Raw genomic sequence first — 56848 nt, 5'->3', positions numbered from 1 at the left:
ACGAGCCCGGCGACGATCAGCAGCGTCGTGGCCAGACGGCGGCGGGAGGCGGCCAGGGCTCCGATGAGACCGGCGAGGACGATCGCACCGAGCCCGGTGGAGAGGACGAGGACGAGCTTGTCGTTGTCGCCGAAGAGGGCGATGACGGGTTTGATCGCTGCCGGGGGAGCCAGGGGGATGATCGCCTGACCGAGGGTGAGCAGGGGTGCCGCACTCGGGGTGAAGGCACGCGCGATGAGGTCCGCGAGACCGAACATCATGACGGTGGCGACGATGCCTGCCACGGCGCCGCGGAAACGGTGGGTTGCACGGGTTGTCCGATTCATAGTGATCATTCGGAGCCGCGGGCGCGGTGGATGGGTCTGTGCGCTTTCGTTACTGACCATTCACTGAATCGTCAGTGACCTTGTTGCGCGCCTGTCGTAGCATGGTGCAATGACTGAGAACCCCGGATACGCCCAGCCGCAGGCTCCGACCGGAGATGCGGATGAGCCGAAGAGCCCGAGTGCGCCGATCTACACCGCGAAGGTCGAGAACCTCGGCGGCACCTCGGGCGAGGTGCGCGTCGAAGACGGCCAGACCCTGCCCACCGCCCCGACCTCACGGGTCGAAGAAGGCAACAACCCGGAACAGTTCCTCGCCATGGCCTGGTCGACCTGCCTCGGCGAGACGCTCAAGGTCGTCCTCGCGGTCAATGAGATCGAGGCGCTCTCACGCGTGCGCGTCGAGGTCGAGCTGCACAATGAACCCTCCGGCAACGGCTTCTACTTCGCCCCGAAGGCGTTCATCTCCATCGAAGGGGTCTCGGACACCGACGCCGAGAAGTACGCTGCCCGCGCCCACGCTCGCTGCCCCATCTCCAAACTGCTCATGGGCAAGGGCACCCCGGTCGTCGAGATCGAACCGTACAAGAACCCGGACAACTTCCAGCTCAGCTGAACTCTCCACCCACTTCGGCGAAAGCAGGCCCCGGCTGCGAAGTCGGGGCCTCTTCAGTCGGCACTCGGGCGTTGCCGGTCGGACTCCGCGGCCACCTCGGCGGGGAAGAAAGGTCCAGGGGGCCCAACGGCGGATTACAGTGGCTGGTAGCACGTTCGGCACCGGGCCGGGCACGGATCGATGAGAGGAGCCGAGGTGGAGATGGACCTGCAGGACTTCCTGTTCCTCGCGCTCGACCTCACCGGCACGTTCGTCTTCGCGGTCTCCGGAGTGCTGCTGGCCGCCCGCCGCGATTTCGACATCACGGGCGGACTGGTGCTGGGCACGATGACGGGAATCGGCGGCGGAATGATCCGCGATGTGCTCCTCGACCGGGTGCCCAACGCCATCGGCCAACCCATCTACCTCGCTCCGCCGGTGATCGCGACCCTGCTCATCTACATCATCGGATCCCACATCTCCCGGGCACGGATCTGGATCGTCGCCTTCGACGCGATGGGTCTCGGCCTCTTCAGCGTCACCGGGACGACGATCGCGCTCTCGGCGGGGACGAACTATCCGGCGGCGCTGCTCATGGGGGCGCTGACCGCGTGCGGCGGCGGGCTCATGCGCGACGCCGTGGCCAGTGAGGATCCGGCGATCTTCCGCGGCACCGACCTCTACCTCATCCCCGCCCTGTTCGGTTCGGGACTGACGATCATCGCCGAGGTGACCGGGCTGTTGGGTGCCATCGCCTCCCTGGTCATCGCGGCCGCTGCCTTCGGTTTCCGCATGCTCGCCTGGAAGCTGCAGTGGCGGGTGCCGCAGCCGATGCGGCAATGGTCGTACCGGGACACCGGTCGTCGAGTGAAGAAGAAGCTGCCGTCGGTGTTCCGGAAACCGGACTGAGGGCGCGGCTTGTCGGACGGTGTCTGACCGGTTGAGTTCCGCGATGGCGGATCTGAAACATCGATACCGGCATCGGTCGCCCGTGCTTGTGCGACGATGAAATCATGAGCGAGAAACCAGCCGGACCGCCTCCACCAGGACCGCTTCCGTTGCATGAGGTGGAGCCGGTCCCGACATGGACGCGCGACTTCCTGCGCGTCCTCGGGATCTCGTTGTTCGGGGCACTGTTCTTCACCTTCCTCATCTGGCTCGCCTCGACGGGTCTGATGCTGCAGCAGAACTTCCAGGTCATCGAGGCCGACGCGGTATGGATGGGGGTCTGTGCGGGCGGGATGGCCTTTCTCTTCCCGTTCCTGTTCACGGAGTACAAACGCTCAGACGACGGGTTCCGGCGTGACGGTCTCATCCCGCTGATCCTTCTCAGCGTGGTCGCCTCCGCCGTGATCGTCACTCTGGTGGCGTTGGTCTGGCCGTTCTTCCTCGGCGAGCGGGCCGTTCCCGGAACGGTTGCGGCGGAACTCAACACCGATCCTGCGAGCTGCTTCCTCATCCTGCTCTTCTTCATCGGGGGAATGGCCTGGAGCACCAGCATGATGATGCCGATGATGATCGGCGGCTATAAGGTCGCGCTGTGGCTCCTGCTGCCGTACCTCGGATTCGTCTTCCTCATCCTCTTCGCCGGTGTGAGGGTCTTCGACAATCCGCCGAGCCTGCTCACCACGATGATCTGGGTGGCTGTGTCGCTGTTCGGGCTGGCGGCGCTGACGGTGCTTTCGATGCTGCGCAATGTCATCGACAAGGCCACGCCGCAGATGACCGCCGCCGAACGCGAAGCGGACTACCAAAGGTACCTGGAGGATCGGCGTCGGCGTGGACTGACGAATGAGAGCCCGCTGCCGGGCATCGACGGGCCTCAGCGGCCTCGGCGGTGAGCTGCCGGTATAGACGGGGCCATTCCCACCTGGAAAGATGAACGCATGAGTGAGCTGAGAAGCAACTGGACGACCGACCCCGCACCACTGCTGCGCGTCGGGGAGGGATTCCGCCTCGGCGAGGTCGACCAGCAGTCGACGCCCGGTTACGACGGGGACAAGAAGAGCGGGAAGAAGGATCTCGAGGCGCTGTCGACCGAACTGAGCGATCTGCAGGAGAGACTCTTCGCCGCGCACCACGACGAGGACTCCGGCCCCGCCGTTCTCCTCGTCCTGCAAGCCATGGACACCGCCGGCAAGGGCGGAATCGTTCGTCACGTCGTCGGAGCCGTCGACCCGCAGGGCGTTGAACTCGCCGCCTTCAAGAAGCCGACCGAGGAGGAGCTCGCCCACGACTTCCTCTGGCGCATCCGTCCGCGCGTGCCCGGGCCCGGAATGATCGGAGTCTTCGACCGCTCCCACTACGAGGATGTGCTCATCGGCCGCGTCCGTGAACTCGCCGACGCCGCCGAGATCGAGCGCCGCTACACAGCGATCAACGACTTCGAAGCCGAACTGGTCGCGGCGGGAGTGCGGATCGTCAAGGTCATGCTCCATATCTCCCCGGACGAGCAGAAGGAGCGCCTGGCCGAACGCCTCGACCGGCCGGACAAGTACTGGAAGTACAACCCCGGAGACGTCGACGAACGACTCCTGTGGCCGGATTACATGGACGCCTACCAGGCAGTCTTCGACCGCACTTCCACCGAGGCGGCGCCGTGGTTCGTCGTGCCCGCGAACCGGAAATGGTACGCCAGGCTGGCCGTGCAGCGTCTGCTGCTCGATGTCCTCAAGGACATCGACCCGCAGTGGCCGGCCGCCGATTTCGACGTCGAGGTCGAGAAGAAACGGCTCGCCGACAGCTGACGATCACGTCTGCACGGAACGGCGGGCCGCCTCGGCGAAGGATCTGCCGCGCGGAATCGGGACGTCAGTCGCGACGGATGCTGAAGTCGACCTTCGTGGGGTGTTCGACGGTGCGGGAGACCGTGCAGTACTTGTCGTGGGAGAGCCCGACGAGGCGTTCGATGCGGGCATCGGCCTTCCGGCCCTCCTCGTCGTCGGGGAACGCGAGATCGAAGTCGAGGTGGACGTTGTCCACACGGGAAGCCCCGTCTTCGTCGATCTTGTCCGCGGTCGCGGCGACGTCGAACTTCGTCGGTTCGGTGTGACGGCTGGTCACGGTGTCGACGTCGATCGATGAGCAGCCGGCGACGGCGGCCAGGAGCAGCTCGACGGGGGTCATGAGGCCCTCGCCGCGACCGAATTCGATGCTCGCTCCGCTTGGGGCGGTGGCGCGGTAGTGGTTCTCGGAGATGCGGGTCAGTTCGATGCTGCGGATGTCTTCACTCATGCCTCAATGATGGCAGACTCGCGGGGTTGCAGGAGCGGGGTCGATCACGGTCTGGCGAAGTCGACCTCGCTCGACTCCTGGACCCGTGCCTGTCGACCGGGACCGGATTCGAACTGCCAGTACAGGTTCGTGTGGGACACGACCTGCTTCGGAGGGGGAGCGCCCCACTCGGTGAGATCCTCGGTGGTGTGGGCGTCGGTGACGAGGGTGACGTCATAACCGCGGGCGAAGCCGCCGTGGATCGTCGACCGTACGCAGGCGTCGGATTGGGCACCGGTGACAACGAGATGGCCGACGTCCTTGCCGGCGAGCACCTCCTCGAAGTCCGTGTCCTCGAAGGTGTTGCCGTGGGTCTTTTCGATGATGGATTCACCGTCGGCGGGGGCGAGCGCGTCGACGATCTGCCATTGCGGGGAATCGAGCGGAAGCTCACCTGAGCTGTGCCGGACCCAGACCACCTCGGTGCCGGTGTTCCGGGCGCGGTCGACGAGATCCGAGATCGTGGAGATGACCTGATCGGAGTTCCAACCGGCCTGCATCACCCCGTTCTGGACGTCGATGACGACGAGGGCGGAGTTCGGACGAGTGGATGACGGCGGCTGAGCGGTGGGCATATGATCCTCCTTGATCAAGGATCATTGTCCTCGCTCCGATCCCAGCAGGCAAGAGCGCGGCGCCGGTCTGTTCTGCGGGTGTGAGAATAGGCGAGTGAGCGATTCCTCCGAGATCTCCGGCGACGAGGTGGGCGTCGGCAAGGTTGGCGCGGGTGCGGGCAGAGCGGGTGGCGGCAGTGCCGCGGGTCCGCGCCGTTTCAGCGTCCTGCGCAGCTGGAAGACTGCGCCCTATCTGGTCGGGTCGGGTACGGCGATGATGGGCGACAACATCGAGCACGTCATCACCTACTGGGTGCTGTGGCAGAAGTTCGAATCCCCGGCGCTCGTCGGGTTCCAGCTCATCAGCCATTGGCTGCCGTTCCTGCTGCTGTCCGTCTATGCGGGATCCCTGGCCGAACGTTTCGACTGCCGCCGCCTCATCCAGATCGGGCAGATCATGTTCATGGTCGTGTCCCTGTGCTGGGGGATCCTCTTCCTCACCGACTCCCTGCAGCTGTGGCAGGCCTGCGTGCTGCTCGTCATCCACGGACTCGCCGGTTGTCTGTGGGGCCCGGCCGAACAGATGATGCTCCATGACTTCGTCGATCGGAAAGAGCTGCCGAGCGCGGTCCGCCTCAACTCGACCTTCCGCAGCCTCGGCATCCTCTTCGGTCCCGTCGTCGGTTCCGCCCTGCTGCTCGGGGTCGGCGCCACATGGGGCATCTTCATCAACATCCTCTTCTACCTGCCGCTGACGATCTTCCTCATCCGCACCCCTTTCACCGGACATCTGCGCAGCGGAGGTGTGCGCACCGCGCGGACGACCCTCATCCAGTCGCTGCGGGTGCTCATCGATGTCCGCCACAATCGTGCGATCGTCGGCATGCTGCTGCTGGCGGCGCTCGCCTCGACGACGATCGGGGCGGTGCTGCAGACGGCGATGCCGGTGTTCGGCGACATCCTCAATCCGGTCGGTGGAGACAGCGACTTCACCTACGGTGTGCTGCTCTTCGCCATGGGCGCCGGCGGAGTGCTCGGCGGGTTCGGGCTCGAGGCGACCGGGTGGATCAGGGCCGTCCCAGCTGCGGCGGCACTGGCCGCCTCGGCGATGGGCCTGAGCGCACTGCTCTTCGCCCTGACCTCGCACCTGTGGGTGGCGGTCATCATGCTCGTCATCGCCGGAGTCTCGAAGATCACCGCCGAGTCGACCGAGATGGCCATCATCCAACTCGAAGCGCCGCCTGAGATCCGCGGTCGCGTCATCGGCTCCTATGCGACGTTCGGGCCGGGGATGCAGACCTTCTCCGGAGTCACCGTGGGAGTGCTCGGCACGATCGCCACGATTCCCGGAGCCGTCATCATCGGCGGCACGGTCCTGGCCATCGGAGCGGTGGCCATCGGCGCCTACGCCATCACAGGAGGCCGCAACCCCCATGCAATTACTACCTGACGGGGGCGCAGCAACCTGGCGCCAGGTATCTGCGCCGCCGTCACCGACGCTGGCGTCGGAATTCAGTGTGCCATCGCTCGGTTTCGCCCACGTCAAAGGCACACGACACGAGGCCCGACCTGGAGCAGCCGTCGACGCTCACGGCCCGATCGGCGATCGTGAGTTCTGCTTCGTCGATGTCGAACGACGACAGGTGCTCAAGACCGTGCAGAACCCACGGCTCATTCGCATGACCACCTCCCTCGTCGACGACACACTGACGATCACCTTGCCCGACGGGCGCTCTGCCTCTGGAGTGTCAGTCGGGCAGGGTGAGCGCCTGACCTGCTCTTACTGGAAGCGACCGGTCGACCTCGAACTCACCGACGGTCCGCATTCGCAGCTCGCCTCCGAGTGGCTGGGAAAGCCGGTGCGACTGGCCCGCGCACGTCGTGGAGATGTGATCTACGGAGCTGGCCTGTCGATCGTCACGACTGCTTCGATACGAGAACTCGCCGATCGGTCCGGTCACCACGAGCTGCTTGATGAGACCGCCCGCTTCCGTGCCACCCTCGTTCTCGACGCGGACGAACCCTTCATCGAAGAGACATGGCGAGGCCGGGATGTGACGGTGAACGTGCCGGACGTCGGCGCTCTGCGTGTGCGGATCGGAGATCCGATTGCGCGGTGTGCCATCCTCGATCTCGACCCGATCACTGGGGAGCGGGGCAGCAATCTGCTCAAGACGCTTGCCGCCAGCCGCCCGCGAAATGAGGCGGGTGAACCGTACTTCGGAGTCAACGCCGAGGTCATCGAAACCTCTGTCGAAACCTCTGCGGCTCCGGACACCTGAGCAGCCATGCTCCAACGCCGGTGACGGCGGCCCAGATACCTGGCGCCAGGTTGCTGCGCCGCCGTCGGGTAGCAATCAGGTGACGGCGCCGCGGACCTTGTGCGCCGGGGTGTCCCAGAGCCGGTTGTCGAGGATGTCGCGCAGGGCCTCGACGGTGTCCCACACCTCGGTGAACCCGATGTAGAGCGGAGTCAGTCCGAACCGCAGCACCTCCGGCTCGCGGTAGTCGCCGATGATTCCGCGTTCGATGAGCGCGCTCATCACCGCAAACCCCTCCGGATGCCGGATCGAGACCTGGGATCCGCGATGGGCGTGCTCACGTGGGGTGACGACCTCGACCGGGTGATCGGCCACACGCTCATCGACGAGGTCGATGAACAGGTCCGACAGCGCCAGGGATTTCTCCCGGACCTGTTCCATGTCCGCCCGCGAGTGGATGTCGAGGCCGAGCTCGGCCACGGACATCGACAGGATTCCCTGCGTGCCCGTGAGGTACCGGCGGATACCGTCGGCCGGCCGATAGTCCGGAGCCATATCGAAGGGCTGCGCATGCGACCACCACCCCGACAGAGGTTGGCTGAATCGGTTCTGCAGCGCCTCGGCGACCCAGATGAACGCGGGAGAGCCGGGTCCGCCGTTGAGGAACTTGTACGTGCAGCCGATCGCCATGTCCGCACCGGTTCCGGCCAGATCGATCGGCAGAGCACCGGCCGAATGGCACAGATCCCAGATGACCATGGCTCCGCCGGATTGGATCGCCGAGGTGGTCGTGCCCATATCGAAGAGCCGACCGGTCCGGTAGTTGACATGGGTGAGGACGACGAGGGCCACCTCGTCGGACATCGTGGTCGGGAATCCTGCGGTGACCTCCCCATCGTCGACGAGGCGGACTTCGTATCCGTCGCCGAGCTGCTCGGCCAAACCTTGAAGCATGTAGATATCGGAGGGGAAGTTCTCCCGCTGGGTGAGGATGACCCGCCGGTTCGGGGAGTCCTCGGCCTGCATCTTCAGCGCCGCCGAGGCGGCCTTGAACAGGTTGATCGACGTGGTGTCCGTGACGACGGTCGACCCGGCCCCGCCGCCGACTAGCCCGGCGACCTTCTCACCCAGCTTCGCGGGCAGGTCCCACCAGCCGGCGGTGTTCCACGAACCGATGAGGCCGGTGCCCCATTCGTCGGTGATGACTTCCTGGGCGCGGTCTGCGGCTCCTTTTGTCCGCGGGCCGAGCGAGTTCCCGTCGAGGTAGATCGTGCCTTCCGGGAGCAGGAACTCTTCGCGGAAGCCGTGCAGGGGATCGTTCGCATCGCGTTGTTCGCAGTCCGCGCGGGTGATTGCTGTTGGATTCGCCGAGGTGGCTGTCCGGTCAGGGGTCGTCATCGTCGCCTTCCACGTGGTGAGGGAACCGGTGGGTTCGTCTGCATTCCAGGCTACCGCCTCAGAACTACCTGACGGCGGCTCAGCAACCTCGTGTGGAAACTCGCGACCTTGCTGACAACCTCACTCATTACCTTGCTGACAACCTCGCTCACCAGCGTGCTGACAACCTGACTCACTAGGTTGCAGACACTCTGGGCGGGGTTGTCTTTTCTTCAGTGACATATCGTGACGGTCCGGTCAGCTGGTGCCTCGGATGGGAAATGCTTGAGCAGATAGTCATGCTGTTTCGTCAGCCACGTCTTCGTAGCTCCACGCATTCTGGCTCCAACGACTCTCCACAACGGATACCGCCTGACTGTTTCAGCGGTGCGAATTGGCAGCGGAAAATACACCGCTTCCTCACCAGTGGTCGGGTCGAACAAGGTGTAAGCGTCCTCGGTGACCACTGACTGATAGGTCCCGACCAGGGATTTCGGTACTCCGAGTCCGACAGCGTGGACATAGAGCTGTGTCAAGCCCCGGGTTTCGTAGAGGCTCCTTTTCTTGGTTTCCTAAGCAGCCGCGGACTCTGTCGCAGACTGGTTGATCCATTCGGAATGGACCTCGAACGGTGGTCGGTACCCGGTCGCTGAATGCAGCCGTTCCTGGTTGTACCAAGCCACCCACTTCGACGTCTCCGCCATCACCTCAATCAACCCCGACCACACTTTCCGGTCGATAAGCTCGGCCTTGTATACCGAGTTCAGCGCCTCCGCCATCGCGTTGTCATACGAGTCCCCACGCGACCCCACAGATGCCACAATTTCGGACTCCGCCAGGGTCTCGCCATAGCGAATCGACCGGAATTGCACCCCGCGATCCGAGTGATGCACCAGCCCGGAGACGTCTTCGCCGGCCCGATACTTCGCAGCGAGAGCCATCGTGAGTGCGTCCCTGGCCAGCGACTCCCGCATATGGTTCGTCACCTGCCAGCCGACGATCTCCCGGTGGAAGACATCAAGGATGAACGTCGTGTACACCCACCCAGCAGACGTCGGAACATACGTGATGTCCGCAACCCACAAACAGTTGGGTGCCGGTGCTGCGAACTCACGTTCGACGAGATCATCCGGACACTCCTCAGCACGTGCTGAGGCCGTCTTCGGCCGCTTCCGCTTCCGCCGGATCCCGTCAATGCCCAACTGGCGCATCAACCGCTCCACTGTGCAGCGGGCCACCGGACCGAACTGGTCGGCGTAGTCGCGGTTGATCGCCTTCCACATCTTCCGCACTCCATAGCAGGAATAGTTCGCCTCATAGACATCCTGGATGACCACCATCAGTGCTTGGTCCCGACGGGCCCTGGCTGATGGTTGACGCTTCTTGTAGGCGTAATACGAGCTCACAGCAATCCGTGCAGCAGTCCCGGACAGGGCGCGCACGATTGGCTCGACTCCGAACTCGTGACGATGATCGTCGATGAAAGCGACGATCACTTCGATGGGCGGTCGAGCTCCGCCGCGAAGAAAGCCGACGCTCTCTTCAAAATCTCGTTGGCCCGCTTCGCTTCGGCCAGCTCAGCCCGGAGCCGACGGTTCTCCGCTTCCAGGTCGACCGACTCGGCCGGTGTGGCTTTGCCGGAGTCCTTGTGCTTTCGCACCCAGACTCGCAGGGTTTCTTTACTCAGACCGAGTTCGTTCGCAACACGGGTGATCGCTCCGTTCGCGGTGTCGGGGTCGGCCTGGGCATGGATGACGAGCTCGACGGCACGAGCCTTGAGTTCGTCGGTGTATTTCACTGGCAAGAGAGAATCTCCTTCTTCCAATCTCCCTGCCTCTATTATCCCCGGGGCGATTCACTGTGGATTGCCCGCGGCAATCACAACACGGTCTGGCACTGCATCGGCGGCTTCTGGAAAGGGTTCGCCGGCAAACCTGTTCTGATCGGGAAGTGGTTGGTTCAACGCGGCCTGAACTCGGCGGCGTTGAGCATACTCACGTGCGATCGCTTCGACCTCAGTGCGCGGGATCGGTGTGCCGTTTGAGGGAGTATGCACGGCGGCTTCCCACGCCTGTCGCGGAGTCATATTTCCTGGCAATGCCTGATGCCGTCGGCGATTGTTGTAGCGGTCGCGGAAAGCCACGATCACCTTCTGCGCTTGCTCAAGACTGCGGGGACGGTTGGCGTCGAGGACTCTCAGCAGTGTCTGGTGGCCACGTTCGTTCTTGCCCTGGGTTTGCGGGTGTCCGGGCATGCCGGAGATTCCTCGGCAGCCGTGGTCGGCGAGGAAGAGTTGAGTGGTCACGACCCAGCCCTGACGGTTGCCGTTGAACGCGTTGCCGTTGTCAGTCAACAGCTCCTGGGGCACTCCATAGTCAGTGAAGGCAGCGGAGATGGTCTGGATCGCGTCGGCACTGTTTTCCACGCCGTGGAAGGCTTGTGTGCCGACGTCGAAGCGGGTGGAGTCATCAAGGAGCTGATACACCGTGATCTTCGTCTTACCGCCGGTGAGTGTGTATTCGAAGGCATCGAGTTGCCACATCTCCATGGCGTTGGCACGGACGAATCGGATCAATGATGATCGCGGGCGCTTCTTCGGGTTCGTTTTCACTCGCCCAGCGTCGGAGAGGATCCGACCGATCGTGGCCACAGAAGGGACGGGTTCGGTGAACTGACCGGTATCGACTCCGTGGAACCAGATCGATTTCGGGCCGGCATCCCACCCGGTGGACTCGAGTTCGGTGCGGATCTTCAGGACGAGGTCGGTGGTGGTCTGGTCATAGATTCGTACGGTGTTCTTCGGTGCCGATGAGTGGGGGTGGAGTGCCAGGAGTCCTTCGGTTTTGTAGCGTTTGCGGATCGCGTAGAACGTGGTTCGAGTGATGCCGTGGTGGCGGCAGAACTCGGTGATCGGTGGAGAGTCTGATGCGTTGGGGTCGAAGTCGATGATCGCGCGGCGGGTGGCCAGTGAAAGAGGTTCGGGCATGACCCGAAGTGTGCTTCATGGTGTCAGCAACGTCATGAGACATGGTGTCAGCAATGTGTTGAGACAGGTTGTAAGCAAGGTAGTGAGACAGCACAGCCCAGCAACCTCGCGCGAGGTTGCTGGGCCGCCGTCAGGTAGCAAATGGGAGGTGAGGAGGGCTGACGACGTCTAGCCTGCGTGGGCGGCGAGCACCTCGAGCACGGAATCGCCGTAGCGGTCGAGCTTCTTCAGACCCACTCCGCTGACCTGACCGAGTGCGCTGATCGTCGTCGGCTTGACTTCGACGATGCCGTAGAGCGTGGCATCGGGGAACACGACATAGGCGGGCACGCCCTGCTCCTTCGCCTGCTCTCCTCGCCAGGAGCGCAGGGCCTCGAACAGGGAGGCATCGGCGGGGTCGAGTTCGACTTCGGGGTCGCCCCGGCGACGTGATCCGGCCTTCTTGCCTCCGGACTTCTTCACCGGGTCGACGCGCAGTGAGATCTCCTCTTCTCCCCGCAGGACGGGGCCGGCCGCCTCACCGACTACGAGCACTCCGTAGTCGCCATGGGAGTCGAGGAGTCCGCGGGCGAGCACCTGGCGGATGACGGTCTTCCATTGGCTCTCGGACAGGTCGTCGCCGACGCCCCAGACGCTCAGGCTCGCATGGTCCGAGGCCCGGGAACGGTCGTTGTCGTTGCCGCGCAGCACGTCGATGACCTGGCCCGAACCGAAGCGCTGCCCGCGTTCCCGGTCGAGCCGGATGACGGCGGACAGAAGCTTCTGCACGGCCACGGTCGCGTCCCAGGTCACTGGGGGTGTCATGCATGTGTCGCAGTTGCCGCACGGTGCGGAATCCTCATCGAAGTACCGCAGCAGCTGCACACGTCGGCAGTCGACTGTCTCGCAGAGGGCGAGCATCGAATCGAGGTGGCTCATCTGGCGGCGTTTGAACACCTGGTCGCCCTCGCCGGATTCGATGAGTCGGCGTTGGGAGACGACATCGCCGAGGCCGTAGACCATCCACGCATCCGCGGGCAGTCCATCGCGGCCGGCTCGACCGGTCTCCTGGTAGTAGCCTTCGACCGACCGCGGCAGGTCGAGGTGGGCGACGAAGCGGACGTCGGGTTTGTCGATGCCCATGCCGAAGGCGATGGTGGCGACCATGACGATGCCGTCCTCGCGGAGGAACCTCGCCTGGTTCTCCGCGCGCACCTCGGCGGGAAGCCCTGCGTGGTACGGCAGGGCCGTGAGGCCGCGGGCGACGAGTGCTTCGGCCAGCTGATCGACCCCGCGCCGGGACAGACAGTAGACGATGCCCGAATCCCCGGGGTGTTCGGTGGTGATGAAGTTGAGCAGCTGCGATCTCGCCGAGGCTTTCGGCTCGATCCGGTAGGTGATGTTGGGTCGGTCGAAGCTCGCGACGAAGTGCTCGGCATCCTGGAGGTGGAGTCGTTCGGTGAGTTCGGCGTGGGTGGCCGGCGTGGCCGTGGCCGTTAGTGCGATGCGCGGGACATCCGGGAATCGTTCGGCCAAGACGCCGAGTCCCAGATAGTCGCTGCGGAAGTCATGTCCCCATTGGGACACGCAGTGGGCTTCGTCGATGGCGAACAGGGAGATCTGTGCCAGCTCGAGCAGTCGCATCGTCCGCGGCAGGACGAGACGCTCGGGCGCGAGGTAGAGCAGGTCGATCTCTCCGGCGAGCAGCTGCTGTTCGACCTGCTGGGCGGTCTCGAAATCGAGGGACGAGTTGAGATAGGCCGCCCGCACGCCGAGGTTCTCCAGCGCCGCGACCTGATCGGCCATGAGCGCAATGAGTGGGGAGATGACGACACCTGTACCGGGCCTGACCAGGGCAGGAATCTGATAGCACAGGGATTTTCCGCCGCCGGTGGGCATGAGTACGACCGCATCCCCGCCGCCGACGACCTGGTCGACGATGGCCGCCTGCTGACCCCGGAACTCCTCATAGCCGAAGACATCGTGGAGGACATCGAGGGCGGAGGTCGTGGCTGCGGAGGTCATGGCACCCACCCTAGTTCACGTCACTGACCCGAACCTCCATCGGAGACGGGACTACGGACAAGGGGTTTGAGACCTCAGAGGAAACAAACCGAGGTCCCGGTGCGACAAGTCGAGGTGTGGGAGAGCGGAGATGGGACCAGCCGAGAAATATGGGTCACCATCGGATACTTCGAAGCGCTGAAAGTATCCGATGATGACCTACATTTTCCGGGGACTATCCGAAAGTGACCATTTCTCGGGAGCGGGGAGGCAGATCTCCGGAAATCAGGCCTCTGGCCGACGTCCGCCGCGCTGCTCCGTGCGAACCCGGCCCCAACAGGCCCAACAGGCCCAACGGCCCCAACGGCCTCGCCAGTCCAGCTACCCGTCACCCGACGGTCCAGGGACCTGGCTCAGACACCCCAGCACCCGGAGGCCCTCCACCTAACGGCCCGCGAACCTCCGTGCCGCGACGAGTCCAAACACGCACACCACGGCCACTGCGACGGCGAAGATGACGGTCGCATTCGCCAGTCCCACCTCGGCGGCGAGGAATCCGGCACCGATCGCCGGCACCGATATGAACACGTACGCGAGGATGAAGTACGAGGTGGTTGCCTCGGTGCGGTGCTCGGGCGCGGTCACCGCGGTGATCGCGCGCATCCCGGTCATGAACACGAGCCCCTGCCCGGCACCGGCCAACGCTGCGGAGGCGATGAGCACCGGCAGCGACCCCGCCATGAGTGCGAAGACGAGAGCACCCATGCTCACGATCATGGTCACGGTCCCGCCGACGATGAGTCGACGGTCGCTGAACCCGCGCAGCAGCACCTGCGCCGCCGCCGAGGCGCCGAAGAGAAGGAACACAACAGCACCGGTGACCGCGGTCGACGTCACGTGCAGGGTCTGACCGATGAAGCTCGGCGCGATCGCCGAATACAGCCCGCACACCGCGAAGCCGGTGATCGCCCCAGGTGAGGCGGCTAGGAACATGTGCCTCGCCGAGGCGGGAATCCCCGGCAGCTGCAACCGGACGGAGGTTGCCCCGCCCCGCGTGCGGTCCCGCACGAGCATGAGCGCGAACCCGGCGATGGCGAGCATGAGCGCGTTGACGAGGAACGGCGTGAGCAGGGGAGCGGGGGCGAAGCGGGCGAGCAGTCCGGACGACAGGATCCCGAGTCCGAGGCCGCCTATATTCGCCGCCGTGGCCAAGGATCCGGCGAGTCGTTCGCGCCCGGCGGGCGCGTTCTCGAGCACGGTGACGGTGGCGGTCGACGTGAAGATCCCCGCGGCCAGACCGGACAGGACTCGGCCGGTCAGCAGCAGGCCGATGTGGGATCCGATGAGGAAGAGCACCGCCGAGGCGATCGAGAAGATCACCCCGAGGCCGAGCACCGGCCGTCGACCCAGTCCGTCGGAGAGGCGACCGAAGAGGACGAGCGCGCCGATGACCCCGACCACGTAGATTGCGAAGAGCTGAGTGGTGAATGCGGTGCCGAACCCGAACCGCTCCTCATAGAGCGGGTAGAGGGGCGTGGGCATCGTGGTGCCCATCATGACGACGGTGAATACGTACACCGAGGCGGCCAGGCCCCATCCCGTCGCGATGCGCGGATCCGGGCGCCGCTGGTGTGCTGCCGTCTCGTCGGCCACTGCCGCGCCCCTTTTCCGGTTGAAATCGTCCCTCGCCGAGGCGGCCCACCGCACCCATCGCCGCCCCGATCGTCCGAGGACTGGTCTGGTGCCATTCGATCCTGACAGGTACCTGCAGGCGGTGAACCGACTGCGATTGTACGCTGGAACTTACGAGTCCATGTCTGTTGGCGGCATGGCGGATTGTGCGCACCCGCGAGAAGGAGCAGATTCCGATGACGACGACCCCGAGCAGCCCCGCCGAAGTCGAATCGACCGCAACGGCGGATCCGACCCGACGACGTGTGATGAAGACAGCGGGCGTGGCCGGAACGGTGGCGGTCATCGGCGGCTCGGTGGCGGCCACCTCGGCGTGTTCGTCCGACGAGGATGCGGAGCCGACCAAGGACTCGAGCCTGTCGGCCTCAGACGTGCCCGTGGGATCCGGCACCGTCATCGAGGACACCTACGTGATCACTCAGCCGAAGGAGGGCGAGTTCTTCGCATTCTCATCGGTGTGCACCCACCAGGGCTGCCAGGTCACTCGCATCACCGAGGAGGCCATCATCTGCCCGTGCCATTCCTCGAACTTCTCGGTGACCACCGGAGAGGTGATCTCCGGTCCGGCCGAGGAGCCGCTGCCGAAGTACGAGGTCTCCGAAAGCGGCGGTACGTTGACCGTCAAGGGGCAGTAGGGCAAGCAGAGACCTACTCAGGCCGCCGTGGTCGGCCGTTCGCGGAGTCGGGCAACCTCCGTCAGAGGAAGAGCCCGGGGAGGACGAGGGCGCCGGAGATGAGGAGCGCGAGCAGGGTGGAGAAGCCGAGCCCGCTCGCTTCGTTCCGGCGTGCCTTCGCCTCGTCGGATCGCCACGGCAGGTCCGCCCAGACGAGCGCAGCCCGGAAGACGGAGACGACGATGACGAGCGTTCCGGCCAGCCAGACGTAGATGAACCAGCTCTCCCAGCCTCCGAACGGTGTGATGAGGCGGATGAGCAGGACGAATACGACGGCCGTGACCAGGCCCGAGAGCAGCCCGATCCGGGACGCTGCGCGGGGAGCTTGCCACGCGGTGAACGCACCCCAGGCCACGATGAGGGCCCCGATGACCGTTGAGATGAGTTCGGGACTCATGAGCGTTCTCCCTTCGCCGAGCTTTCGTTCCCGGATGCTGTCCCGGTTTCGGACGCGGTTTCGGTTTCGGTCGTGGTGCCGGAATCCGCGCCGGTAGCGGCCATGATGAGCGTCGCGGCCGCATCGACACTGTTCGCCGAATCGTTCAGCACGATGATGCCCTTTCCGGTCTGCCTGTCGAAGCCGAGTAACGACCGAAAGCCGCCGGTGCCGCCGTTGTGCCAGGTGATGGTCGAGCCGTCATGCGTCGTCGTGAACCACGCCCAGCCGATGCGGTCGTCCTCGAAGTCGGCTCGAGGTCCGGCCGCCTCGGCGCCGGGCGCGGTTCCGTCGCTCACGGCTCGCAGCCAGAGCGACATGTCGTGCGTCGTCGACCGGATCGCCCCGGCCGGTGCCGACCCGCCGAGCGTCCACGGTGCGGCGGGCAGTCCCGAGGCCGTGTATCCGTGGGACAGCCCCTCAGCGGAATCCGGGACGAAGGTCTCCTCCATGCCCAGCGGTTCCGTGATCCGCTCGCGGACGAGGTCCGTATAGTCCTGACCGGCCGCCTCGGCGAGGGCTTGGCCGAGGACGGCGAACCCGTAGTTCGAATACTCGGGTTCCGGTTCGCCGACCTCCACATCGTTGAGGCTCGCGACGATGTCCCCGGCGTCCCCGCGGTACGGGTCGGTGTGGATGTAATTCGACAGCACGCTCATCACTCCGTCTCTGAAGCTCGGAGTGGGTTCCTGGGAGGGCAGCCCCGACCGCTGCATCGCAATCGACTCGAGCGTCACCTCGGCGACCTTCCCGTCCAGGTCCGGCCAGACTTCGCCGAGGCGGGTGTCCGCCTTCACCTCGCCCCGGTCGATCGCCTCGGCGAAGAGCGCGGCCGTGAACGTCTTCGTGATCGATCCGATCTCGAACTCGGTGTGCTCATGGGCTCCGGTGCCCGCGAAAGTCACCTCGTCGCCGTCGACGCGGGCGGCCGCCACGTGCTGCCAATGCCGGCTGCCGAGTGCGTCCTCGAGCTCAGCCATGAGCTCGGGATCCCCGGTAGGCGCGCCCTGGAAACCGCGCGGCCACGGGGTGATCGCCGCGAGGACGGCGGCCGTGAGTGAGGCAGCAAGCAAGGCAATCCCCAGTCGCCGAGGCGGCCGTCCCGCGGCCGCAGATGTGCGGTGGTCGTCGGTGACGGTCATCGTTCCTCCTGGTCAGCGGGGGTGGAAAGTGTGGTGGTCGGGTACGGGTCGTGCGGTGGGCGATGGCTCAAGGACGCGAGGTTTCGTCAGTGTGTGCCGATGAGGACGAGGGTGAGCAGCGGAACGACTCGCTGAGCGGGCACCCGCCAGTGTCCGCGGCGGGCGCTCTCTAACCAGCCGGCGCCGGCGAGGGCATGCACATGGTGATAGATCTGCCCGGACGTGCCGAAGCGTTCGTCCTTGCCCAGCTCGGCCACGGTGCTCGTGCCCTCATAGATCGCCTGGAGCAGCTGCAGGCGGACCGGGTGGCCGAGGGCTGCCAGGGATCCGGCCGCCTCGGCGAAGTCGATCTGCGCCAGGCCCGCGCTGCTCAGGCCCATCTGCCACGCCACGGGACCGCTGCCGCCCGGGGGAGTCGTGTACCCGGTGTAGGTCACTCCGCCCTCCTCGCCGAGGTGGTCGACGAGCCCATGCAGCGCCCAGAAGGTCTCCGCGTCGCCCGGCAGGGCGGTCGCCGCTTCGCCTGCGGCGGGCCGCGGTGGCGCGATGGAGGCGGCCGCAGCCTCGAGTTCGGCGACTCGTTGTTCGAGGGCGGAGAGGCGATCGTCTGCCGACGGTGTCGATTCCATGCTTCGATAATACAACCAATACGTAATTACGTAAATACATGAGACGCAAAGAAGCGCCGCCCACCCGCGCCTGAGTCGACGCTGACCGGACAGACTCAGGCAGGCGACCTAGACTGGTGCCGTGATGAGTACCGAAGAACCGCGCACCGAATCCACGCCCCCGCGTAACGAAGCCGCCCCGCAGGCCATTGCCGCAGCGAGTCGGCTCGGCTGGCCCATGGTCGTGCGTGGAATCCTCGGCGTCGCCTTCGGCATCGTCACCGTCTTCTGGCCCCGCGACGCCGTCAACCCCGCGCAGCTGAGCCTGCCGACCGACGTCGTCGACCACTTGGCCATCGGCTACCTCATCCTCTTCGCCCTGGCCTTGGTCTTCCAGGCCGTGCGCTCGCCGTTGAACGTGCGCACCGCGATCTTCGGCCAGGCCGTCATCGCGATCCCAGCCATCGTCTTCCTCTTCCTCGCCGACCAACCGGCCGAACTGCGCGCTGCCCTGAGCATCTGGGCCCTGCTGCACGGTGCCCTCGAATTCTGGGCCCACCGGCAGCTGCGCTCCCAGCCCATGGCCTCGGACTTCCTCATCGCCTCGGGAGTCCACGTCCTGCTCGGCATCATCCTCGTCTTCGGCGACGGCATGGAAGCCCTGTCGATCCTCGGCTTCACCGGAGCGGCGACCCTCATCGCCGGCGTGATCTTCATCATCGGCGGCTACTCCCGCCTGAGCAAGGGCCGCCAGTTGGCGAAGCGCGGTGCCCTCCCCGAGGAGATCGACACCCCCGCCGAGGCGGCCGAGCCCGCCGACGCTGCCCCCTCGGGTGCCGCTGACGTCGCCGACGATACGAACTCGTCCGATGCCGCGGACACGTCCGACCCAACCGACGCCGCCGGCGAAGCCGATCGCACGGCCGATCCCGAATCTCCCGACGATCCGGACAGCGACACCCCAGTGAAGAAAGAGCCCTGACCGGCACCCGAGCCAACCGAGACACCAGAGGTGAGATGAGCACTGTCGAGCACGAGAGCGCAACCGAATCCCGATTGGCCACCATCGCCGCCTCGGTGAGGTCCTCCGAATTATTGGGCGACCTGGCCGAAGCCAGCAGAGCACTCGACCCCGTCCTCTTCCGGCGCCTCTTCGCGCTCTCCCGCTCCCCATCCCTGCTGGTGGCGACCGACTACGACGGGACGATCGCCCCCATCGTCGACGTCCCCAGCCAAGCCTTTCCCCTGGAGAGCTCGGTCGACTCACTGCGCGCGCTCGCCCTGCTGCCGTCCACCTCGGCGGGGGTGATCTCCGGTCGCAGCCTGCGCGACCTCGCGGCGATGTCGCGCCTGCCCAGGGAGGTCCACCTCTTCGGGTCTCACGGCGGTGAGACCGACACATTCACCATCGATACGCTCACCGAAGAGCAGCGGGCGGTCCTCGCCGACTTCCGCGCCGACCTCACCCGCGCCCTGCCGCGCGACGTCATCGAGCACAAGACCACCGGTGCGGCCGTGCACCTGCGCGGACTCGACGAGGCCGGCCGGCGCGAGATCGAAGCCGCCGTCGAGAAGCTCGCGGCCGCCCACCCGATCCACCCCACCCGCGGCAAACAGGTCATCGACCTCTCCGTCGTACCGTCGTCGAAGGCCGATGCGCTGACTCGACTGCGCAGCCAGACCGGAGCGGAAGCCGTCGTGTTCATCGGCGATGACACCGCCGACGAATTCGCTCTCGAAACCCTCGGCGCCGATGACCTCGGGCTCAAGGTCGGAACTGGGAACACGCCCACACACGCCGACTTCCGCCTCGACTCACCGGACGAGGTCTCCACCGTCCTCGGCGCCCTGTTCGAACTGCGCAAGTCCTGGCTCTTCGGCCGTCGCGCCACCCCGATCCAGCGGCACAGCCTCATCGGCAACGGACAATCGACCGCGCTCATCGACCCGACTGGCAGCATCTGCTGGATGCCGCACCCGCTGCCGCACTCGGCGTCGATGTTCTCCGAGATCCTCGGCTCCGAGGCGGCCGGATTCTTCGCCGTAGCACCGGCCAACGGAGCCGCTCCGCTGACGCAGCGCTACCTCGGGAACTCGACCCTGCTCGAGACCCGGTGGGCCGGACTGAGCTGTGTCGACTACCTCGCACCCGTCGACGGGCACAGCGACGACACGATCGTCGTCCGCGTGCTCACCGGCGACACCCCGACCCGCATCCGGTTCGCACCCAGGCTCGACTACGCCACGGTGCCCACCCGCATGACCAGGACCGATGACGGTGTGGCGGTGCTCGGCACTGCGGAGCCGATCGAACTCCACGCCCCCGGAATCGACTTCGAGCTCATCGAGAACGGCGACTCCCACACCGCCGAGGCGACCGTCATCCCCTCGCAGCAACCCGGCGGATCCATCGTCCTCGTCCTCGCCTGCGGGACCGGTTCCGGAGACGCCGGATATATGGCCACCGGCGGGGAGCATCATGTGCGCGAACGCGCCCTGAACTTCTGGACGAACTGGGTCGACTCGCTCACCCTGCCCGGCCACCACCGCGACGAGGTCATCCGGTCGGCGATCACCCTGCGCGCTCTCTGCCACGAACCCACCGGCGGAGTCCTCGCCGCCCCCACGACCTCCCTGCCCGAGGGCATCGGCGGAGTCCGCAACTGGGACTACCGGTACACGTGGCTGCGCGACGGATCGATGACCGTCCGCGCCCTGCTCGCCCTCGGCTCCACCGGTGAGGCCGAAGGATTCCTCTCCTGGCTGTCGGGCATCCTCGAGCACACGGTCTCTCCCGAACAGCTCCATCCGCTCTACGCCGTCGACGGTTCGGCCCTGACGACCGAGGCGGTGCTCAACCACCTGCCCGGATACGCCGGATCACGGCCGGTGCGGGTCGGCAACGCCGCCGAACACCAGGTCCAACTGGACGTGTTCGGCCCGGTCACGGAACTCCTCGACGAACTCAGCGACCACCTCGGCGAGTTGCCCGACGATTATTGGACGCTCACTTGTCAGATGGTCGAAGCCGTGGGCAAACGGTGGTTCGAGGCCGATCACGGGATCTGGGAGGCCCGGCGCGCACCGAAGCACAACGTGTACACGCGGGTGATGTGCTGGGTGACGGTCGACCGGGCGCTGCGCATCGCCGACCGGTTCGATCGGGAGCCGCCCGGTGCGTGGCGGCAGCTGCGCGAGGAGATCGCCCACGACGTGCTCACCCACGGCTACAACGAGGAGGTCGGAGCGTTCACCGTCGCCTACGGTGAGACGGACCTGGATTCGGCGGCTCTGTTCGTCGGACTCTCGGGACTGCTCGACGCCGACGACCCGAGGTTCGTCTCCACCGTCGACGCGATCGAACGCGAGCTGCGGGTCGGCCCGACGGTCTTCCGCTATCGTTACGATGACGGACTGCCCGGGCTCGAGGGCGGGTTCCACATCTGCACGACGTGGCTCATCGAAGCCTTCATCAAGGTCGGCCGCATCGACGATGGCTGGGATCTGTTCCGGCAGCTCGACGCTCTGCTCGGGCCCACCGGGCTGCTGTCCGAGGAATACGACCCCGTTGCCGAGATGCACTTGGGCAACCACCCGCAGGCGTACTCACACCTCGGCTATATCCGCGTCGCCCAGCTCCTCGACGCCCACCGCCCGAGCTGAGGGCAGAACAGCTCCATCGAGTTAAGTGGGGTCAGATTGCCATTTTCGACCCGCGGAAATGTGCAATCTGACCCCCACTTAACCCGCCGACAGAAGGCGGCGCTCAGCTCACTCGACGAGGAGGGTGACCACCTCGGCGACGCAGGCGGGGCGGTCCTGGCCTTCGATCTCGATCGTGTGTTCGAGGATGACCTGAGTGCCCTTGTCGCCGCGGATGACGTCCTTGACGCTGATGGTCCCGCGCAGTCGGGAGCCGACGACGACGGGCTGGAGGAAGCGGACCTTGTTGAGGCCGTAGTTGACGCGGATCGAGACGCCTTCGATGGTGAATACATCAGCGGAGAACTTCGGGATGAGCGAGAGGGTGAAGAAGCCGTGGACGATCGTCGCGCCGTAGGGCCCCTCGGCAGCGCGTGCTTCGTCGACGTGGATCCACTGGTGGTCGCCGGTGACGTCGGCGAAGGTGTTGATCGCGTCCTGATCCATCGTCATCCACTCGGAGGAGCCGAACCCCTGGCCGATGAGCGATTCGATCTCGTCGATGCCGTTGATTGTGCGCACGTGGTTCTCCTTTGATCCTGGCTCAAATGCTGAGCGGACATTCGATTGAGGTCCGCTGTTCTTGGCATCATACGTGGCCGTCCGGTCGACGCCACCCCGTCGTCCGGACTGTGAGTCCCACGGTTCGATTCCGTAGGGTTGACGGGCCGCGTCCGCTAGGTTGGAGGCATGGCCGACCATTCCGACAACCGTCCCGTGACGCTGACGCATCCCCTCTCGCCGAGGTGGCTGGAGCGTCCCGACGGCTACCGTCACTTCGAATCCGCGTACTTCGTCGGCCACGGGAAAGAGACGTTCGACCGCTGCGCCGAGGAGCTCCTGCACTGGGAGGTCAAGATCCGCAGCGGATTCGACATCGAGGTGAACGTCGACGCCGTCCACGTCGGAAGTGCGGACACGGTCAGTCGAGCGGCCGGAGCGGAGTCGACGGCCGATGTCGACGCTCGCGCGGGATCTGGTCGGCCGCCTCGGGTGGAGCCGGGGCAGGAGCCGACGATCCGCGTGCGCCTCGGCCCCTTCCGGCTGCCTGAGCCCTCACGCGTCATCGATGTCGTCGACACGGAGGACCGATGCGGCTTCACCTACGGCACGAAGCCAGGACATCCGATCACCGGAGAGGAGTCATTCATCCTCATCCGCACCGCCGACGACCGAGTCTTCCTCGTCCTGAGGTCGGTCTCGCGGGCGGGGCAGGGCATCTGGAGACTCGGCGAACCGTTCGTTCGGCTCGCTCAGATCGTCTACCGCCGCCGCTACGGACGGGCACTGCGCAGCTGATCGATCACTTGCCGGGAATCGAGTCGCGGGCGGGAGTGTATTCCCAGTGCCAGGGCTCGTACATGCTCGACTTGGCCCAGTCGGGGTTCTCCCAGCCGTATTCGTCCCCGTGCTCGACGAGCCAGCTCCAGGCTCCGGACTTCGAGGCGACTCCACCGCCGAGGTCGAGGGCGATGCCCCAACCATGCAGTGAGGTGCCCGGCTTGGCGGCCAACCCCGGCTTCCGGCCGGCCACAGAGACCTGTCCGGCCATGTCACGGTAGGAATCCGTGATCTCGAGTTCCTTGCCGGTGTCCTTCTTGTAGGCGGCGTTCATCTTCGCGAAGGAGACAGCGGCATCGGCACGGAGTCGGTGGTCTTCCTTGCCGAGGTCGCACAGCCACTCATCGGGCAGCTCGCCGTTGCCGGCGGACTGATCGAAGTTCTGCTTCTCATCGCAGCCGGGCAGGGCACTCTTCTCGACCGCGCGGGACGCGGCTTCGACCTTCTTCTGCTTGGCGCTCGGCACGCCGATCTCCATCGACGACTTCCCCTTGACCTCGGGGACGTCCGCGTTGACCTTCTCAGCATTGATGGCGGCGGGCTCACCGGCGGCGGTCGGGTCGGTCTTGACCTCGGCACCGCCGCCCAGGTTGTTGACCAGCATGGTCACTGCGGTGGCGGCGCCGGCCACTGAGACGGCAGCCAGAGTCGAGATGGTCCGCACCTTCTTCTTGCGCACGGACTTGAGCAGCGCACCATCGGACCCGCGGCTCTCGGCGGCTCCTGCGTTGACCCGACGGGCCGACGAGGCAGAGGCTGAGCCGAAGGTCGTGGGAACCGCTGCGGCTTCTCGAGCCAGTGCGGCCCGGCGCGGGGACGACTGAGTCGCTCGCGCCTCGGCGGCCATCGCTGCGCGCCTGGGCGACAGGTTCTCGGTTTCGGAGTCAGCGGACGCAGGCGCGGTCGGTGCCCCGGTGCTGCGAGTCGAGGTGCGGGTGCGAGAGAACGGGGACGATGAGCGTCGCCTGTGCAGATCCCGTCGACGCACCGGTGACTCTGTGGTCGATGATGACTCTGACATAACTCTCCGTATGGCTGTGACTCCTCGAAGACCGTCGACGTTCCGACGACTCCAAAACTACATCACAAAAGTGTAACGGGAATATATCGAACCTGTCATATGTTAGTGACGAGTCGCACTCGCGGGCGGTCGGCCGATACCCAGGTCGATTTCAGCGCAACCTCGAGTTCCTGCCGTCATTCCAGTTCAGCGCCCTGAACCAAGGTGAGGGCCGCCTCGGCGAGATTATTCGGATCGGCTCTCGATGTACTGTCGGAGGGCGCGCTCCTGGGCGTCGTCCTCGGGGAAGATCACTTCGGTCCGCGCACCCCCTGTTACGGGATCGTTACTGAAGATCAGTGTGATTCCGAGCAGGCGGGCCTGCCCTTGCGCGATGACGAGACCGAGTCCCATTCCGCCGCCGCCGGCGGAGACGAAGCGGGTCGGGCCGGTGTTGACGATGTCCGGTGGGTAGCCGGAGCCGGAGTCGGTGACGACGATGCTGCGCGTGCTCGTCTCCAGGCGGATGGGATCTCCGCCGTGCTTGATCGCGTTGACGAGCAGGTTCGACACGATGCGCTCGAAACGGCGGACATCGGTGACCAGGGTCGAATTCAGCGCCGCCAGATGGGTGTCGATCTCATGGCCGGCGAGGGCGCCCGAGGCTTCCATCGTGCCCAGCAGGGACCGGATCGCCTGATCGACGTCGACGCGGGTGAACTCCGGGTTGGCGCGTCCGGCATCGAGCCGGGAGACCTCGAGGAGGTCTTCGACGAGGACCTGCATGCGCACGACCCGGTCCTTGACGAGCTCGGCAGGGCGGGAATCCTCTTCGAGCAGGTTCGCGGCGTTGACCAGCCCGGTCAGCGGGGTGCGCATCTCATGCGCGAGGTCGGCGGTGAAGCGCTGCTCGGAGTCGATGCGTTCGGTCAGGCGGGCCACTGCGGTGTCGACGGCCGTGGCGAAGGCCCACACCTCCTGATCGGATTCGTCGATGACATCGGCGATGCGCGTCGTCGTGTCTCCGGCGGCGATCTTCCTAGCGGCCTGCGCACCGAGCGTCAGCCGTCGGGAGATGCGGCCGGCGACGATCGATCCGACGCCGCCGACGACGAGGGCGGAGCCGATCATTCCCACCAGCAGCGCCTGGTCGATGCGGCCGATGAGCTCCTGGCTGTCCTTCGTCGAGGCGCGCACGGAGATCACCTGGGTGTGCGAACCGACCTCGATGGGGGCCGCGGCCCACACGATCTCCTCACCGTCGACCTCGGACCGGATCGTCACGCTCTGACCCTTGAGCGCGGACCTGCGCGCTTCCTTGGGCAGTTCCGGATCATCGATGCGGGCATTGAGGGTGAGTACCCCGGTCTCGGAGAAGATGGCCGTCGCATTCGTCAGCTGCTCCGTCACGGTCGAACGCATCCGGTCGTCCTCGGCCCGTGCCGCGGATTGGCGCAGCACGATCGAGCACGACAGCACGGCGATGATCACCGAGGCGACGATGAGCAGAGAGATCTTCCAGCGCAGCGACATGCGATCAGCCTGCGAAGCGGTAACCGAATCCGCGAACGGTTTCGATCATGCTCGCCCCGATCTTCTTCCGCAGGCGCTGGATGTGGACGTCGACGACGCGGGAGTCGCCGGCCCATTCGTAGCCCCACACCGTGAACGCGATCTTCTCCCGCGAATACACGTGTTCGGGCTGCTCGGTCAGCAGCAGGAGGACCCGCAGTTCGGTCGGGGTGAGGTGGACTTCCTCCCCGTCGACCTCGACCGTCAGCCGGCCGGTGTCGAGGACCAGGGACCCCAGTCGCGTGCGGAACTGGCCGAGCCCGCCGTCGGAATCGGACGTCTCCGCGGCCACCGTGGGGGAGCCGCTCGGGCGAGGGGGAACTCCGCCGATCGCCTCTTCGTCGTCGTCCGCCTCGGGGGCGGTGGTGAATTTCCCACCGGCACCGAGGTAGGTGTCATCGGATTCGAGCTGCGCTCGCAGTCGATCCCGGGTGTCCATGCCGGGGCTGGCGCCGAGGACCTCGGGGATGCCGTCGCCGGTGACCATGCCGCCGGGGCCGATCACGGTGTCGTGATGCTCATCCGCTTCGGGTGCGGGGGAGTAGCCGAACCGGTCGGTGCCGGTGGTGATGAACCGACGCACGACCGCGCGGATGCGGGCGTTGAGCACCTGCATGTCGAAGGGCTTGGTGAGGTAGTCGTCTGCTCCGGCCTCGAGGGCCTGGACGATGTCGATGGCGTCGGAGCGGGCGGAGATGATGATGATCGGGATCGTCGAGCGCTCGCGCACGGCACGGCAGATGGAGGCGCCGTTCATCGTCGGCAGCATGAGATCGAGAAGCAGGACGTCGGCGCCGTTGGCGGAGACGAACTCGTACCCTTCGCGGCCGTCGGCAAATGCCGAGACCGTGTAATCGAAGCGTTCGAGTCCGATCTGCGTCGTCTCACGGATGACTTCGTCATCCTCGACCAGAACTATGTGCATTACGTTTCTCCATTTAGCCGCGTGAAGCGTTGACCTGGTTCAAACCTACCGTCGTGCATGCGGAACACCTGCACCGACCAGCCGGAGGGGCAGCATGCTCTGTCCCCGTCGGCGAACATGGCCTCCTGCACCACCAGTGTCCCATTTCTGCCGGGGCTGACCTTGAGCTGATTGCCGGTGGCGATGAGCTCGAGGCGGGGCTCGCCCCTGTGATCGCTGATGACCGCACCGGCGATGATCTCGTTCCGCTGTTTGGGGTTGGCCACCGTGACCAGCTGGAACTTCTGTTCACCGCTGAGGAACGGCGACGCGAACTTCAGGCAGTCCTTGCAGTCGGCGACGACCTCGGCCGTCTTCGTGGCGCGGCCGGTGACCGCAACTCCCGACGCTGATTCGATGGCCGTGCGGACTTCGTCGAGGGAGAACGGTTCATTCGCTTCGCCCGCAGCCTCGGTGTTGGGGGCGAAGAGAGAGGGGGAGGGGTTGCCCTCGGGGGAGACCTTGAGACCGCGATCGGGGCCGCATGCTGTGACGGTGAGGGCCATGACTGTCGCAAGGAGGAGCGCCGTGGCAGTGCGGGCGGTGCGGCGGAAGGGCGTCGAAGACAGGGGTGTCGAAGGGCGAGGGTCGAGGGGGCCGGGGCCGACGGCGGACCGAGTCGCAGTGCCTGCGCATGGTTCACGGCCAGGCGGGGCCTGGCTGGAGAGAGATGAGCACAGCGCCTCCCCGGAGGCGCGTCTGACGGTGACGGGCACACCCTCATTTTTGCCTGTTCCGAGCCCGTAGTCCACCTGATCGTCGGCTCAGGCGGGTCGCCGGCGTCGTCGGATCCGCCGGGCGAGGCAGGATCCGTCGGTTTCAAGGCGGCTTGTGGCCACCTCGGCTCTCAGCTCGGACCGGTAGAATGGAGGGCATGGCGCCCTCGAACACCCCGAAGAAGAAGTCCACAGGCGGCAAGCCCACCAGCACGGTGTCCTACAAGGATGCGATCAGAGTCGGCGCCGTCTGCGGAATCGTCACTCTCGTCCTCGCGATCATCGTCACCAGAGCGTGGCAGGACGGTCGCGCCTTCGGCTATGCATTCGTCTACGCCGGAGCGGCTTTTGTGCTGGTGTCGGGCTTCACGAGCTACCTCAACTGGGTGATGCGCAAGGACACGCAGAATCAGAACCAGTCCTACCCGGTCATGCGGTGAGCCGCACCAGACCTGACTGAGACGCCGGGGGCTGCGCTGAGAACTGCACTGAGAAGCGGCCACCTTTCACTGAGGCCTCCGGCCCATGCGCTGAGGCGCTAGGCCCCTGCGCTGAGATGTGGGCACCGACCTCGCCGCAGCTCCGTCGCCGGAGGCCCCGCCGCGCTTACGAGAAACGGAGCAGGCGGAGGCTGTTGAGGATGACGAACACCGACGAGAACGCCATTGCGGCGCCGGCGATCATCGGATCGAGCAGTCCGAACGCCGCGATCGGGATCGCCGCGGTGTTGTAGGCGAAGGCCCAGAACAGGTTGCCCTTGATGAGCCCCAAGGTCCGGCGCGAGAGCCGGATCGCCTGCGGGATCTGCTGCGGATCGGACTTGACCATGGTGATGTCCGATGCCGTCATCGCCGCATCCGTGCCCGACCCCATCGCGATGCCGAGGTCGGCACCGGCCAGAGCGGCGGCGTCGTTGACCCCGTCGCCGACCATGGCGACGGCCCGGCCCTGCTCCTGCAGTTCGCTGACCACGGACACCTTGCCCTCCGGGCGGACATCCGCGCGGACCTCGGTGATCCCGAGGGCCTCGGCGACCACCTCGGCGGCTTGGGCATTGTCCCCGGTCAGCAGCACTGTGCTCAGTCCCAGCGAATGCAGTTCGTCGATCGCCGCCTTGGCTGTCGGCTTGGCTTCATCGGAGACGTAGCTCAGCCCGCGGAAGACCCCGTCGATCGCCAGTGCGACGATCGTGGCTCCGCGCGGCACCGAATCGGTCGGGTAGTCGACCGCGATCCCGCGCTCCCGGAGCAGGTCCGGGCGCCCGGCGAGCACCTCGGCGCCGTCGATCGTGGCCCGCAGCCCGCCGCCGGCGATGTTCTCGAAATCCGCGACCGCTGTCGCGGCCGAGCCCGCCTCAGTCGAGCCTGTCTCGGCCGAGCCCGCTTCCGCAGTACCCGCCCCGACGATCTCGGGTGCGGCTGCGACGATGGCACGGGCGATCGGGTGTTCGCTGCGCGACTCCAGACGAGCGAGCACAGCGAAGTCCGCGGGTGAGAGCTCGGTTCCGGTCAGGCTCATCACGCCGGTGGTCAGGGTGCCGGTCTTGTCGAGCACGACCGTATCGATCGACCGCGTCGACTCCAGCGCCTCGGACCCGGAGACGAGGATGCCCAGCTGGGATCCGCGCCCCGAGGAGACCGCCAGCGCCGTCGGCGTAGCCAAGCCCAGGGCACAGGGGCAGGCGATGATGAGCACGGTGAGCGCCGCATGCAGCCCCGCCGCCCAGTCTCCGGTGACGAATCCCCAGATGAGCAGGGTGAGGATCGCGATGCCGAAGACGATCGGCACGAACACCGCCGAGATCCGGTCGGCCAACCGCTGCACGGCAGGCTTCCCGCTCTGCGCGCGAGAGACGAGGTCGGCCATGGCAGCCAGGGTCGTATCGGCACCCACACGGGTGGTGCGGACCTCGAGCACACCCGAGGTGTTGATCGTGGCTCCGGTGACGGAATCGCCGGGGCCGACCTCGACCGGAACGGATTCGCCGGTGAGCATCGCCTCGTCGACAGCAGAATGTCCGGTCAGCACCTCACCGTCGGTGGCGATCTTCTCACCGGGACGGACGAGGAAGACATCGCCGACGGTCAGCTCGTCGATCGGCACCTGCACTTCGACGCGGTCGCCATTCGCGCCGGCAGCGAGGGCAGCGCCGGAAGCAGTACCGTCCGCAGTCGCATCCGCGGCACCCTCAGCAGCATCACCTTCACGCAGCACGGTTGCGGACTTCGCGCCGAGGTCGAGCAGCGCCTTGAGCGCCGCCGTCGCCCGGTTCTTCGCCCGGTCCTCGGTGAGCTTGCCGATGAGCAGGAACACCGTGATCGCCGCGGCCGCTTCGAACCACACATGGTATTCGGCGGGAATCGTCCAGCCGTGACCGTCGGCGACGGCCCGGCCCAGCGTGAAGTAGGAATACAGGCTCGCGACGGTGATGCCGACGCTGACCAGGGTGTCCATGGTCGTCGACCCACCGCGGGCGGCCTTGTACGCCGCCGAGTGGAACGGCCACGCACCCCAGGTCACGACCGGCAGGGCGAGGATCGCGACAACCCACTGCCACCCGGCGAAGTGCCAGCTCATGACCATCGAGATCGCGACGATCGGGACGGCCAGGATGAGTGAGCCGATGAAGCGCGGCCGCAGATGGCGGGGATCGTAGTCGACGATCTCCGGACCGGCGCCTCCAGCACCGCCCGCGCCGGGGCGGCGCACGGTGGCACCGTAGCCGGCCTTCGCGACGGCGCCGGTGATGTCGTCGTCGCTGAGTTCGGAGTCGATGACCACATGCGCGGTCTCCAGCGGCAGGTTGACCTCCGCCTTGACCCCATCGAGGCGGGTGAGCTTCTTCTCGATCCGCGCCGAACACGACGCGCAGGTCATGCCCGTGATGTCGAGCTCGAGCTCGCGAGGCATCACTTCACCTCATAGCCGGCTTCATCCACGGCGGCACGGATCGCCGCGTCGTCGAGTTCGGCCGACGATGTGATCGTGACCGGGGAATCGCCCCCGGCGTTGAGGTCGACCGCGACGTCCGAGACGCCTGCAAGCGCCCCGAGCTCGTCCTTGATCGCGGCTTCGCAGTGTCCGCAGGTCATTCCCGAAACGGTGATGGTGGTGGTCGTCATCGTGCTCTCCTATCAGCGGTGAAATTGTCCCGACGTCCGGACCTCAGGCGTCGTTCCACCCCGATGGGGCGGACGCGGTCTGCGGCTTCAGCTCTTGATGAGTCGGGAGATGGCGGCTGATGCCTCCTCGACCTTCTTCCGCGCTTCCTCGTCGTCGCCCGATGAGGCGGCGTCGACCACGCAGTGAGCGATGTGCTCTTCGAGGAGGTTGATGGAGACCGCGTGCAGCGCGGCTGTCGCGGCGGAGACCTGGGTGAGGATGTCGATGCAGTACTTGTCGTCATCGATCATCTTCCCGATGCCGCGGACCTGGCCTTCGATCCGCTTCATCCTCTGCGCGAGAGCGTCTTTCTGCGGGGTGTATCCATGGTGCTCCGTCATGAATACACCGTATACCCCTATAGGGTATAAATCAAGATCGACCCTCGCCGAGGCGGCTGTGCGTTTGCTCTCATCCCGACCGTTCCGTGTTCTCCGGCTCCTACAATCGAATTATGCATGTTGCCAGACTGTTCCGGTTCCCGGTCAAGGGATTCCCCGCCGAGGAGCTCACCGAGGCCAGAGTGGTCAAGGACCGCGGGATCCGCGGTGACCGGATCGCGGCGTTCACGAACGGCAGCCTCGACGTTCCCGTCGACGCCTGGCACTCGTATTCCGCCTTCACGGTGCTCAAGAACGACACCGACCTGCAGAAGTGGCAGGTCGCAGTGGCCCTCCCCGAGGCGGTCGGCGCCGAATCCGCAACCGCGCCCGATCCGGATGACCGGAGTGCCCCCGCCGAGGCGATCGACGATGCTTCCGCGACCGTGACCCTCACGTCCCCGACGGGGGAGTCGACGACCTTCTCCACGGATGACGACGAGGGCAGGGCCGCCTCGGCGAGCTTCCTCTCCGAACGGATACCCCCACAGGGTACATTCCCGCGCAGCCTGGCCGTCGCCGATCAGGGGATGTTCGACTCGCAGCGCTCGGGAATCTCTCTCATCAACCCCGCCACGGTCGCCGCGATCGCCGAGACGGATGAGGGCCGCGGGGCCCTCGGCCTGAGCGCGGAATCGGTAGGTCCGACGTCGGCTGACGCGGATACTCCGGACGATCGTGCGACTGGTGCAGCCGATCATGCAGTCGAGCTCGACTCGTTGCGGTTCCGCGGCAACATCCTCGTCGACGGACTCGCCCCGTTCGAGGAGTTCGCGCTCATCGGTTCGGTCATCCGCCTCGGCGGTGTGCGACTGGCGATCCGCTCGACGATCGAACGCTGCCCGGCGACGACCGTCAACCCGACGACGACCGAGGTCGACGTCAACGTCCCAAGGCTGCTCAACTCCGCCTGCGGGCACCTGCACTGCGGAATCTACGGACAGATCCTCGAGACCGGCGACGTCACGGCCGGCGACGAGATCACCGTCGAAGGACCGGCCCCGCGCGAACTGATCAAGGTCGCGCGGACTCCGCGGTTCATGACCGTCGTCGGCCGCCGGCAGATCTGCAACGACATCGTCGAGGTGGCGTTGCGTGACGACCTCGGCTGGATCCGCGAATTCGACGAACCGGGCACCAATCTGCGCGTCCACCTCGACCTCGGCGCACCGTTCTGGCGGACCTATACGATCACCGACGTCGACGACGACATCGTCCGCATCGCCGTGCGCACCCAGGGCAAGGGCTCGCGCGCCGTGGCGTCGCTGGACGAAGGACAGCGGATCCTGACCTCCGGTCCGCACGGAACCATGACCGCCTCACGCGTCTTCGGCGGCACAACGGCCCTGATCACAGCCGGAATCGGCATCACCCCGAGCCTCGGACTGCTGCGCAGCGACGGTCTGGCCGACCTGCCTGATACCGATCGGATCCGACTCGTCCACGTCGACCGCGACCACCGCACCGCATGTCTGTGGAATCGGCTGCAGGACCGCGTCCGCTCGGGCGCCGTGCCCGTCGAGACCCACCACCGCGATACCGCGACGGCCGGTCGACCGGGCCACCGGGACCTCGTCGACTGGGTGGCCGGCTGCGACAACGTCATGGTCTGCGGACCCCGCGACTTCACGGCGGCCGTGCTCGCCGCCGCGGACGAGGCCGGCGTTCCCGCGGTCCACCAGGAGACCTTCGCCTCTCCGAACACGGGCATGAGCGAGGCCATCGCCGCGTGCTCGCCCGCCGAGGTGACCCTGGAGAACTCGGGAACGAGCTTCGTCTGGCAGCCGCAGGAAGGCACTCTGCTCGAATCCTTGGAAGCACGCGGATTCCGGTCGCCGAGCTCCTGCCGCGGCGGATCCTGCGGAACCTGTTCGGTCTCCCTGGCCGCCGGGTCCGTGCTCTACCCGATCGAACCCGCCGCCCGAGTCGAGAGCGACGAGGTGCTCGTGTGCTCCGCGGTCCCCGCCGGACCCATCAGTCTGGCGCTCTGACCCCGGCAGGCTCATCTGGCCGCCTGACGCGGCAGACCGACCCGGCAGGCTGATCTGGCCGCCTGACGCGGCAGGATGACTTGGCTTCCCGACGCGGCAAGCCGGCCCGGCAGGCCGAGGCGGCAGGCGGCCCCTGAGCGGGTGGCACAATGGTTTCCATGCCGAAGAAGAAGCGCACCGTGCTGCCGCAGGGGCCCGCCGGACCGGTGGGCCGCCTGAGTCGGTGGGTCCGCCTGTCCGCGGCCGGGCGGATCATGTTCGCGAACTCGATCATGCTCGTGGGCGTCATGGTGCTCACGACGAGTCTGCTCTACCTCCAGCTCTCCCAGCTGAACACGAAACGCGAACAGGACCTGCTGCGGTCGGCCGCGGACAACATCTCGATGTCGCTCGGCCTCGTCGGCACCGGTGAGGTCGGCCAAGACGACTACCTCGACACCGAATCCCGCGACGATGTCCAGACGCTGCTGGACAACGTCATCAGCCAATACGGCTTCGACATCGCCGCGGTCGTGCCCATCGACTTCCTGCTCACCCCGCCGACGCTCGGCTCTCCCGGACGCCAGCAGGCGCTGGAAGTGAAGACCGCCTCGGCGGATTCCGGGAAGATCCCCGAGGACTCCATCGATCAGCTGGCCCAGGCCGTCGACGGACAGGCCCTGCAGGAGGGCAAGTCGACGGTGCGCTTCATCAACGACGGAGGCCCGGCCGACGGCACCATGTACGTCGTCACCCCGGTCTACGCCGAACACGTCGGCGTCGACGGCATGAGGTCCGACACGGTCGTCGGCGCCGTCATCGTCGGCAGCTCCGCCGATTCGGTCCGCGAGGGATTCATGGCACAGGGCAAATGGCTCATCGGCATCGCCGTGCTCACCCTCATCCTCGGCATCGGCTCGTCGTGGGTGACATCGCGAGGCCTGCGCCGGGTCACCGGCGACTACGGCGCCGACGAGCTGCGCAGCATGCTCGACTTCTACTCCTCCGTGCTCACGGCGGTCTCCGAAGGTCTGCTGCTCGTCGACCGAGCCCGCGGGATCGTGCTCATCAACACCGAGGCCCGGGAACTGCTGGGCATGCCTCCCGCCGGTGACGACGCGGACCCGGGCCCCACCTCGGCGGAGGAGATGCCGCTGCGCGAACTCGACCTGCCCGAGGCGCTGCACGATCTGCTCGCGTCCGGCCGGTGGGCCCGCGACGAGATCCACTACACCGACGACCGCGTTCTCGTCGTCAATCAGCAGCCCACCGAGGCGGCCAGCGATACGTGGGTCGTGACCATGCGCGATCACACGGAGCTGGCCGAACTCTCCGGCGAGCTCGTCTCCGTGCGGTCCTTCTCCGATTCCCTGCGCGCGCAGACCCACGAATACGCGAACCGGCTGCACATGGTCGTGTCCCTGCTCGAGACCGGGCACGTCGACGAGGCCATCGACTTCGCGGCCAAGGACATCGACGATCTCAACCGGGTCGACGGGGACGGGTCGATGACCTTCGACCACCCCGTCCTCTCGGCCCTGCTGCTGTCCAAGATCTCCCAAGCCGCCGAGGCGGGCATCGAGATGACGGTGGACACCGCGGACCTCACGGGCAACCTCGGCGGAGATGATCGCGACCTCGCCACGATCCTCGGCAACCTCGTCGACAATGCCTTCGACGCTCTGAGCAGGCAGGATGTTCTGTCCGAAGACAAGAGGGTCCATGTCGAGCTCTCCGGTTCCGGCGGTCCCGGCGGATTCATGATCGAAGTCAGCGACGACGGTCCGGGCATCGATGAGGAGCACCTCGACGCGATCTTCGAACGCGGCTGGTCGACGAAGCACGACGGCGTCGAGACCGACCAGGGGCAGGGACGTCAGCAGACGGGGACCCGCGGAGTCGGGTTGTCCCTGGTCGTGCAGGCGGTCCGCCGCCTCGGGGGAGCCGTCGACGTGCAGGGCCGTGGAGAGGACTGCGACCGATTCAAGGGCGCAGTGCTCACGGTGTGGCTGCCCGACCCCGGTAGTGCAGGCCAAGTCGAACACCACTCGATGTAACGGGACTGCAACACGATCCAGGGCGCTGTCAAACAGGTGAAGATAGACTGGCGGCATGTCGGACACAACTACGCCTGAATCGAGCATCGGTGTGCTCGTCGTCGAGGACGAGGTGGTCGCCGCCCGTGCTCACGCGAAGTACATCGACCGCATCGACGGCTATCACGTCGCGGGAGTGGCGAAGAACGCCACCCAGGCGATGGCTGCTGTCACGGGGCAGATCTACGGCCTCGAGTCCTCCGGCATCCACCTCGTCCTCCTCGATATGAACCTGCCCGACGGGCACGGACTCCAGGTCTGCCGTGGCATCCGCGGTCAGCGCGTCGACGTCGACATCATCGCCGTCACCGCGGCCCGCGACATGCAGATCGTGCAGGAGGCTCTGTCCTATGGGGTCGCCCAGTACATCATCAAGCCCTTCACCTTCCCCGTCTTCAAATCCAAACTCGAGGCATATTCGTCCTTCCGCAACCGCCTCGGCGGGGATTCGAACGACGGCGAGGTCACCCAGACCGAGGTCGACAAGGCGATCTCGGCTCTGCGCACCCACACCGTGGCAGCGACTGCGAAGGGCGTGCCCGATGCGGTCCAGGCCGAGGTGAAGAAGCTGCTCAACGAGAACCCGGGTCAGTCCGCGGCCGAGTTGGCCGAAGGCCTCGGCGTCTCCCGAGTCACCGCTCGTCGCTATCTCGAATCCATGGCCGACGCCGGCATGCTCGAGCGGCGTCCCCGGTACGGTTCGGCCGGACGTCCCGTCCTCGAATACACCGTCGTCCCCGACGCAGGCTGACCGGCGGTCTCGGCTCAGCGCAATGGACATCGGACACCTCTCGGTAGAGGATGGTCCCATGTCGAAGAAGTCCCGGGTCTGGCTGGCCGTCGCACTCGTCCTCGTTCTGCTGCTCGGCGCCGGGGTCTTCGCGCTCTTCCGGCTTCCGATGACGAAGTCGTCGGCAGCCGAGGCCGCCGCCCACGACCTCGCCGAAGAGCAGCTGAACTCGGAGGTCTGGCACCAGAAGGACCTCGCTCAGAGTCTGTTCGACCGGGTCACGAAGGCATTGGGCAAGCGAGTCGACCTGCGGTCGGTCACCGTCGACGACATCACCGAGGTCGAGGGGCGAACCGTGGCCACACTCGACTGGAGCTGGGCGAACAACGACGGGGAGTCCTGGGAGTACAGTTCCCAGCTGCCCCTGGAGAAGAACGGACTCTTCTGGTGGGCGGATCTCACGGAGCAGGCCGTCCACCCGAAGCTCGGCAAGGGCGGCCGCTTCGCACTGCGCGCGAATCCGGGCGGACGCGGGAAGATCCTCGGCGCCGATGGCGAAGTGCTCATGGCAGAGGGGAAGGTCATCGACATCGGCGTCCATCCGAATCGCCTGGAGCCCGACACCATCGGCCGACTCGTCAGCGGGCTCAACGACGGCGTCGACTCCCTCGACCTCGACGCCGCTGACCTCGAGAAGTCCGTCGACGACGCCGCAGGCAATCAGCTCGTCCCCGTCGTGACCCTGCGCGAAGACGACTACAGATCGGTCAAGAGCGCCATCCACGATCTGCCGGGGGTGCTCTTTTCCGAGGACACCCAGACTCTGACCCGGTCTCGCGGGTTCGCGCAGGCCACGCTCGGTTCGGCCGGACCCGCCAGCGCCGAAGACATCGAGAACTCCGAGGGCGAGATCATCGCCGGTGACATCGTCGGCCGCACCGGCCTGCAGAAGACCTTCGATTCCCGCCTCAGCGGACCCGGCAGCGTCGAAGTCTTCGCCAAAGGCGATCCGACCGACGACAATGGCGGAAAGACGAAGCTGACGAGCCTCCACGCCTTCGAGTCGCAGGACGGTGAGGATCTCGAGACCACCCTCGACGTCGATATCCAGACCGCCGCGGACGACGCGGCGGCGGCCGCGAAGAAACCGGCCGCCGTCGTCGCGATCCGTCCCAGCGACGGCCAGGTGCTCGCCGTGGCCAACCACGACCCGGCAGGAGCGGCCTGGGACAGAGCGCTGAGTGGTCAGTACCCTCCCGGTTCCGTGTTCAAGATCGCCTCTGGTCTGGCACTCCTCGACGCCGGGGTGAAACCGGATGACGACATCGACTGTCCGAAGACCGTGAACATCGGCGGCAAGAGCTTCAAGAACGCCGAAGACGAAGTGCTCGGCACCGTCAGCTTCGCCGACGACTTCGCACACTCCTGCAACACCGCCTTCGTCTCCTCTTCGGAGAAGGTCACCGGCGACGAGGTGGCCGAGGCCGCCGCCCAGCTCGGCATGCTCGGTGACACCTCGGCCATCGGCGCGAAGATGGCCTCGGTGCCGGCCGACGATGACGAGGTCACCCACGCCGCGCAGATGATCGGTCAGGGCAAGGTGCAGGCGAGCCCGCTGGCCGTGGCGACTATGGCCGCCTCGGTGGAGGCGGGGGAGACGGTCGCCCCGCAGCTCGTCCTCGGTGAGGCGCTCGACGAGGCGAAGAGCGGCGACGGCCGTCAGGGTGCGAAGGACGGCAGCGACGGCGATGCCCCGACGCTCGACGCGGACGCGGCGAAGGAGATCTCGACGATGATGCGCAAGGTCGTCACCGAGGGCACTGCGACTGCGCTCAAGGACGTTCCCGGCGACCCCGTCCACGGCAAGACCGGAACGGCCGAATACGGCGAGGAGACCCCGCCGCGCACACATTCGTGGTTCGCCGGGTTCCAGGGAGATCTGGCCGTGGCCGTCCTCGTCGAAGACGGCGGATTCGGCGCCGAGGCGGCCGTACCGGTGGCGCACGAATTCTTCGATTCCGTCAGCTGAGTCCCACTGCTCAGCTGTCAACTGAGCCTTGCCCGACGCCGCAGGGCTCCTCCTGCGGCCGGCCCGGGCAGGAGAATAGGTCGCAATGGGACAATCGGTCCGAAACATAGGTCACCATCGGATACTTTTCGGCGCCAGAAGTATCCGGTGGTGACCTATATTCGCCGGTGAAGGCCGCCGCCCTATCTCATGCGCAGAGACCGCATCACCTGAAGCGCGCCGGTCATGGCCTTCGCGAACGTCTTCTGATCGAGAGGACCGGCCGGTGCGATCGGGTGGAGGCGCTGCTGCGCGATCGTGTGCGAGTGCATGAATTGGTAGAGGCCCTCGGGTCCGTGCCGGTGGCCCATCCCCGAGGCCTTGACTCCTCCGGCCGGAGCGTCGATGGACCCCCAGCTGGCCGGGTAGACCTCATTGACGTTGACCATTCCGGCCTCGACCTCCCGCGCGATCTCACGCCCGTGGGAACGGGAGTACACAGAAGCCGAGAGTCCGTAGTCGCTGTCATTGGCCGCAGCGATCGCCGCGGCGTCCGACGGCACCGGATAGACGGAGACGACGGGGCCGAAGGTCTCCTCGCGATGCAGCTCCGCCGTGGCGGGAACATCCGTGAGCACGGTCGGGGCGTAGAAATAGGGGCCGAGATCGGGCACCGGGTGCCCGCCGGCGAGCACCGTGGCACCGGCGCTGCGGGCCTGTTCGACATGAGCCGTGATCGTCTCGAGCTGCTTCGGTCCCGCCAGGGTGCCCATGTCCGGGCCGTACTCGAACTCCGCGCTGAGACGGTGGGCGCGGGCCGCCTCGGCGAAATGGGCGCAGAAGGTCTCATAGAGGTCTTCGTGGACGTAGATGCGCTCGATCGAGATGCACAGCTGCCCGGCCGATGAGAACGATCCGCGCACGGCGCCCTCGACGGCCTTCTCCAGATCCGCATCGGCGGCCACGATCAGCGGATTCTTGCCCCCGAGCTCGAGCGCGGCCGGGAGCAGACGCTGCCCCGCCTCGGCGGCGATCGACCGTCCCGCGACCGTCGACCCGGTGAACGAGATTCCGTCGGCACCGGCCATGAGTGCAGGTCCGACCTCGGAGGACGGGCCGGGCACGAGCTGCCACACCTCGGCGGGCAGACCGGCGGCGATGGCCAGCCTGCGCATGAACACCGAGGTCAGCGTCGTCGTCGAATCGGGTTTGTGGACGACGGCGTTGCCGGCGGTCAGGGCCGCGAACAGGTCGGTCGCACCCAAGGTCAGCGGGTAGTTCCACGGTGTGATGAACCCGATCACGCCCAGCGGGGTGCGCGTGACCTCGGTGCGGGTGAGCACGGGGATCGCCCCGCGGCGACGTTCGGGACGCAGATACCGGGCGGCCATCACCCCGTAGTGGCGGAGCACATTGAAGGTATCGAGGATCTCGTCATAGGCGTGGATGCGGGCCTTGCCGGTCTCGTACTGGATGATGTCGAGGAGCAGATCCTCATTCCGGACCAGAGCGGCATGCAGTCGAGTGAGCACCTTCGCCCGGTGCTGAACCGACTGGGCGGCCCATGCTTCGCCTGCGATGCGGGCCGTGGCGTAGGCGGCCTCGATGTCGTCGGGAGTGTTCCGGGCGAACCGGTCGACCTCCTGGCCGGTGAACGGTTCGACGCCGCGCATCACCTCGCCCGAACCGGAGGCATCGGCATACGGATCGGTGTCGAGGAAGTCCCGCAGTGCCGCGGTGACATGCGCGGACGCGGTCTGCGCGGTGCCTGCTTCGGAGGTGCGGGCGCTGGTCTCTGTTCTCATCGGCTTCCTAACCATGTGACGTAGGTCATCGCAGGCTAGACTACCGAATATGGTTTCGAGTGGACTCCGGCGTGCGCTGAAAGGGACCTGTGCACCCACCGCCGTCGTCGATCTCGACGCCTTCGACGAGAACCTCGATGCCCTGGCTCAGCGCGCTCGCGGACTGCCGATCCGGCTGGCCACGAAGTCCCTGCGTGTGCCCGCGGCCATCGACCGAGCGCTCGCCCATCCCGCCTATTCCGGCGTGCTCGCCTTCTCCGTTCCCGAGGCGCTGTCCCTCCATGCCCGCGGTGTCCGCGACATCGTCATCGGCTATCCCAGCCTCGACCGGCCGGCCCTGACCCGGATGGTCGCCGAGGCGGGAGCGCGGTCGAACATCACCGTGATGATCGACTCCGTGGACCACCTCGACATCATCGACGACGTCCGCAGATCCCTCGCCGAGGCGGGCGCCGCCTCGGTGCGGGTGTGCATCGACGTCGACTCCTCCTTTCGCCCGGCCGAATCCTGGTTGGGCGACCGCGTCCATATCGGGGCCAGGCGCTCACCGATTCGGGATGGGCGAGCGGCCGTCGCGCTCGCCCGCCAGGTCGCGGCCCGGCCCGGGTTCGACCTCGTCGGGATGATGTTCTACGAGGGGCAGATCGCTGGCACCGCCGACGCCGGACGAACAGCTCGGCAGGCGATCGTGCGGCTCATGCAGAGAGCCTCGATCGCCGAACTCGCCGAACGACGAGCCGCCGTCATCGCCGCCGTCAGAGAGGTCGCCGACCTCGAATTCGTCAACGGCGGGGGAACCGGCTCGTTCGAATCCAGCTCCGTCGAAGGCACTCTGACCGAACTCGCCGCCGGATCCGGCCTCTTCTCCCCGGGACTCTTCGACGGCTATACGCACTTCCGGCACCGGCCCGCCGCATACTTCGTCACTCCCGTCGTGCGCAGGCCCGGGCCCGGCTGGGTGACGGTCTTCAAGGGCGGATTCATCGCCTCGGGAGTCCCCGGCCCCGACCGTCTGCCGACGATCGCCTGGCCGCCGGGCCTCGAATACTCCGGCCTCGAGGGGCCCGGAGAGGTGCAGACGCCACTGACCGGGCCCGGCACGGACTCGCTGCGCATCGGCGACCTCGTGTGGTTCCGGCACGCGAAGGCCGGTGAGCTGGCCGAACATTTCAACGACTTCCAGATCGTGTCTCAGGGCCGCATCCGCGATGCCTGGACAACCTATCGAGGAGAGGGGCTCGTGCTGTGAGAGACGTGCAGCCGCGACGAGGCGACCGGTCCGGTCGGCAGAGATTCCGGAACTGGGCCGGTCACGTCCATGCACATCCGCACACATTCTCACGTCCCACCTCGACGGAGGAGCTATCGGGCATCGTCACGGCCGCTGCGGCGGCGGGGGACCGTCTGCGGGTCGTCGGGGCCGGGCATTCGTTCACCCCGGTTGCCGCCGGCGACGATGTCATGGTCAACCTCGACGGACTCTCCGGCATCATCGCCGTCGACGAGGAGCGCAAGCGGGTGCGCTTCGCCGCCGGCACCCGGCTGCGGGACATTCCCGCCCTGCTCGCACCCTACGGTCTGGCCCTGGAGAATCAGGGCGACGTCAATCCGCAGGCCCTGGCGGGTGCGATCTCGACGAGCACGCACGGCACCGGAATCGGCTTCACCGGGTTCGCCGGAACCGTCACCGGGCTGAGCCTGATGGGCCCCGACGGGCAGGTGCGGGAGCTGTCGGCGGAGTCGGAACCGGAGGTCTTCGACCTTGCACGGGTCAGCCTCGGCGTTCTCGGTATCATCACCGAAGTCGAACTCCAGTGCGTGCCGGGCTTCGACCTCATCGCCGAGGAGAAGGTCGCCGGATTCGACGAGCTCCTCGACGGGCTGACCGAGAGGATGCGCGGGGCCGACCATTTCGAGTTCTACTGGTTCCCGCACACCGATTCGGTGCTGACGAAGACGAACACCCGGGTGGAACCGGGGCAGGCCGGGCCGGGCCACCTCGCCGAGGCGGGGGTGCGCAACCGGTGGCTCAACCTCCTCGACAAAGAGGTGGTGGAGAACGGAGCGCTCCGGTTGGCCGTCGAGCTCGGGGCGAAGGTCCCGGGCGTGGTACCCTCGATCAATCGCGTCGCCCAGTCCGTCGTGGCAGACCGGACGTACCGGGCACCGGGCCACGATGTGTTCGTCACCCCACGGCGGGTGCGGTTCAACGAGATGGAGTACGCCCTGCCCTTCGACTCCGGACCCGAGGCGATCCGGGAGATCCGAGGCGCCATCGAGGCCAAGGGGTGGGCGATCTCATTCCCCCTCGAGGTCAGGTGCGCCGCCGCCGATGATGTGCCGCTGTCGACGGCGACGGGGCGGGAGACGATGTACATCGCCGTCCACCGCTTCATCAAGGAGGACTTCGCCGAGTACTTTCGCGTCGTCGAAGAGATCGTCTGCCGGCACGGTGGCCGACCGCACTGGGGCAAGATCCACACCCGCACGGCCGCCGACCTGAACGAGTTCTATCCGCGATTCGCGGACTTCTGCGAGCTGCGGGCCCGTCTGGATCCGGCGGCCATGTTCGGCAACCGCTTCACCGACTCGCTGTTCGGTCTCAGCCGCAGCTGAGGGCGCAGCGTCAGTCGAGAAGTGGTCGCAAACGGATAATTCTGGGCGCGGAAAGTCTCCGATGGTGACCTATTCTTCGGCTGCTCTCATCTCGAGCCAGTCGAGGATCTCCGGCCAGGCGTCTGCGGCGACGGATCGGCGCATGAGACCGTGATGGCCGATGCTCGTCGCGTCGAGTTCTGTCGGGTCGACAGTGCGACGGGTCACCGGGGCCAGTCGCAGGCGGTCGGTGAGCGCATCGATGAAGGCATCTGTCGCCCACGGATCGTCGGAGGTGCCGACGGCGAGAACAGGTGTGCGCAGTCGGGCGGCGCGTGCCTCGGCGTCGAAACTCGGGTCGTCGAAGAAGAAGTGGGGGCGGCGCAGCCAGTTTGTCCACTCGTAGAGGGCGGCGGCGGGGATGTCCTCGCCGAGTCCGACTCGGCTGCCGGGCATAAACCCGCACACTCGTGTGGCCACCCTGCCGAAGACTCCGAGGCCGACTTCCACTCGCCAGCGCTCGCTGCGGGGCGCGATGCTGCGGGCCGCCACCATCGCTGTGGCGATTGTGACGATTCCGGACAGCCGCTGACCGCCGCTGCCCAGGAGCAGAGCGTGCCCGCCGAGGCTGTGGCCCAACGCCGTATGCGGCAGATCAGGGAACCTCTCCTCCGCCCAGGCGCCCGCGGCCGCCACATCCTCGCAGATCCAGTCGCGCATGCGGATGTGCCGATGGGCGCGAGCCGCCCTCCGGTCACCGACACCGCGGAAGCCGTAGGTGACCACGGCGAACCCACGGGCAGCCGCCGCCTCGGCGAAGGAGAAGTAGAAGCGTTCGGGAGTCGCGGTGGCCGGGTGGATCGTCAGCACCGCGTGCGGGTCGGCTGCGGGGAGGAAGAGATCTCCTACGAGATCGCTGGAACCGGACCGGCTCGACACCGGGATGCGCACGTCCTGCTTGAGAAGTGAGTCCATATCTTTCAGGGTAATCACCACTGCCCCAATATGCTACCAGTCAGTAATATAATTCCGGTTGGCGTCGACTGCCGACATGTGCGGCGCAATCACTGCCGACATCCTCGGCGGTATCCCATGTCCGAACGTGCTGGTACGCTCGGGGAATGACAGCGTCGGATCGGAATCATCCCGCATCACACGCCCACGCAGGCAGTCGAGAGCGGGAGAGAGGCCGGCGCAGGTCGATGTTCGTCGCCGCCTTCGGCACCGTCGTCGAATGGTACGACTTCTCGATCTTCTTCTATGTCGCCACGACCCTGACCAAGGAATTCTTCGGCGACCAGACGGATTCGCTGCTGCTGACCCTCGGAGTCGGTGCGGCGGGATTCCTCTTCCGGCCCTTGGGCGCGATGGTCTTCGGTCACCTCGGTGATCGGATCGGACGTCGTTCGACGCTCATCATCTCCGCGGTCCTCATGGCGATCTCCATGCTCGGGATCGCGGTGATCCCGAACTACGACACGATCGGCATCTGGGCCGGCGTCCTCATGGTCGCCCTGCGCTGCCTGTCCGGATTCTCCGTCGGTGCCGAGTACACCGGCATCATGGTCTTCCTCATGGAATCGGCGGGACCGGGAAAGCGCGGATTGGCTGCCAGCTGGGCCGCGGCCAACAGCGAGGTCGGCGCGCTTCTGGCCGTGGGATCCGGTGCCCTGCTGGCGAATACGCTCTCTCCCGAGGCGATGGATTCCTGGGGCTGGCGGCTGCTGTTCGTCCTCGGCGCCGTGCTTGCCATCATCATGGTTCCGCTTCGATCGATGATGGAGGAGACCGAGACCTTCAAACGGCTGCAGCAGGCGGAGAAGGACAACAAAGGCAAGAAGGACGTCGGTCTCGAACGCTCCCCGCTCATCACCGCGATCCTCGAGCAGCCGCGGGCGATCCTCGTCGCCTTCCTCATCTCGTCGATCGGCTCGGTCAGCTACTTCCTCAACATCACCTATGTGCCCACCTACATCGAAGAGGTGGCGAAGGTCCCGAACTCCGGTTCCCTGGCACTGGGCACGGTTGCGGCTGTCGTCGCCATCGTCGTCACCCCGTTCTTCGGCCTCGCCTCGGACAAGTTCGGGCGCAAACCTGCCCTGGCGGCACTCATGGTCGTCTTCGTCTTCACGACGATTCCCGCGTATGTGCTGCTGTCCAATCAGTCCGCAGGCATCGCGATCGCAGGATCGGCGTTCCTCGCGATCCCGGCGGCCGGGTGGAGCGCGGTGGCGGCCGCCATGGTCCCCGAGCAGTTCACCGGCACGAGCCGCTTCTCCGGTATGGCGATCGGCTACAACGTCGCCACCGTCCTGTTCGGCGGGCTCTCACCGCTCATCGCCACGGCACTCATGTCGTCGACGGGCATCACGCTGGCGCCGGCGATCTACGCCACCGTCGTCATCATCGTCGCCGGAGTCCCGACCCTCATCCTCGCCCGCAGCATGGGCAAGAAGACCCTCGCCGAGGTGGACGCGGACAGGCATCTCGTGCCCGCTTGAGGACGTGGCCGGGGTGGCTGTTCGGGGGCTGCGGCGAATCGGTGACAGACGTTGCCGTTCTGCCACACGCTGCGCACATCTCGGCCGTGGCGAGCTCATAGGTTGGTTTCAGAACACGCATTCGGGCGACCTGCTTCCGAGTGCGAGAGACCGATCAAGGAGTCATCATGAAACGCATGAAGCGCGCCACCTTCACCTCGGCGGCCCTGCTCAGCTGCACCCTCGCCTTCTCGGGCTGCTCGCTCATCAGCCAGGCCGTCCAGCCCGAGCAGGGCCAGACCGGCCAGCAGTCGAACGCCGACGGTCAGGACCAGAATGGTCAGGACCAGAACGGCGGTCAGGACCAGAATGGTCAGGATCAGAATGGGCAGGAGCCGAGTGCTGACCAGAACGGTCAGGGCCAGACCGGCGGTCAGGACCCGAGTTCGGACCAGTCAGCCTCGAACTCCTCGTCATCGTCGACCTCGTCCGCCGACGGGTCCACCGGTTCGGATTCGGGGTCGTCGTCCGGGAGTCAGGGCCAGGTCAGCATCGGTGAAAGCTTCGAGGACCCGGAGATGCAGGACAAGGTCGAGGTGCTCTCGGCGGTGCGGAACTTCGATTCGTCCAGGAGAGCCTCGGCGATCGAGCTCGGGGGCGAAGTCGTCCTCCTCGAAGTCAAGATCACCCCGGGACAGAAATACAGCGGACTCATCCAGTCGGGAGCGTTCAAGATCTCCGAAGGAGGAGGTGCGGACTTCCGCTACGACCAGACCGACGGCCTCGAAGCCGAGATGCGAGCCGCCGGATTCGAGCCCTTCGAAGATGTGTCGCGCCGCGACGGCGGAACACATCAGGGCTGGCTCGCCTATGTTCCGAAAGAGAAGCAGGACACTTACACGATCCGCTACGAACGCGGCGCCGGCAAGGTGATGGGAACCGACGAGAAGGTCCCCGAGTTCACGACGACCTTCGACATCCCCGCCGGCTGAGCCTGCCGTCTGAGCATCGAGGCCGGTCTCGCGAATTCGCAAGACCGGCCTCGACGAGTCGTCAGCGTCGGGGATCAGCCCTCGCTGACGGCCTTCCAGTCCGTGACCTCGGACTCAGCCAGCTGAGCCGCGACACCGGTGTAGGTGGCAGGCGTCAGTGCCTTGAGCAGTTCGGCGCGCTCCTCGGGCAGCCCGAGACCGTCGACGAACGTCTGCAGATCGGCCTGGTCGATGCGCTTGCCGCGAGTGAGTTCCTTGAGCGTTTCGTACGGGTTGTTCATTCCCGGCACGCCCTGCAGCCCGGCGGCACGCATGACCGACTGGACGGCTTCACCGAGGACTTCCCAGTTGCCGTCGAGGTCGGCGGCCAGCGCCTCCTCGTTGATGGCGAGGGCGCCGAGGCCCTTGACCAGGTTGTTGAGCGCGAGAACCGAGTGACCGAATGCGACACCGATGTTGCGCTGTGAGGTCGAGTCGGTGAGGTCGCGCTGCATCCGCGAGGTGACCAGCGTCGAGCCCAGGGAATCGAGAAGAGCACAGGAGAGTTCGAGGTTGGCTTCGGCGTTCTCGAACCGGATCGGGTTGACCTTGTGCGGCATCGTCGACGAACCGGTCGCACCGGCGACGGGGATCTGCTTGAAGTAGTTCATCGAGATGTAGGTCCACATATCGGTGGCCAGATTGTGGGCGATCCGATTGAACCGCGCGAGATCGGCGAACAGTTCGGCGTTCCAGTCGTGGGACTCGATCTGAGTGGTCAGAGGGTTGAAGGTCAGCCCGAGACGGTCTTCGACGAAGGTGCGGGCGATCTGCGGCCAGTCGGCTCCCGGCACGGCCGCCAGATGCGCCGAATAGGTGCCCGTGGCGCCGTTGATCTTGCCGAGGAACTCCGTAGCGGCGATGCGTTCGTACTGGCGGCGGAGGCGGTGGACGAAGACCGCGAGTTCCTTGCCCATCGTCGTCGGGGTGGCCGGCTGACCATGGGTGTGGGCGAGCATCGGAACCTCGGCGAGCTGACCGGCGGACTCGGCGAGAGCGTCGATGAGGGTCTTGGCCCGCGGCAGCCACACCTGTTCGGTGGCACCCTTGATGCCGAGCGCCCAGGAGAGGTTGTTGATGTCCTCGGACGTGCAGCAGAAGTGGACGAGCTCGCCGAGATCCTCGGCGCCGATCGTCACTAGGGCTTCTTTGATTGTGTATTCGACAGCCTTGACGTCATGGACGGTGACGGCTTCATGAGCGGCCAGTGTGGCGATGGTGTCGGCGTCGAAATCGGCGGCGAAGGCGCGCAGTCCGTCGACCTCGTCGGGGGTGAGGGTGCGTACACCCTCGATCACCGAGTTCTGTGCGAGGTGGATGAACCATTCGATCTCCACCGTGATGCGATTGCGGTTGAGAGCCGCCTCGGAGAGGTGATCGACGAGGTCAGCGGTGTCTTTGCGATAGCGACCATCAAGCGGTCCGAGAGCGATGGCGGGCGAGATTTCGGCAAGGGAAACAGTCGGCATGCCCTCATTTTCTCATGAGCGGCGAATCGGGCCGGCACGCGTCCGGGTCTACCGGCCGGTAGGCGCGGGAGAAGGGCCGGACTCGAGCGTCGTCCCCTGTGGATTCCGTGATGACTTCGACATCACGGCCCTGTGGACGCTCGAGCCTCGTCCCCAGCCTCGAAATCGAGGCTTCCTCTCCCGCGCTGCGGCCTCCTACGGTCGAGGGATTCGGGCACGGATGCCGGACAGACCGGTGGGAGGACTGAGGCATGATCACGGATGAGCTGGAGCGCAATCGCGAGCAGTGGAGACGGCGAGCGGAGGTGCTGCACTCCCTGGCGCAGAGCTGCCGCCGAATCGACGGATGGGATTCCCCAGCAGGAAAGCTGTTCGATGATCGGGTGGCCTCATGCGCGGAATCGATCGACCGGTTGGGTGAGCGGGCGGAGAAGCTCGCCGAGGCGTACGACCTCCACCTGCAGGTCGTGTCGGCAGGCGGGCGGATCCAACTGTGAACGCCCGCCCCGCCGCACGTGAGACAGCAGGGATCGACAGTTGGATCGTCGTCGACCTCGACCGGATCACCCGGCTGCCCGAACGGCTGCGTCGGCTCTGGCCGCCCGACCTGCTCCCTCGCCGAGTCGAACGGGACTGTCCTTCCGCCTCGGCGGAGGTGGGGCAGGGCAGCACTGCCCCGGAATCCACAGACCCGGGCGGTGCAGATCCGGGGAGGGCCGGCGCGGGTGAGAGGTCTGGCGCCGCGGCCTCGGAGATCGGCGGCGTCGGTGGGGGTGGAGGCGCGACACGGGATCTCGATGTGCTCACCGCCTGGCTGCGAGGATTCGCCTCCGAGCTCAACCGGGTGAGCACGCGCCTCAGCGTTGTCGTGTCCTCGGGAACCGAAACCGTTCACCTGGCGCTGTGCCTCGGTTCGGGTATCGGGCACGCGATCCTGGCACTGCAGGGGGAGGGACTTGAGGACTTCGCACAGCACCAGCTGCTGCGCCGGATCGAACCGGGACGGATCGGGCACGTCGTCGAGGACCTCGCCGAGCTCGTCGAACAGGATTGCGTGCTCACGCTCAGCTGGGCGTGCGGAGGGGGAGCCACGGGGCTGGAGTTCCTCCGCCGAAAGGGCGGCGCGTGGTTCCGGCCGGTCATCGAGCGCGACGGCGATTCCGTCACCGTCGATGACGACGTCGCTGCGGGAGATGCGGCGGTGCGGACGCTGCTGAGCGCCGTGCTCACCCGGACACTGACGGCAGGGGCGTAGAAGGGCACGCAATGATCGATTCGACGACGCGCGGCGGTGGGCGGATCACCGTCGACGAACGCGCCGATGGCAGCGGAGACGCACTGCAGACCGTCATCACCGACATCGGCGATCTGTCCGTCGACGCAGCTGTCGGAGACTTCGATCTCGCGACCCTGCTCACCCAGGTCCCGGCCCCTGTGACAGCGCTCAACCTCGATGCCTGCCGGATCCGATTCCACAGCCAGCTGACCGCCTCGGTGCTCGAGCTCGAGGCGACCCTGCTCGCCGTTCGGTCCGCAGCCTTCGCCTACCGTCAGGCGGAGAAGGGCCTCAGCGAGGTCTTCGGCGGACTGCTCGACGCTCTCGGCTACGCAACCGGACGGGTCCTCGCCCTCAGCCTGCCCGTCATCATCCCCGTCGCACTCGTGGTCGGGGCTCAGGTCGTTGCGGTCACGAAGATCCTCGACGTGACCGGACTCGACGACGTCATCACCAAACAGTTCGGAATCGACCTGGGCAAGACGAAGGCGAAAGCGAAGGAAGCGCTGATCACGTTCGTGTTCGAACAGTCGGATGTCACGGGAGCCGTCATCGAGCACGTGCTTCCGGGCTTCATCGTCGGATTCCTCGGGCTGCCTCCGTTCGTCCTCGATTCCGAAGGCGACCACGCGTTCTGGCCGCACGATTCGACGTCGATGACGATCTGGGTCCTGGCCGGTGCGAATGCATTCGGACTGCTGCTGCCCTCCGATGTCGAGGTATGGAGGGCGAAAGGACTGACGCCGCCGCACAAAGAGCCGCCACGTGACGTCGACGACCTCTTCCTCCGCGAAGCGAACTGCCACCGCGGAGCCGATTCCGGACAGGTCCGCATCGAGGAGATCGTCGGACCCGACGGGACGACCCGCTATATCGTCTACGTGCCGGCCACCACGGATTGGTCGCCGAAGCCGGGAGACAATACGACCGACCTGACGACGAACGTGCAGGGGATGGCCGGCAACGACACCGTGATGCGCGAAATGGTGCGCCAGGCGATCGCCGACGCCGGTATCGGGCACGACGCCGAGGTCATGCTCGTCGGCTATTCGCAGGGAGGGATCACCGCAGGTTCTCTGGCTGCGGACCCGGCCTTTCTCGACGATGTCAACGTCACGGCACTGATGACGGTGGGCGCTCCGGTCTCCGACTTCGCCATCGATGAGGGAATCGACGTACTCTCGATCGAACACGAACAGGACCTCGTGCCCGATCTCGACGGCAACGAGAACCCGGCGACGAAGAACTGGTCGACGGTCACCGTCGACTATGATCCCGACGAACTGCGCAGAGTCCCCGAGCTCGCGGACAAGACCGATGCCGAACTCGACGAGATGTTCGCCTCGGCCGGGGCGGCGCACTCCTCCGTCGCCTACGCTGCCTCCATCGGGCTTCTGCGCAGAGCCGGGACTCCCGCCTTCGACCGCTTCACCTCGAAGAACTCGGGCTTCTTCACCGGGGACCTCGCCAAGACGCGCGACTACCAGGGAAAGCGAAAGCGACACTGACCTCGGTCGGACGGGTGCGGCACTCGGCATCGACACGATGGGCCGCCTCCGTGCGCGAACGGGCCTGACCGAACCTGAAACCGACTGCGTGCCGGAGGGCCGCCTCGGTGCGCGAACGGACCTGACGAAACCTGTGCTCGGCATCGACACGAAGGGCCGCCTCGGTGCTCGGATGTGCATTGGTCGGACGATGGAGCATCTCTGCCGAGATCGACAATTGTCCACTCAGCGCTTTAGAACTCGGCCACATGTGTCGAGCTCGGGTCATAGTCTGTTTCTGACCTGCACTTTTGATACTCGAACCGCATGGGGAGAGTGGCAAGCAGTGAGTGGATTCGGTATTGTGATACCACCTGTGAATCAGATCACTCGAGGGCGAGTTCTCACATCCGAGGGCCCGCCCGACGGACACGGTCCACCACTGGTCACCTCCGGTGAAGATGGACCTCGAACAAAGGAGAACTGAAATGACCTCCAACATTTCAGTGGGAACCGGTGCTGCCCACAGTCAGTCCTCGGAGCCCAGAATGATCCAGATGCTCACCGAAGACGGAAATCGCGTCGAATCCGGTGAGTACGACGCCTTCGCCGCAGAACTCACCGATGAGGATCTGCGCGGCTTCTACCGGGATATGGTCCTGGTTCGCCGCATCGATGCCGAAGGAGCTGCCCTGCAGCGTCAGGGACAGTTGGGCCTGTGGGCGCCTCTGTTCGGACAGGAAGCGGCCCAGATCGGCATGGGACGAGCCGCTCGCCCCCAAGACTTCGTCTTCCCCACCTACCGCGAACACGGCCTCGCCTACACCCGCGGCGTCGAACCCGAAACCCTGCTGTCGATCTTCCGCGGTCAGAACCACGGCGGCTGGGATCCCCAGGAGCACCGCTTCCACACCTACACCATCGTCATCGGCTCGCAGGCCCTGCACGCCACCGGCTACGCCATGGGCATCACCATGGACGGCGACGTCGGCACCGGCGACATCGAACGCGACACTGTCTCCATCGCCTGCTTCGGCGACGGTGCGACCTCACAGGGCGATGTCTCCGAGGCGCTGACCTTCGCCGGAGCCTTCCACGCTCCGGTCCTGTTCTTCTGCCAGAACAACCAGTGGGCCATCTCCGAACCGACTCACGTCCAGTCCGCAGCTCCGCTGTCGACCCGCGGCGAAGGATTCGGAGTCCCCGGCATCCGCGTCGACGGCAACGACATCATCGCGATGTACTCCGTCGCCCGCGCCAGCCTCGATTCCGTGCGCGCCGGCCACGGTCCGATGCTCATCGAAGCCTTCACCTACCGTCGCGGTGCCCACACCACGGCCGATGATCCGACGAAGTACCGTGACAAGGCCGAAGAGGAGATCTGGGAGGACCGCGACCCGATCACCCGCCTCAAGGCGTATCTGGACAAGCACACCGAGACCAGCGACGAGTTCTTCGCCGAGGTGGACGCCGAGGCCGACACCCTGGCCGCCCGCATCCGCCACAACTGCATGACCATGGAGAACCCCGACGGCGTCGAGATGTTCGCGCACGTCACTGCGGAACCCCACTCCCTCGTCGACGAGGAACGTGCCGAATTCCTGGCATACCAGGCCTCGTTCGCCGATGCGGGTGAGGCCTGATGGAGAAACTTCCCCTCTCGAAGGCGATCACCGCCGGAATGCGCAAGGCCATGGAGGACGACCCGAAGGTCGTCCTCATCGGTGAGGACATCGGCAAACTCGGCGGCGTCTTCCGCGTCACCGAAGGTCTGCAGAAGGACTTCGGCCCGCAGCGCGTCATCGATGCCCCGCTGGCCGAGTCCGGCATCGTCGGCACCTCGATCGGCATGGCCATCCGCGGCTACCGTCCCGTCATCGAGATCCAGTTCGACGCATTCATCTTCCCGGCTTACGACCAGATCGTGACCCAGGTGGCGAAGCTGTACAACCGCACCCTGGGCAAGGAGAACATCCCCCTGGTCATCCGCGTGCCCTACGGCGGCGGCATCGGTTCACCCGAGCACCATTCGGAGAGCCCCGAGGCCGTGTTCGCCCACCACGCGGGACTGCGGCTCGTATCCCCGGCGAACGCTCATGACGCGTACTGGATGATCCAGGATGCGATCAAGAGCGAAGATCCGGTGATGTTCTTCGAACCCAAGCGTCGCTACTGGATGCGCGGAGACGTCGACACCTCCGCTCGCGGCGAGCTGGGCATGCACGACGCCCGGGTCGTGTCCGAAGGCACCGATGTCACCCTCGTCGCCTACGGGCCGTTGGTCCCGACGGCGCAGGACGTGGTCACTGCGGCCGCCGAGGAGGGCAAGAGCGTCGAACTCATCGACCTGCGCAGCCTCAACCCGATCGACTTCACCGCGATCGAGAAGTCCGTGACGAAGACCGGCCGACTGGTCGTCGCCCACGAGGCTCCGACCTTCTTGGGGTTGGGTTCGGAGATCGCCGCGCGCATCACCGAACGCTGCTTCTTCAACCTCGAAGCCCCGGTCATCCGGGTCGGCGGCTACCACACCCCGTACCCCGGTTCGCGAATGGAAGAGCACTACCTGCCCGACCTCGATCGCATCTTCGATGGTGTCGATCGGGCCCTGTCCTACTGATTTCGAGGAGAGTCAAGAATGTCATTCGAATTTCCTCTTCCCGACGTCGGTGAGGGCCTGACCGAGGCCGACATCGTCGCGTGGAAGGTCGCCCCCGGCGACACCGTCACCGTCAACCAGATCCTCGTCGAGATCGAGACCGCGAAGTCGCTCGTCGAGCTGCCCAGCCCGCACGCGGGCACCGTCGGTGCCCTCCTGGTCGAGGAGGGCCAGACCATCGAGGTCGGCACCCCGATCATCCGCTTCGGCGGAGATGACTCCGGCGCCGAGGCGGCCCCCGCCTCCGCCGGTGCGCCGGCTTCCGGTTCGGCCGAGGAATCGGCCGATGCCTCCGGCGATGCCGACGGTGGAGCCACCCTCGTCGGGTACGGGGCGAGGGAGACGTCGTCGAAGCGTCGTCCGCGCAAGGGCGCTCCCGTCCCAGCCTCTGCGGCTGGCGCTGCTCCCGCAGCGTCGGCTGCGGAGGGGACGGCCGCGGAGGGGGCGGCGCCAGCGGCGTCGGCTCCTGCAGCGGCTCCCGCTGCTCAAGCACAGCCCGCATCGGCACCTGCCTCACCCGGCAAACCGCTGGCGAAGCCGCCCGTGCGGAAGCTTGCGAAGGATCTCGGCGTCGACCTGTCCCAGGTGACCCCGACCGGTCCCCGCGGCGACGTCACGCGCGATGATGTGCACGCCGCCGCCAACAGGACGGCCGCACCGACCGCAGGTGCGACGGCACCGGCGGCCGCCTCGGCGAGTGATCAGGCAGCGCTCGAAGAGCGGATCCCGTTCAAGGGCGTGACGAAGATGATGGCCAAGGCCATGGTCGATTCGGCATTCACCATGCCGCACGTCACCGAGTTCCTCGACGTCGACGTCACCGAGACGATGGCGATGGTCCGCCGGCTCAAGTCGACGAAGTTCCTCGGCGAGGATGTGAAGGTCTCTCCGCTGCTCATCGTCGCCAAGGCAGTGGCGTGGGCCGTGGGACGCAATCCGCGGATCAACTCGTGCCTCGAAGGCGACGAGATCGTCGTGAAGAAGTACGTCAACCTCGGCATCGCGGCCGCCACCCCGCGCGGACTCATCGTGCCGAACATCAAGAACGCGCAGGCCATGGGTCTGGGCGAACTGGCGCAGGGAATTCAGGATCTCACCGCTCTGGCGCGGTCGGGCAAGACACCGCCGGCCGATCAGGCGGGGGGTACGATCACGATCACGAATGTGGGCGTCTTCGGAGTCGATGCCGGTACGCCGATCATCAATCCGGGCGAGGCCGCGATCCTCGCGTTCGGGCAGGTGCGGAAGAAGCCGTGGGTGGTGGGCGACGAGATCGTTCCGCGTGAGATCACCACGCTGTCGGTCAGCGCCGATCACCGTGTCGTCGACGGCGAGATCATCTCGAAGTTCCTCGCCGATGTCGGCCGGGGTCTGGAGGACCCGACCCTGATGTTGGCCTGAAGCCTCACCCTGGTGTCGGCTGTTCGTCGGCGCAAGGGCGTGAACGTGACGAGAACGCCCCGGTCTCGCTTGGTGCGAGGCCGGGGCGTTCTTTCTGTCCCTAGTGCCGGCCGCAGCCCAGTCTGAGGCAGATAGCCCAGCTTCAAATCTGTGCTATCTGCCTCAGACTGGGCTGCGAGCAATTGGCAGAACGGTGACGATCGCCCTGCGCATTGGCGGAGCCGATCTGCATAAGCAGGGGCCAAGCCGACTGGCGGGTCTATCCGTCGAGGTAGGCGCTGTTGTCCTTGGGGCTGCCGTCCTTGACGAGACGCTTGGCGATGCAGTGGTTGCGGTCAAGACCCCACGAACGGCACTGGTCGAGCGCCTGTTCCGGGTCGCCGTAGCCGGTGTCGACGACCGTGACCCAGTAGCTGCCGTCCTTGTACGAGGCCCAGTCGCCGCTGTGGATGAGGATCGCGCCCGGATACTTGATCTTATTGGCTTCGTACTCGTTGAGGATGTCCTGCGCCGACCATGTCTTGCCGTCGGCCTTGAGGCCGACGTTCTTCGCACTCACCTGGGTCACCCACTGACCTTCGAGGTCAGCGGCCTTCTTCGTGCCTTGAACCGTATAGGCGTCGAGCTGCTGTTCGGGGTTCTTCGTCGGTTGGACCAGATCGTCGGACGGGCTGGGTGACGGGCTCTCCGGCTCACTTGATCCGACATCGACGGGGACGGTTCCCGACGAGGGAGCGAGCCACCGGATGCCGAAGAACCCCACCAGAGCCAGAATCATGAGGATGGCGATGATGACGACGGTGATCTTCAGCCCATTGCCCGACGACGATTCGCTGTGGGCAGTGGGCGGAAACTGCGGCGGAGGAGGAGTCTGAGGTCCGTTCTGTGCCGAGCCGCCGACGTCGTCGCCGGCGCCGCTGCCGCAACCGCCGGCAGACCACTGAGCCTGCCGAGAATTTCCATACTGATGTGGGCCGGCAGGGTGAGAATCATCGAATGGTGAGTGTCCGGCAGGCGCGAAGACATTGCCGCTGCGGGCTTTCGAGATCGACTGTTCCCCCGTGTGCCGTTCGAGGTACTCGTAGTAGGTCGAGTTGTCGAAATCGGCAGACGAACGGTCCGCTCCATTCCCGTACGTCGGGTTCTGACCAGCGGATTCACCAGAACCCTTGTGCCAGTCGTCGCTCGTCGCCGGACGAATGCGCGGCCTCTGTGGAACGTCGCTCATCAGTCCTCCCGAATGCCAGATGTGGTGGCAATCATCTACTTACCTTGGCACGAGTCGAGCAGGCGTTCAACAGGATCGCCGACAGGACGCGTTGCCGACGAAAGCCTACTGCGGAAATCACCGAGTTGGCTTGACCCCAGCTGTGAAAGTCCCTCCGGGCATCGGTGGAGGCTGCAGGGGCCACCTCGGAGCGGCTGAAGTCCGTGACGAAGACCCCACGGCAGAAGCCGAGATGAATTTGCCCTCCGACCCGCTGTCTCAGTAAGATTGATTTCTGTTGTGTCGTAGCAGGCAGGTCGCCGATCGATCTGCTAGGACACGCATGGTGCTCACCCACCGCTGCACTCCAGCTTCGGCCATCTCTCACAGGCTACGGCTTCAGCGCTGGTGAGACATCTCGCCCGAACGGGCAGACCTGTTTCGGCGTACACAATTTTCACGGTGACAGTCGAGAAAATTTGTTGATGTCTTCCGACATCGGCGCAAGCGAGCGGGGAGAACACTCACGTGCGATCCCGCAGGAGCTTGTTTCGAGAGTCGGTAGCTTGTGAACTGGAGGAGAGACATGGCAGCAACCTGCCAGGTAACCGGGGCCGTCCCCGGTTTCGGACACAACGTGTCCCACTCGAAGCGCCGCACGAAGCGCCGCTTCAACCCGAACATTCAGAAAAAGCGCTACTACGTTCCGTCGCTGCGCCGCAACGTCACGCTGACCCTGTCCGCTAAGGGCATCAAGGTCATCGACGCTCGCGGAATCGACGCTGTGGTCAACGAACTCATCGCCAAGGGAGTGAAGCTCTGATGGCTAAGACACAGGATGTTCGTCCCATCATCAAGCTCAAGTCGACGGCCGGCACCGGGTACACCTACGTGACCCGCAAGAACCGCCGCAACACTCCGGACCGCATCGTGCTCAAGAAGTACGATCCCGTAGTCCGCAAGCACGTCGATTTCCGAGAGGAGCGCTGAGCGCACATGGCTAAGAAGTCAAAGATCGCAAAAGACAAGCAGCGTCGCGTCATCGTTGAACGCTATGCAGAGCGCCGCGCGACTCTCAAGCGTCAGCTGACCCACCCCGATTCCACCGACGAGCAGCGCGAAGAGGCACGCCTCGCCCTGCAGAAGCTTCCCCGCGATGCTTCGCCGGTTCGCGTTCGCAACCGTGACCAGGTCGACGGTCGTCCGCGTGGCTACCTCCGGAAGTTCGGACTCTCCCGAGTCCGTTTCCGCGAAATGGCTCACAACGGCGAGTTGCCCGGCGTTACCAAGTCAAGCTGGTAATCTCGAGGAAGTTCGTCATCGGAAAAACGGACCGGTGACCTACCGACTTGTCCTAAGGAGGACACTTTTATGGCTAAGAACCGCAGTGAGCTCGTTGCAGAAGTTGCCGAGAAGTCCGGCCTGACCCAGAAGCAGGTCTCGGACGTGCTCGATGGTGTCTTCGATGTCTTCTCCGATGTCGTGGCCAAGGGCGAAAAGCTCACCATCCCCGGCTGGCTCTCCGTTGAGCGCACCGAGCGTGCCGCTCGCAAGGGTCGCAACCCGCAGACCGGTGAAGAGATCCAGATCAAGGCCGGCTACTCCGTGAAGCTGTCCGCTGGTTCGAAGCTGAAGGGCGCCGCTGGCAGCCCGAACTGATCTACGCAGCAGCAGCAAATGGCCCGGATCGTCTGATCCGGGCCATTTGCTGTCTCAGAACGTCGGCGAACTGGAGGAATCGTCGTCCCCGACGACGGAACCCACCCTCGCCGAGGCGGCTCCCCGAGATCTCGACCACGAAGGGATCTCCCGGTTGGCAGTGCGGCGGCGCCGAACGATATCCTGGAGGCATGTCAGAAGGGTCGGTTCGCGCGCAGTGAGTTCATCAGGAAT

54 protein-coding genes and 1 other annotated feature (2 of these 55 running past the window's edge) are annotated in these 56848 nt (G+C 66.0%); of the genes, 30 read left to right on the top strand and 24 right to left on the bottom strand.

The window, feature by feature from the left end; all coding sequences use genetic code 11:
- Nucleotides 1-326, bottom strand: partial view of a molybdopterin-dependent oxidoreductase gene (locus CXR29_RS16585; protein ID WP_127365128.1) — the beginning only. 1252 nt of this gene lie to the left of the window's left edge; 326 of the gene's 1578 nt are visible here — the first part of the coding sequence; its start codon is at nt 324-326; the stop codon falls past the left edge of the window.
- 109 nt (nt 327-435) lie between these two features.
- Between CXR29_RS16585 and CXR29_RS16580 the strand changes: the two genes are divergently transcribed.
- From CXR29_RS16580 to CXR29_RS16565, 4 genes are all read left to right on the top strand, one after another.
- Nucleotides 436-939: an OsmC family protein gene (locus CXR29_RS16580; protein ID WP_101554448.1), complete on the top strand. Its 504-nt coding sequence runs from the start codon at nt 436-438 to the stop codon at nt 937-939.
- Nucleotides 940-1140: 201 nt separating this feature from the next.
- Nucleotides 1141-1827 (top strand): trimeric intracellular cation channel family protein, encoded by a 687-nt coding sequence (locus CXR29_RS16575; protein WP_127365386.1) that lies wholly within the window; start codon nt 1141-1143, stop codon nt 1825-1827.
- A gap of 104 nt (nt 1828-1931) precedes the next feature.
- The gene (locus tag CXR29_RS16570; RefSeq protein ID WP_127365127.1) at nt 1932-2759 is read left to right on the top strand and encodes a hypothetical protein; all 828 of its coding nucleotides are present in this window, start codon (nt 1932-1934) and stop codon (nt 2757-2759) included.
- A 45-nt stretch (nt 2760-2804) separates the two neighbouring features.
- Nucleotides 2805-3665, top strand: a complete 861-nt coding sequence (locus tag CXR29_RS16565; protein ID WP_127365126.1) for a PPK2 family polyphosphate kinase — start codon at nt 2805-2807, stop codon at nt 3663-3665.
- Between the two features lie 64 nt (nt 3666-3729).
- Here the strand turns inward: CXR29_RS16565 and CXR29_RS16560 are convergent, their stop codons facing one another.
- The gene (locus CXR29_RS16560; RefSeq protein WP_101554445.1) at nt 3730-4152 is read right to left on the bottom strand and encodes an OsmC family protein; all 423 of its coding nucleotides are present in this window, start codon (nt 4150-4152) and stop codon (nt 3730-3732) included.
- 44 nt (nt 4153-4196) lie between these two features.
- Complete coding sequence (locus CXR29_RS16555; protein WP_127365125.1) at nt 4197-4766, bottom strand: cysteine hydrolase family protein; 570 nt, start codon at nt 4764-4766, stop codon at nt 4197-4199.
- Between the two features lie 94 nt (nt 4767-4860).
- Here CXR29_RS16555 and CXR29_RS16550 point away from each other — a divergent pair, with 94 nt between their 5' ends.
- Entirely contained in the window at nt 4861-6195 is a 1335-nt protein-coding gene (locus CXR29_RS16550) for an MFS transporter (protein WP_241241504.1), read from the top strand.
- 67 nt (nt 6196-6262) lie between these two features.
- Entirely contained in the window at nt 6263-7027 is a 765-nt protein-coding gene (locus CXR29_RS16545) for an MOSC domain-containing protein (protein WP_240811988.1), read from the top strand.
- A gap of 75 nt (nt 7028-7102) precedes the next feature.
- Here CXR29_RS16545 and kynU read toward each other — a convergent pair whose 3' ends face one another.
- From kynU to CXR29_RS16515, 6 genes are all read right to left on the bottom strand, one after another.
- Nucleotides 7103-8404, bottom strand: a complete 1302-nt coding sequence (gene kynU, locus CXR29_RS16540; RefSeq protein ID WP_127365124.1) for a kynureninase — start codon at nt 8402-8404, stop codon at nt 7103-7105.
- A 551-nt stretch (nt 8405-8955) separates the two neighbouring features.
- Nucleotides 8956-9825, bottom strand: coding sequence for an IS3 family transposase (locus CXR29_RS16535; RefSeq protein ID WP_241241503.1), 870 nt, complete (start codon nt 9823-9825; stop codon nt 8956-8958).
- Nucleotides 9787-9915: a sequence feature (AL1L pseudoknot), on the bottom strand. (Overlaps the previous gene by 39 nt.)
- A complete protein-coding gene (locus CXR29_RS16530) occupies nt 9876-10181 on the bottom strand; it encodes a transposase (protein WP_164742795.1) in 306 nt (101 codons plus the stop codon). Its footprint overlaps the feature before it by 40 nt.
- A gap of 57 nt (nt 10182-10238) precedes the next feature.
- Nucleotides 10239-11369 (bottom strand): integrase core domain-containing protein, encoded by a 1131-nt coding sequence (locus tag CXR29_RS16525; protein WP_127365123.1) that lies wholly within the window; start codon nt 11367-11369, stop codon nt 10239-10241.
- Nucleotides 11370-11537: 168 nt separating this feature from the next.
- Complete coding sequence (gene recQ / locus CXR29_RS16520) at nt 11538-13373, bottom strand: DNA helicase RecQ (protein WP_127365122.1); 1836 nt, start codon at nt 13371-13373, stop codon at nt 11538-11540.
- Between the two features lie 423 nt (nt 13374-13796).
- Entirely contained in the window at nt 13797-15005 is a 1209-nt protein-coding gene (locus CXR29_RS16515) for an MFS transporter (RefSeq protein WP_206516235.1), read from the bottom strand.
- Between the two features lie 215 nt (nt 15006-15220).
- On the opposite strand from CXR29_RS16515, the gene CXR29_RS16510 reads away from it, so the two are divergent.
- Nucleotides 15221-15679 carry a Rieske (2Fe-2S) protein gene (locus CXR29_RS16510; RefSeq protein ID WP_127365121.1) on the top strand — a complete coding sequence of 153 codons (459 nt, stop codon included), beginning with the start codon at nt 15221-15223 and terminating at the stop codon, nt 15677-15679.
- Nucleotides 15680-15740: 61 nt separating this feature from the next.
- Here the strand turns inward: CXR29_RS16510 and CXR29_RS16505 are convergent, their stop codons facing one another.
- The 3 genes from CXR29_RS16505 to CXR29_RS16495 form a co-directional block, all read right to left on the bottom strand.
- A complete protein-coding gene (locus CXR29_RS16505) occupies nt 15741-16115 on the bottom strand; it encodes a hypothetical protein (protein WP_127365120.1) in 375 nt (124 codons plus the stop codon).
- Nucleotides 16112-17296, bottom strand: coding sequence for a serine hydrolase domain-containing protein (locus CXR29_RS16500; protein WP_127365119.1), 1185 nt, complete (start codon nt 17294-17296; stop codon nt 16112-16114). Before CXR29_RS16500 ends, CXR29_RS16505 begins: the two co-directional genes overlap by 4 nt.
- Before the next feature lie 86 nt (nt 17297-17382).
- Nucleotides 17383-17925, bottom strand: a complete 543-nt coding sequence (locus CXR29_RS16495) for an ArsR/SmtB family transcription factor (protein ID WP_025779088.1) — start codon at nt 17923-17925, stop codon at nt 17383-17385.
- 124 nt (nt 17926-18049) lie between these two features.
- Here CXR29_RS16495 and CXR29_RS16490 point away from each other — a divergent pair, with 124 nt between their 5' ends.
- On the top strand, nt 18050-18886 hold the full coding sequence (locus CXR29_RS16490) for an HdeD family acid-resistance protein (protein WP_180956949.1): 837 nt from the start codon (nt 18050-18052) through the stop codon (nt 18884-18886).
- Between the two features lie 35 nt (nt 18887-18921).
- On the top strand, nt 18922-21567 hold the full coding sequence (gene otsB / locus CXR29_RS16485; protein ID WP_127365118.1) for a trehalose-phosphatase: 2646 nt from the start codon (nt 18922-18924) through the stop codon (nt 21565-21567).
- 108 nt (nt 21568-21675) lie between these two features.
- On the opposite strand, the gene CXR29_RS16480 is transcribed toward otsB, so the two are convergent.
- Complete coding sequence (locus tag CXR29_RS16480; protein WP_127365117.1) at nt 21676-22128, bottom strand: MaoC family dehydratase; 453 nt, start codon at nt 22126-22128, stop codon at nt 21676-21678.
- Between the two features lie 168 nt (nt 22129-22296).
- On the opposite strand from CXR29_RS16480, the gene CXR29_RS16475 reads away from it, so the two are divergent.
- On the top strand, nt 22297-22905 hold the full coding sequence (locus tag CXR29_RS16475) for a DUF1990 family protein (RefSeq protein WP_101554434.1): 609 nt from the start codon (nt 22297-22299) through the stop codon (nt 22903-22905).
- Nucleotides 22906-22909: 4 nt separating this feature from the next.
- Here CXR29_RS16475 and CXR29_RS16470 read toward each other — a convergent pair whose 3' ends face one another.
- The 4 genes from CXR29_RS16470 to CXR29_RS16455 form a co-directional block, all read right to left on the bottom strand.
- Nucleotides 22910-23968 carry a M15 family metallopeptidase gene (locus CXR29_RS16470; RefSeq protein ID WP_101554433.1) on the bottom strand — a complete coding sequence of 353 codons (1059 nt, stop codon included), beginning with the start codon at nt 23966-23968 and terminating at the stop codon, nt 22910-22912.
- A 225-nt stretch (nt 23969-24193) separates the two neighbouring features.
- Nucleotides 24194-25480 carry a sensor histidine kinase gene (locus CXR29_RS16465; RefSeq protein WP_101594056.1) on the bottom strand — a complete coding sequence of 429 codons (1287 nt, stop codon included), beginning with the start codon at nt 25478-25480 and terminating at the stop codon, nt 24194-24196.
- Between the two features lie 4 nt (nt 25481-25484).
- Nucleotides 25485-26444 carry a response regulator transcription factor gene (locus CXR29_RS16460; RefSeq protein WP_127365116.1) on the bottom strand — a complete coding sequence of 320 codons (960 nt, stop codon included), beginning with the start codon at nt 26442-26444 and terminating at the stop codon, nt 25485-25487.
- A complete protein-coding gene (locus tag CXR29_RS16455) occupies nt 26444-27199 on the bottom strand; it encodes a hypothetical protein (RefSeq protein WP_025779101.1) in 756 nt (251 codons plus the stop codon). The genes CXR29_RS16460 and CXR29_RS16455 overlap by 1 nt, the downstream gene beginning before the upstream one ends.
- A gap of 158 nt (nt 27200-27357) precedes the next feature.
- Here CXR29_RS16455 and CXR29_RS16450 point away from each other — a divergent pair, with 158 nt between their 5' ends.
- Complete coding sequence (locus CXR29_RS16450) at nt 27358-27639, top strand: hypothetical protein (RefSeq protein WP_127365115.1); 282 nt, start codon at nt 27358-27360, stop codon at nt 27637-27639.
- A gap of 166 nt (nt 27640-27805) precedes the next feature.
- Here the strand turns inward: CXR29_RS16450 and CXR29_RS16445 are convergent, their stop codons facing one another.
- From CXR29_RS16445 to CXR29_RS16435, 3 genes are all read right to left on the bottom strand, one after another.
- Nucleotides 27806-30109, bottom strand: a complete 2304-nt coding sequence (locus CXR29_RS16445) for a heavy metal translocating P-type ATPase (RefSeq protein ID WP_127365114.1) — start codon at nt 30107-30109, stop codon at nt 27806-27808.
- On the bottom strand, nt 30109-30321 hold the full coding sequence (locus tag CXR29_RS16440; RefSeq protein ID WP_101554428.1) for a heavy-metal-associated domain-containing protein: 213 nt from the start codon (nt 30319-30321) through the stop codon (nt 30109-30111). Before CXR29_RS16440 ends, CXR29_RS16445 begins: the two co-directional genes overlap by 1 nt.
- A gap of 87 nt (nt 30322-30408) precedes the next feature.
- Nucleotides 30409-30702, bottom strand: coding sequence for a metal-sensitive transcriptional regulator (locus CXR29_RS16435; protein WP_127365113.1), 294 nt, complete (start codon nt 30700-30702; stop codon nt 30409-30411).
- 113 nt (nt 30703-30815) lie between these two features.
- Between CXR29_RS16435 and CXR29_RS16430 the strand changes: the two genes are divergently transcribed.
- The 4 genes from CXR29_RS16430 to CXR29_RS16415 all read left to right on the top strand — a co-directional run bounded on the left by CXR29_RS16430 (nt 30816) and on the right by CXR29_RS16415 (nt 37566).
- Nucleotides 30816-32732, top strand: coding sequence for an MOSC domain-containing protein (locus CXR29_RS16430; RefSeq protein ID WP_127365112.1), 1917 nt, complete (start codon nt 30816-30818; stop codon nt 32730-32732).
- A gap of 158 nt (nt 32733-32890) precedes the next feature.
- Entirely contained in the window at nt 32891-34768 is a 1878-nt protein-coding gene (locus CXR29_RS16425) for a sensor histidine kinase (protein ID WP_127365111.1), read from the top strand.
- 55 nt (nt 34769-34823) lie between these two features.
- On the top strand, nt 34824-35558 hold the full coding sequence (locus tag CXR29_RS16420; RefSeq protein ID WP_101554425.1) for a response regulator: 735 nt from the start codon (nt 34824-34826) through the stop codon (nt 35556-35558).
- A 58-nt stretch (nt 35559-35616) separates the two neighbouring features.
- Nucleotides 35617-37566, top strand: coding sequence for a penicillin-binding transpeptidase domain-containing protein (locus tag CXR29_RS16415; protein ID WP_127365110.1), 1950 nt, complete (start codon nt 35617-35619; stop codon nt 37564-37566).
- A 182-nt stretch (nt 37567-37748) separates the two neighbouring features.
- Here the strand turns inward: CXR29_RS16415 and CXR29_RS16410 are convergent, their stop codons facing one another.
- A complete protein-coding gene (locus CXR29_RS16410; RefSeq protein ID WP_127365109.1) occupies nt 37749-39350 on the bottom strand; it encodes a succinic semialdehyde dehydrogenase in 1602 nt (533 codons plus the stop codon).
- 49 nt (nt 39351-39399) lie between these two features.
- Here CXR29_RS16410 and CXR29_RS16405 point away from each other — a divergent pair, with 49 nt between their 5' ends.
- Together CXR29_RS16405 and CXR29_RS16400 are read left to right on the top strand one after the other, a co-directional pair.
- A complete protein-coding gene (locus CXR29_RS16405) occupies nt 39400-40599 on the top strand; it encodes an amino acid deaminase/aldolase (RefSeq protein ID WP_101554422.1) in 1200 nt (399 codons plus the stop codon).
- Nucleotides 40596-41966 (top strand): D-arabinono-1,4-lactone oxidase, encoded by a 1371-nt coding sequence (locus CXR29_RS16400; RefSeq protein ID WP_241241502.1) that lies wholly within the window; start codon nt 40596-40598, stop codon nt 41964-41966. Before CXR29_RS16405 ends, CXR29_RS16400 begins: the two co-directional genes overlap by 4 nt.
- Before the next feature lie 69 nt (nt 41967-42035).
- Here the strand turns inward: CXR29_RS16400 and CXR29_RS16395 are convergent, their stop codons facing one another.
- Nucleotides 42036-42920 carry an alpha/beta hydrolase family protein gene (locus CXR29_RS16395; RefSeq protein ID WP_127365108.1) on the bottom strand — a complete coding sequence of 295 codons (885 nt, stop codon included), beginning with the start codon at nt 42918-42920 and terminating at the stop codon, nt 42036-42038.
- A 146-nt stretch (nt 42921-43066) separates the two neighbouring features.
- Between CXR29_RS16395 and CXR29_RS16390 the strand changes: the two genes are divergently transcribed.
- Nucleotides 43067-44446: an MFS transporter gene (locus tag CXR29_RS16390; protein WP_101554420.1), complete on the top strand. Its 1380-nt coding sequence runs from the start codon at nt 43067-43069 to the stop codon at nt 44444-44446.
- A 167-nt stretch (nt 44447-44613) separates the two neighbouring features.
- The gene (locus CXR29_RS16385) at nt 44614-45417 is read left to right on the top strand and encodes a transcriptional regulator (protein WP_127365107.1); all 804 of its coding nucleotides are present in this window, start codon (nt 44614-44616) and stop codon (nt 45415-45417) included.
- A gap of 74 nt (nt 45418-45491) precedes the next feature.
- On the opposite strand, the gene purB is transcribed toward CXR29_RS16385, so the two are convergent.
- Nucleotides 45492-46925 carry an adenylosuccinate lyase gene (purB, locus tag CXR29_RS16380; protein ID WP_127365106.1) on the bottom strand — a complete coding sequence of 478 codons (1434 nt, stop codon included), beginning with the start codon at nt 46923-46925 and terminating at the stop codon, nt 45492-45494.
- Nucleotides 46926-47176: 251 nt separating this feature from the next.
- Between purB and CXR29_RS16375 the strand changes: the two genes are divergently transcribed.
- The 6 genes from CXR29_RS16375 (at nt 47177) to CXR29_RS16350 (ending at nt 53748) form a co-directional block, all read left to right on the top strand.
- Complete coding sequence (locus CXR29_RS16375) at nt 47177-47422, top strand: hypothetical protein (protein WP_101554417.1); 246 nt, start codon at nt 47177-47179, stop codon at nt 47420-47422.
- Entirely contained in the window at nt 47419-48180 is a 762-nt protein-coding gene (locus CXR29_RS16370; protein WP_101594070.1) for a hypothetical protein, read from the top strand. The genes CXR29_RS16375 and CXR29_RS16370 overlap by 4 nt, the downstream gene beginning before the upstream one ends.
- 11 nt (nt 48181-48191) lie before the next feature.
- Entirely contained in the window at nt 48192-49709 is a 1518-nt protein-coding gene (locus CXR29_RS16365; protein ID WP_101554415.1) for a hypothetical protein, read from the top strand.
- A 467-nt stretch (nt 49710-50176) separates the two neighbouring features.
- The gene (gene pdhA / locus CXR29_RS16360; protein WP_025779135.1) at nt 50177-51331 is read left to right on the top strand and encodes a pyruvate dehydrogenase (acetyl-transferring) E1 component subunit alpha; all 1155 of its coding nucleotides are present in this window, start codon (nt 50177-50179) and stop codon (nt 51329-51331) included.
- The gene (locus tag CXR29_RS16355; RefSeq protein WP_101554414.1) at nt 51331-52308 is read left to right on the top strand and encodes an alpha-ketoacid dehydrogenase subunit beta; all 978 of its coding nucleotides are present in this window, start codon (nt 51331-51333) and stop codon (nt 52306-52308) included. The genes pdhA and CXR29_RS16355 overlap by 1 nt, the downstream gene beginning before the upstream one ends.
- 18 nt (nt 52309-52326) lie before the next feature.
- The gene (locus CXR29_RS16350) at nt 52327-53748 is read left to right on the top strand and encodes a dihydrolipoamide acetyltransferase family protein (protein ID WP_101554413.1); all 1422 of its coding nucleotides are present in this window, start codon (nt 52327-52329) and stop codon (nt 53746-53748) included.
- A 259-nt stretch (nt 53749-54007) separates the two neighbouring features.
- Here CXR29_RS16350 and CXR29_RS16345 read toward each other — a convergent pair whose 3' ends face one another.
- Nucleotides 54008-54976, bottom strand: a complete 969-nt coding sequence (locus CXR29_RS16345) for a protein kinase (RefSeq protein WP_127365105.1) — start codon at nt 54974-54976, stop codon at nt 54008-54010.
- A gap of 565 nt (nt 54977-55541) precedes the next feature.
- Here CXR29_RS16345 and rpmB point away from each other — a divergent pair.
- The 5 genes from rpmB to CXR29_RS16320 form a co-directional block, all read left to right on the top strand.
- Nucleotides 55542-55778, top strand: coding sequence for a 50S ribosomal protein L28 (rpmB, locus tag CXR29_RS16340; RefSeq protein WP_025779147.1), 237 nt, complete (start codon nt 55542-55544; stop codon nt 55776-55778).
- A complete protein-coding gene (gene rpmG, locus CXR29_RS16335; RefSeq protein ID WP_025779149.1) occupies nt 55778-55945 on the top strand; it encodes a 50S ribosomal protein L33 in 168 nt (55 codons plus the stop codon). The genes rpmB and rpmG overlap by 1 nt, the downstream gene beginning before the upstream one ends.
- Before the next feature lie 6 nt (nt 55946-55951).
- Entirely contained in the window at nt 55952-56257 is a 306-nt protein-coding gene (rpsN, locus tag CXR29_RS16330; RefSeq protein WP_025779151.1) for a 30S ribosomal protein S14, read from the top strand.
- A 69-nt stretch (nt 56258-56326) separates the two neighbouring features.
- Nucleotides 56327-56614 (top strand): HU family DNA-binding protein, encoded by a 288-nt coding sequence (locus CXR29_RS16325; RefSeq protein WP_025779153.1) that lies wholly within the window; start codon nt 56327-56329, stop codon nt 56612-56614.
- 217 nt (nt 56615-56831) lie between these two features.
- On the top strand, nt 56832-56848 hold the start of the coding sequence (locus CXR29_RS16320; protein WP_127365104.1) for a bifunctional copper resistance protein CopD/cytochrome c oxidase assembly protein. 2041 nt of this gene lie beyond the right edge of the window; only the first 17 of its 2058 coding nucleotides appear in the window; the start codon lies at nt 56832-56834; its stop codon lies off the right edge, out of view.

Source organism: Brevibacterium linens (assembly GCF_003999335.1).
GTDB lineage: Bacteria > Actinomycetota > Actinomycetes > Actinomycetales > Brevibacteriaceae > Brevibacterium > Brevibacterium linens.
This window is presented reverse-complemented; position numbering and strand designations above follow the sequence as displayed.

What these genes read in the sequence shown, in the direction of transcription:
- CXR29_RS16365 (WP_101554415.1), top strand. Translation starts at nt 48,192, where the DNA reads ATGATCGATTCGACGACGCGCGGCGGTGGGCGGATCACCGTCGACGAA.
- CXR29_RS16435 (WP_127365113.1), bottom strand. Translation starts at nt 30,702, where the DNA reads ATGACGGAGCACCATGGATACACCCCGCAGAAAGACGCTCTCGCGCAG.
- kynU (WP_127365124.1), bottom strand. Translation starts at nt 8,404, where the DNA reads ATGACGACCCCTGACCGGACAGCCACCTCGGCGAATCCAACAGCAATC.
- CXR29_RS16555 (WP_127365125.1), bottom strand. Translation starts at nt 4,766, where the DNA reads ATGCCCACCGCTCAGCCGCCGTCATCCACTCGTCCGAACTCCGCCCTC.
- CXR29_RS16395 (WP_127365108.1), bottom strand. Translation starts at nt 42,920, where the DNA reads ATGGACTCACTTCTCAAGCAGGACGTGCGCATCCCGGTGTCGAGCCGG.
- CXR29_RS16430 (WP_127365112.1), top strand. Translation starts at nt 30,816, where the DNA reads ATGCATGTTGCCAGACTGTTCCGGTTCCCGGTCAAGGGATTCCCCGCC.
- purB (WP_127365106.1), bottom strand. Translation starts at nt 46,925, where the DNA reads ATGCCGACTGTTTCCCTTGCCGAAATCTCGCCCGCCATCGCTCTCGGA.
- CXR29_RS16570 (WP_127365127.1), top strand. Translation starts at nt 1,932, where the DNA reads ATGAGCGAGAAACCAGCCGGACCGCCTCCACCAGGACCGCTTCCGTTG.
- rpmG (WP_025779149.1), top strand. Translation starts at nt 55,778, where the DNA reads ATGGCTAAGACACAGGATGTTCGTCCCATCATCAAGCTCAAGTCGACG.
- CXR29_RS16580 (WP_101554448.1), top strand. Translation starts at nt 436, where the DNA reads ATGACTGAGAACCCCGGATACGCCCAGCCGCAGGCTCCGACCGGAGAT.
- pdhA (WP_025779135.1), top strand. Translation starts at nt 50,177, where the DNA reads ATGACCTCCAACATTTCAGTGGGAACCGGTGCTGCCCACAGTCAGTCC.
- CXR29_RS16505 (WP_127365120.1), bottom strand. Translation starts at nt 16,115, where the DNA reads ATGAGTCCCGAACTCATCTCAACGGTCATCGGGGCCCTCATCGTGGCC.
- CXR29_RS16500 (WP_127365119.1), bottom strand. Translation starts at nt 17,296, where the DNA reads ATGACCGTCACCGACGACCACCGCACATCTGCGGCCGCGGGACGGCCG.
- CXR29_RS16560 (WP_101554445.1), bottom strand. Translation starts at nt 4,152, where the DNA reads ATGAGTGAAGACATCCGCAGCATCGAACTGACCCGCATCTCCGAGAAC.
- CXR29_RS16490 (WP_180956949.1), top strand. Translation starts at nt 18,050, where the DNA reads ATGAGTACCGAAGAACCGCGCACCGAATCCACGCCCCCGCGTAACGAA.
- CXR29_RS16405 (WP_101554422.1), top strand. Translation starts at nt 39,400, where the DNA reads ATGGTTTCGAGTGGACTCCGGCGTGCGCTGAAAGGGACCTGTGCACCC.
- CXR29_RS16355 (WP_101554414.1), top strand. Translation starts at nt 51,331, where the DNA reads ATGGAGAAACTTCCCCTCTCGAAGGCGATCACCGCCGGAATGCGCAAG.
- CXR29_RS16460 (WP_127365116.1), bottom strand. Translation starts at nt 26,444, where the DNA reads ATGCACATAGTTCTGGTCGAGGATGACGAAGTCATCCGTGAGACGACG.
- CXR29_RS16410 (WP_127365109.1), bottom strand. Translation starts at nt 39,350, where the DNA reads ATGAGAACAGAGACCAGCGCCCGCACCTCCGAAGCAGGCACCGCGCAG.
- CXR29_RS16465 (WP_101594056.1), bottom strand. Translation starts at nt 25,480, where the DNA reads ATGTCGCTGCGCTGGAAGATCTCTCTGCTCATCGTCGCCTCGGTGATC.
- CXR29_RS16345 (WP_127365105.1), bottom strand. Translation starts at nt 54,976, where the DNA reads ATGAGCGACGTTCCACAGAGGCCGCGCATTCGTCCGGCGACGAGCGAC.
- CXR29_RS16385 (WP_127365107.1), top strand. Translation starts at nt 44,614, where the DNA reads ATGAAACGCATGAAGCGCGCCACCTTCACCTCGGCGGCCCTGCTCAGC.
- CXR29_RS16525 (WP_127365123.1), bottom strand. Translation starts at nt 11,369, where the DNA reads ATGCCCGAACCTCTTTCACTGGCCACCCGCCGCGCGATCATCGACTTC.
- CXR29_RS16425 (WP_127365111.1), top strand. Translation starts at nt 32,891, where the DNA reads ATGCCGAAGAAGAAGCGCACCGTGCTGCCGCAGGGGCCCGCCGGACCG.
- CXR29_RS16565 (WP_127365126.1), top strand. Translation starts at nt 2,805, where the DNA reads ATGAGTGAGCTGAGAAGCAACTGGACGACCGACCCCGCACCACTGCTG.
- CXR29_RS16440 (WP_101554428.1), bottom strand. Translation starts at nt 30,321, where the DNA reads ATGACGACCACCACCATCACCGTTTCGGGAATGACCTGCGGACACTGC.
- rpmB (WP_025779147.1), top strand. Translation starts at nt 55,542, where the DNA reads ATGGCAGCAACCTGCCAGGTAACCGGGGCCGTCCCCGGTTTCGGACAC.
- CXR29_RS16470 (WP_101554433.1), bottom strand. Translation starts at nt 23,968, where the DNA reads ATGTCAGAGTCATCATCGACCACAGAGTCACCGGTGCGTCGACGGGAT.
- CXR29_RS16510 (WP_127365121.1), top strand. Translation starts at nt 15,221, where the DNA reads ATGACGACGACCCCGAGCAGCCCCGCCGAAGTCGAATCGACCGCAACG.
- CXR29_RS16375 (WP_101554417.1), top strand. Translation starts at nt 47,177, where the DNA reads ATGATCACGGATGAGCTGGAGCGCAATCGCGAGCAGTGGAGACGGCGA.
- CXR29_RS16475 (WP_101554434.1), top strand. Translation starts at nt 22,297, where the DNA reads ATGGCCGACCATTCCGACAACCGTCCCGTGACGCTGACGCATCCCCTC.
- CXR29_RS16350 (WP_101554413.1), top strand. Translation starts at nt 52,327, where the DNA reads ATGTCATTCGAATTTCCTCTTCCCGACGTCGGTGAGGGCCTGACCGAG.
- CXR29_RS16420 (WP_101554425.1), top strand. Translation starts at nt 34,824, where the DNA reads ATGTCGGACACAACTACGCCTGAATCGAGCATCGGTGTGCTCGTCGTC.
- CXR29_RS16575 (WP_127365386.1), top strand. Translation starts at nt 1,141, where the DNA reads ATGGACCTGCAGGACTTCCTGTTCCTCGCGCTCGACCTCACCGGCACG.
- CXR29_RS16325 (WP_025779153.1), top strand. Translation starts at nt 56,327, where the DNA reads ATGGCTAAGAACCGCAGTGAGCTCGTTGCAGAAGTTGCCGAGAAGTCC.
- otsB (WP_127365118.1), top strand. Translation starts at nt 18,922, where the DNA reads ATGAGCACTGTCGAGCACGAGAGCGCAACCGAATCCCGATTGGCCACC.
- recQ (WP_127365122.1), bottom strand. Translation starts at nt 13,373, where the DNA reads ATGACCTCCGCAGCCACGACCTCCGCCCTCGATGTCCTCCACGATGTC.
- rpsN (WP_025779151.1), top strand. Translation starts at nt 55,952, where the DNA reads ATGGCTAAGAAGTCAAAGATCGCAAAAGACAAGCAGCGTCGCGTCATC.
- CXR29_RS16445 (WP_127365114.1), bottom strand. Translation starts at nt 30,109, where the DNA reads ATGCCTCGCGAGCTCGAGCTCGACATCACGGGCATGACCTGCGCGTCG.
- CXR29_RS16495 (WP_025779088.1), bottom strand. Translation starts at nt 17,925, where the DNA reads ATGGAATCGACACCGTCGGCAGACGATCGCCTCTCCGCCCTCGAACAA.
- CXR29_RS16415 (WP_127365110.1), top strand. Translation starts at nt 35,617, where the DNA reads ATGTCGAAGAAGTCCCGGGTCTGGCTGGCCGTCGCACTCGTCCTCGTT.
- CXR29_RS16390 (WP_101554420.1), top strand. Translation starts at nt 43,067, where the DNA reads ATGACAGCGTCGGATCGGAATCATCCCGCATCACACGCCCACGCAGGC.
- CXR29_RS16450 (WP_127365115.1), top strand. Translation starts at nt 27,358, where the DNA reads ATGGCGCCCTCGAACACCCCGAAGAAGAAGTCCACAGGCGGCAAGCCC.